Genomic DNA, 41064 nt, shown 5'->3' on the forward strand with positions numbered 1-41064 from the left:
GGGGAATTAATGCGGCCAAGAACTACCCGAACGACGGTGACAGCGTTTGGCGTCTGTTCTATGACACCGTGAAAGGGGGCGACTTCCGCAGCCGCGAGTCGAACGTGTACCGCTTGGCGGAAGTTTCAGGCAACATCATCGATCAGTGTGTCGCCCAGGGGGTGCCTTTCGCTCGCGAGTACGGCGGTACATTGGCAAACCGCACCTTCGGTGGAGCGTTGGTTTCGCGAACGTTTTATGCTCGCGGACAAACTGGCCAGCAATTATTGCTCGGTGCGTATGGTTCACTGATGCGACAAGTCAAGCTCGGCAAGGTGAAGTTGTACCCACGCCGCGAAATGATGGACCTCGTTCTCGTGAACGGTATGGCACGGGGAATTGTGTGTCGTAACTTGCTGAACGGGGAATTAGAGTCGTATGCCGCACACGCTGTGATTCTATGCACAGGCGGCTATGGCAACGCGTACTATCTTTCTACGAACGCCAAAGCCTGTAACGTCACCGCTGCTTTTCGGTGTCACAAACGTGGGGCATTGTTTGCGAATCCGTGTTTCACGCAGATTCACCCAACGTGTATTCCGGTCTCCGGCGATTACCAGTCCAAACTCACATTGATGAGTGAAAGTCTGCGAAACGACGGTCGTGTCTGGGTTCCGAAAGACAGCAACGACAGACGTGCTCCGAGCGAAATTCCCAAGGAAGATCGCGACTATTACTTGGAGCGTCGTTACCCGGCGTTTGGCAACATGGTTCCGCGTGACGTGGCCTCACGGGCCGCGAAGGAGCGGTGTGATTCCGGCTATGGTGTCGGTGATACCGGCATGGCAGTGTACCTCGACTTCAAGGATGCCATCGCCCATTACGGTGAGGAAACGATCCGGGCGAAGTACGGCAACTTGTTCCACATGTACGAGAAGATCACGGACGAGAACCCGTACAAGGTTCCGATGAAAATTTATCCCGCCGTCCACTACACCATGGGGGGGCTTTGGGTCGATTACAACTTGCAAAGCAATATCCCAGGGCTCTTTGTGCTCGGTGAAGCGAACTTTTCGGACCACGGTGCTAACCGACTCGGTGCGAGTGCGTTAATGCAAGGTTTGGCCGACGGTTATTTTGTTGTGCCTTACACCATCAACCATCACCTTGCGAGCCACCAGTTTAATCCTGTTAGCGAGAATCACCCGGCGTTCAAGGAAACCTCGGTCGAAGTTCGTAACCGCACGGAGAAACTTCTCAGCATTCGTGGTCAACGTTCGGCGACAAGTTTCCACCGTGAACTCGGTGCGATCCTGTGGGACAAGGCGGGAATGGCTCGCAATGCACAGGGTTTGACGACGGCACTCGATCAAATCGGAAATCTGCGGGAAGAATTCTGGAACAATCTCCATGTGACAGGTGTCGGCGAGAGTCTCAACCAAGAACTCGAACGTGCAAGTCGCGTGGCTGACTTCATCGAGTTCGGGGAACTTCTCACGCGTGATGCGTTGAACCGGGCGGAATCCTGCGGCGGCCACTTCCGGGAAGAGTACCAGACTTCCGAAGGGGAAGCCCAACGAGACGATGAGAACTTCCAGTACGTCGCGGCTTGGGAACATAACGGCGTCGGAAAAGAACCTACCCTGCGGAAAGAACCGCTCGAATTCGTCGAGATCGAGCCGACTCAGAGGAGTTACAAATAGATGATCTCCATTCCCGATGCCCGCGAACACGAATCGCATGACTTGCTGAATCTGACGCTGAAGATCTGGCGACAACCTTCGCCGGATGAGCGGGGTCAGTTTCAGACGTACAAGCTCACCGGTATCTCCACGCACATGTCGTTCCTGGAGATGCTTGATGTGCTCAATGAGCAGCTCGTCAGCCAAGGCGAAGAACCGGTCGCGTTCGATCATGATTGTCGTGAGGGGATCTGCGGCGCGTGCGGTATGATGATTAACGGTCAAGCGCATGGCCCAGACAAAGAAACCACGACCTGTCAACTTCACATGCGGAAGTTTTCGAACGGTGATACGATTGTCATCGAACCGTGGCGGGCAACTGCGTTTCCCGTTCTGCGGGACTTGGTCGTCAACCGATCGGCTCTCGATCGAATCATCGAGTCGGGTGGTTATATTTCGGTCAACACTGGAAACGCCCAAGACGCAAACAACTTGCCAGTTCCAAAGCAGAACGCCGATCTCGCGATGGAAGCGGCGGCCTGCATCGGTTGCGGCGCGTGTGTTGCCGCCTGTAAGAATGCGTCGGCCATGCTGTTCACGAGTGCGAAAGTCTCGCAAATGGCTTTGTTGCCTCAAGGTCAGCCGGAACGTGACCGACGCGTCCTCAACATGGTCGCTCAGATGGATGAAGAAGGGTTCGGTGCTTGCACCAACACCAATCAATGCCAGGCAGCTTGCCCTGCGGGAATTCAGGTCACTAACATCCACCGGATGAACCGAGAGTACCTGCGAGCTTCGCTTTGCTCCAATGAAGTGCCACCAAGCTAACACGTTGCCGGTGGCAGGGAATCGCGTTTGAATTTTTCGCCCGGTTATCGCCGGGCGTTTTGCATTGCTTCCAGAGAGTTGACGACATGACAGGCGAACCGCTTCGTACCGCGTTTTACGATTGGCATGTAGCGAATGGTGGTCGTATGGTCGACTTCGCCGGCTGGCAGATGCCAATTCAGTACGGCAATATCATCGATGAACACCGGACAATCCGCACCAATGTCGGTCTCTTTGACATCGCACATATGGGGCGGCTTTTTGTCAGCGGTCCCGATGCCGGAAGTTTTCTGAATCACGTGGTGACAATCGATGTTGCCAAGCTAAAACCCGGTCAGGTCCGATACGCATTGGTCACGAACGAAACCGGTGGCGTTCTGGATGACGTGCTTGTCTACTGTCTCGATAGTGAAGAGTTTCTCGTTGTCGTGAACGCGTCGAACCGAACAAAAATCGTGAGTTGGTTCGAATCGCATTTGGGGCAACAGGATGTCACGATGGCGGATCGGACACTCTCCGATCCCATGTTTGCAGTGCAGGGGCCGAAATCGTTTGACGTTGTCAACTCGCTGGTCGACCTTGATCTCGAGACACTGCGATACTATCGCAATGCAAAAACGGAGCTCAATGGCGTGTCGGTATTACTGAGCCGGACCGGCTACACCGGCGAGGATGGTTTCGAGATCATTGCTGCTGCGGACCACGTCGTGGGACTCTGGGAGCACTTTGATCGTCTCGGTGTCGCTGCATGTGGGCTGGGCTGTCGTGACACATTGCGACTCGAAGCGGGGATGCCATTGTACGGGCATGAATTGTCGGAAGACATCGACCCAATCAGCGCGGGACTCGCATTTGCAGTGCATCTCGGTTCGGGCGTTGTCGGCGAGGCGGCTCTACGGGAAGTGGTCGATCGTGGTCCCGAACGTCAACGCGTCGGCTTGATGCTGGAAGGTCGACGTGTCCCGCGTGAGGGTTGTCGCGTTCGGGTTGCTGATCAAGAAGTTGGCGAAGTGACGTCGGGGACGTTCTCGCCTACTTTGGAGCGGCCGATTGCCATGGCGTTTGTTGACACCTCAGCCGCCAATGTTGGTTCGGCCGTCGAAATCGAAGTGCGTAATAGCCGACTTCCCGCAACGGTCTGCGAATTGCCATTTTACAAACGCCAGAAATAACAGGCCGTTCAGTCCGTTACGCTCGCGTCCATCAAAGCCTGCGCCCCGTCGTCGAGCAGCTTCGCCGCGACTTCACGTCCGAGTTCGATTGGGTTATCGGGTGATCCGGTGACAGTCGTGTGAATCTTTTTTCGACCATCGGCGGTCAGTACGACTGCGTCGAGTTGCATCGAGTCGTCAAGGAATTGCGTCCAAGTTCCGACAGGAGCATGACAGCCGGCTCGCAAGTCGGCGAGCACGATTCGTTCGGCTCGGACTGCGGCAAACGCACGTGGATCGGAGATCTGCTGGAGAACTTCCCTGAGTTCTTCGTCATCCTCGCGGCATTCCAGTCCTAATGCCCCTTGACCGACCGCGGGAAACATCAACGGCGGTTCCAGAATCTCAGTGATTCGGTCCGCCAAGCCAAGCCGATCCAAACCGGCGACCGCGAGAATAACACCGTCGAATTCACCGTCATCGAGCTTCTGCACCCGTGTGGGCACGTTTCCACGGATCGGAACAAGTTCTACATCATTGCGGGCATGCAACAGCTGGGCTTGCCGTCGCAAACTTCCGGTGCCAATACGCGATCCTGCTGGCAGAGTCTCCCAGGTTAGTTGTGGATCACGATCCTGCGGCAGCAACAGGGCATCGAATACATTGGCACGCTCAGGCACACCCGCAAGCACCAATCCCGCTACCGTTTCGGTCGGTAGGTCTTTCAAGCTGTGCACTGCAAGATCGGCGTGATTGTCGAGGACAACACGTTGCACCTCACGGGTGAACACGCCTTGTCCTCCCATCTGATGCAACGCAGCTTGTCGATCGCGATCGCCAATGGTGGATACGTGAATGACTTCCACTTCGCGCTCCGGACACGCGGCACGAAGAAGCTCTGCAACGTGGTTGGCCTGCCAAAGGGCTAAGTCACTGGAGCGGGTTGCGATTCGGAATGTCCGAGCTGTCGTCATGATGCTTTGATGTTTTCGTCACTGTCGATCGTTAAGTTCATGGTCTCGGCTAAAACGGAGTCGGATCACGGGCATCCCCCAAACCGCGAGCGAGAACGGCCACTATGATGGACTGCGCTCCCGCATCCCGCAAGAGCTTCGCGATTCGATTTGCGGTCGTTCCGGTTGTAAGTACGTCATCAACTAGGAGAATCCGCCGGTTTGCCACGCGTTCGCGGTTCCGTAATCGAAAGGCCTTTCGCAAGTTTTTTCGTCGCTGGGCCGGTGAAAGTGCCGACTGTCGCTCGGTACGTCGTGTTTTGGCGATCAAAAACCGATCCTGAGACACACGCAAAAGGCGACTGACGGATTCCGCCAACAACTCGGAAGTTTCGGCGCGTTGGCCGATTCGTGTCGACCAATGATGTGGGACCGCCAAAACGAAATCCAGCGGTTCCGTCAACTCGGCAGTGATTCGTTCGCAAAGCAGTCTCGCCATCGCGGTTGTGAGCGATGACTGCCGGTGGTTTTTGAGACGCTGACAAACCGCGCGAAGTTCATCTGCATAGGGGCCCAAACTCAGTACGCGATCGAAGTAAAAACGATCATTCCGACAATGAATACAACCGAAACTCGTATCCAGATGCGGCCCGACCGGTGCGTCACAGCGACGACAAACGTGAAGAAGTTTCGGCGTGAGAGCTGCACGACATTTCAAGCACAGTCGTACCGTGTCGTCGAGCGTCTCTTCGTCCTGAAGACAGCAAACACACGCCGGTGGAAAGATCGCGTTTCCCAGAACTTCACAAATATGATTGGAAATTCGTCCCCACCCGACCATGGCTTCGCTTTAATCACTGAGAGACTTCGCTTCGGACCGATCACGACTTATGATGCGAAATCCTGCCGAGTTGTGCGAGCAGGTTCGCAATATTTCCTGCAAACGAAGTGGTTGTGTCGTGTCAGATCCGAATGGAGATCACCGTGTTGTCGTGATTGGGGGGGGACTCGCGGGGTTGGCGACAACGACAGCGTTGGCTTCTCGTGGGTTGGGGGTGACCCTGTTGGAATCGCGACCGCGACTTGGTGGGCGAGCAAGTTCGTTCGTCGATCAAACAACGGGACAACTCATCGACAATTGCCAGCACGTCAACATGGGATGCTGCACAAATTTTCGATTCTTCTGTGAGACCGTCGGGATAGCCGACCGCCTCGAACGTCAACCGGCATTGTATTTCATTGGACCGAACGGTACGCAGACGATGTTTTCCGCGTCGTGGCTTCCAGCACCGTTACACTTGTTTCCGGCGTTTCGACGACTGGATTATCTATCTCGGAAAGACCTGACGTGTATCGCACGTGGCTTGAAATCCTTGGCGAAACTCTCGCCAGATCAGAACGAGTCGACGGAATCCTTCGCGGACTGGCTCGCTCGACACAATCAGACGCCGAACGCCATCGAACGTTTCTGGTTTGTGGTACTCGTGAGTGCGTTAAGTGAGTCGCTGGATCGCATTGACGTCGCTTCGGCTCGAAAAGTATTTGTCGACGGGTTTATGGCCAATCGCGATGGTTGGACCGTGGAGATCCCGACCGTTCCCCTTTCGGAATTCTATGGCGAAACCTTGGAGAATTGGCTCGCCAGTCATGCGGTCGATGTGCAGCTATTGACGGGCGTAAAGGCGTTACGAACCGAGAATGACCGTGTCACTCAGGTCGAATTGCGGGACGGTTCGACCATCACCGGCGATCATTTCGTGCTCGCAGTGCCGCATCACCGTGTATTGGCATTGTTGCCGGAGGAGTGGCGAACGCATCCACAAATTCAGGCGGTCGACGAATTGGAGTCCGCTCCGATTTCTAGCGTTCATCTCTGGTTCGACCGGCCGATCACCGATCTGCCTCACGCAGTGCTGATCGAAAAGACCTCCCAATGGCTCTTCAACCGTGGACTGACGGATCAATCCTCCTCGTTTTCCGGGCATTATTACCAGGTTGTGATCAGTGCCAGTCGGGACCTTTCCGGTCGATCGAGTGAGGAAATTGTCGAGGAAGTCGTCGACGAGTTGAAATCGGTCTGGCCGAACTCCCTTGATGCGAACCTTCTGCATTCGCGGTTTGTGACGGAACATCGAGCCGTCTTCTCCGTCAGACCGGAAGCGAAGCGTTGTCGGCTTCCGCAACAATCGCCCATCGAGAACCTGCAGTTTGCCGGTGATTGGACACAAACCGGTTGGCCGGCCACGATGGAAGGGGCGGTTCGCAGTGGCTACCTGGCGGCAGAAAATATCTTGCGGCACACGATCAACGATCCGACAAGCGTCTTGCAGCCGGATTTGCCGACCGGATGGCTGTCTCGACGACTGTTTGGATTGTCGTCGCAATAGGTGTCGGCAGTGCCAATCCGAATCAGTTCCAACACTTAACCCTCAACCTGCGTATGATGGGTAACGTGTTTTGGTGATGGTATGGTCAAGTGATCGGTGGAAACGTCATCTTGTCGTCAATGGCGGATTGCGATACGATTTCTTGATGACTGTCTGTTTGACAGTCTACCCCGTCACATTCGCTGGCCATTCGGAATTGGATGAAGTCTATGAAGTGGAAGGCCCCCGCCCGCGTCGGAATCATTTTGACGTCTGCCATGGTGTTATTCGCAGCTTTGGGTTTCATTGCCCACGCGAATTCCAAACCCGCCGCCGGCGACGAGAAAACCGCCAAACTCGTCTCCGAAATGATCAGTCGTTATCACATCAGTCGTAAGACGATCGACGACGAAGTCTCTCAGCGTCTGCTTGACCGGTTCCTCGAACAGCTCGACCCACAGAAGTTGTACTTCATTCAAGCCGACATTGATGGGTTCGAAAAGCTAAAAACCGAACTCGATGATCAGATCAAAGCGGGCGATGTGCAGTTCGCGTTTACCGCTTTCGACGTGTATGACCAGCGATTGTCCGAACGAATGAAGCTCGTTAAGGATTTAATCGATCGCGACTACGATTACACGATCGACGAAGAAATGGTGACCGATGCTGACGAACTCGACTGGGCGAAGTCGGAAGAGGAAATCAACGAACGGTGGCGGAAGCGGATCAAGTACGATTTGCTCACGCTGAAGCTCGACGGCACCAAAATCGACGAAGCCCGCGAACGTCTTCACAAGCGTTACCACAACATTCAATCGATGATGGAGCAAACCGAAGGTTTCGAGAAACTCGAAATGTATCTGTCTTCGCTCACGCATTGTTTCGATCCCCACTCCAGCTACATGTCGCCGGAGACCTTGGACGATTTCCAAATCCAAATGCGACTTCGATTGGAAGGCATCGGAGCGGCGCTTCGCAGTGAAGACGGTTACACGACTGTCGCGCAAATCGTACCTGGTGGTGCGGCGGAGAAAGATGGTCGGCTCAAAGTCGGCGATAAGATCATCGGTGTGGCTCAGGAAGATGGCGAGTTCACTGACATCGTGGAAATGAAACTCAGTCGAGTTGTACGGCTGATTCGTGGAAACAAAGGCACGGTAGTTCGTTTGCAAGTCAAACCGAAAACCGCACCGACCGAGATCAAAACCTACGAACTCACTCGCCAGGAAATCGAACTGAAAAGTTCTGAAGTGAAAGGCGAAATCATCGACCTGTCCGACCGCCTCGGCGATGGGAAAGGCAAGATCGGTGTGATCAACATCCCATCGTTCTATCGCGATTTCGACGGGGCACGTTCTGGCGTTGCCAACTTCAAAAGTACGTCCCGCGACGTGCACAAAGTTCTGCAAGACTTCGAAAAACAAGGTGGCGTGGATGCCGTCCTGATCGATTTGCGGATGAATGGCGGCGGTGCACTTAGTGAAGCCATCGAAGTGACGGGCTTGTTTATCAACAATGGCCCAGTCGTGATGGTGAAAGAGCAAGACGGCAATATCAAAAGCCACAACGATGTTGACGAAGGTGTCGCTTACACCGGACCACTGGTTGTGGTTTGTAATCGGTTGTCGGCGTCGGCTTCCGAGATTTTCGCTGGTGCCATCAAAGACTACGGTCGCGGGATTGTCGTTGGCGATACCACCACGCATGGCAAAGGCACCGTGCAAAACGTGATGCCAGTGGCTCGTTCGACGTTCCGATTCCTCAGCCCACCCGAACAACGTGGTGCGTTGAAACTGACCATCAATCAGTTCTATCGGGTCAACGGTGCGAGCACGCAAAACAAGGGCGTGACCAGTGATATCGTGCTGCCGTCGTTGATCGACCACATGGACCTGGGTGAGTCCTTCTTGGATAACGCCTTGAAGTTCGATCAAGTCGATGAAGTCGATCACGATCGCTACGGCATGCGTCGGAATGAAGTGATCTCCGCGTTGCAACAAGCGAGTGCGCAACGGTTGACCAAGAACGAAGAATTCCAGAAGGTCAACGAACGTATCGCCAAATACATGAAGCGAAAGAATCGCAAGACCGTTTCGCTCAACGAAGAGACGTTGAAAGCGGAGCAGGAAAGCGAGCAGAAAGAGGCCAAGGAAGAAGAGGAGGCCGAAGAAGCCGCCGAGAACAACACCGAAGGCCCAATTATGCCGGAAGGGTACTACAACGACGAGTTGTTACAGATTGCCCAGGATTATGTCGATCTGCTCGAGCGAACACGCACCGTGAATCGCTAGAAGTCACTAGTTGCCAACGAAAAAGCCTCCGAAGGGTCTGCTCTTCGGAGGCTTTTTTACGTTATCCCTCAATTCGCTCGACGAACACGTCGAGTGCTTTGCTATCCGGCATGCCGCTGCCGTGCGTTTCGGCTCCCATCAGTTGGCTCGAAATATCACCATAACTGATGAACAACAACCCGGGCGGACATTCCCCTTTGTCGGTCTCGACGGGAACTTCGACGTTACCGAACTCGTTCCACATTCGAACCCGATCACCCGCGTTTAGCGACAGTCTCTCCATGTCCTCGGAATTCATTTTGAGGGTATTGATCTCATCGCGGTAGTTATCGGTATATTTGCCTTCATTCAGGCTCGTTCCCTGTCGGCTAGTGCGGCCCGGGATCAAGATAAACGTCTCCGGCATTTGTCTGCGCCTCTTTGATGATGGAGTCTTCACGGCCGCTGGGGTCGCGGGTGGTCGCCGATTATCCGACGCGGAGAACCGATTTTCAATGCGGACATGAGGTCACGGCGTCGCCAACAATTTGCGGGAACAATTTCGCTTGTTCGAGATTTGCTTGCTGAGCTTTCTTTTCGACGCCATACAACTTCGATACTATGAAACGACCTGCGAGAACGGATCGCGGGTGTTCACGGACGATGATGCCGGGAGGGCAGCATGCCAAAACTCTGGAAGGAATTGCCAGCCGAGCCAATTATCAGCGATTTCGGCGACAATCCGTTCAATCCGCATTCGGCGACCGATCTTGTGCGTGTGCACGGTCGCACGCGGAAACGCCTTCGAGACGCAATCTGTAGCGAATGCAAGAACGAACCCGGTGTGTACGGGATGCTCGATGCCGACGGTGTGCTCATTTACGTCGGCAAATCCAAGCAGCTACGCACGCGGATTCTCAGTTACTTTACAGCCGGGCAGCGGAACGAGAAGGCGGGACGGATCATTCGGCATACCCACTCGATGATGTGGGAGCCGGCGGGAACTGAGTTCGCAGCGTTGTTGCGGGAATTGCATCTCATCCAAACGCGACGACCGGCTTGGAACGTTAAAGACATGCCCAAGCGAATGCGGGCGAACTATGTGTGTATCGGCCGTCCGCAGGCACCGGGTGTGTTCGTAACAAACCGACCAGCCAATCATGTAACCAATGCATTTGGGCCGTTGCGAGGAAGTCGTCGCGTGAAAGCCGCCGTCGAAGCGCTCAATCGACATTGTCAACTTCGCGATTGCATGAATACCGTTCCCATGCGTTTCGCGGAGCAATTGGGGCTGTTCGAAACGACTGATCGACCCGGCTGCTTGCGTCTGGAAATGGGCACATGTCTCGGGCCTTGCGTCGGTGCATGTTCTCGGCGGGCCTACACTCAACAGGTGCAGTTGGCACAGCGATTCTTGGAAGGAACCGATCTGAGTTTGCTCGAGTCGGTCGCCGCCCAGATGCAGACCGCAGCTGCGGGACGGTTGTTCGAACTTGCAGCTCGGCTGCGTGACGAGTTGGAATCTTTGACCGTCCTGCGTGAAATCCTAGACCGTTTGCGGACCGCGCGTGAAGAGTTTTCATTCATCTATCCACATGGCTCGGGTGAGAAACAGATTTGGTATCTAATTCGCGGCGGGCAAGTGGCGAGCGTCGTAGCACCGCCGAACGATCCTGATTCTGCCGAGATGGTCCGCAAGGAAATCGATCGTATCTACAGTCGGCGTTTGCCCCCTGAGGATCTCACGACTCAACGACCGGACACCTTGATGCTTGTTAGTTCGTGGTTTCATCGGAAACCATCGCGGTTGGAAGATACACTATCACTAGCGACCGCCCGGCGTCGTTGCACGATGGCTATGCGAGGAGCGGCGGAATCCGCATGTTGACGCCCTGCAAGAAAGCGAGCAAAGTCGGTATGATACGGCTTTGATTGCGTCAACTCGGAGAATACGGATCGATGGTTCGCGACTTCACCACGGAAAGCCTCTCCCACGACCCGATTCACGGCTACATCCCGTTCATCTCCCCCGCCGGACTGCCCGCTGGCGAGATCGCCGAACAACAGATCATCGATCACCCGTGGGTGCAGCGACTCCGAAAAATCCATCAACTGCAAACCGCATGGTGGGTGTTTCCATCAGCGGAGCATATGCGATTTCAACATGTGCTCGGGGCGATGCATCTGGCGTCGAAGGTGATCGACGCCTGGTATGAATCGCTGGCCGATTCCTGTCCGAACGTGCCATCGCGTGGTTATGTGGAATGCCTGGTGCGTATGGCCGCACTGTTGCACGACGTGGGGCACGGACCGTTCGGACACTTCTTCGACGACCATTATCTGTCGCAGTGGAACGTCACTCACGAAGACATCGGTTCGCATATCATTCAACACCATTTGGGCGATCTTCTACGGGGAATCCGGCGTTGTCCGGGAGCCCAATTGCAACCGCTGGAAGAGTTGGAACCGGCACAGATCGCTTGGCTGATTCGTCGACCAAAACATGCCGACGATGAAGGCCACCCCGACTGGTTATGCAAGTTGCGAGCACTCTTCAGCGGAATCTACACCGTCGACAACATGGATTTCGTGCTCCGTGATGCGTACATGTCCGGCTATAGTTTGCGGGCGTTCGATCTCTCACGGTTACTGCACTACACGTTTTTCACGCCCGCGGGACTCACGATTCATTCGCGCGGCTTGCCGACTTTGATCAACTTCATCGAGACACGAGCCAACTTGTTCCGTACGATTTATTTCCATCGCACCGTCCGCGCGTTGGACCTGGCTCTTGAAGAATTGTTTCCCGATACGATGGCAAGGTTATTCCCGGGAAACCCGATGGAGCATTTGGACGCCTACCAATCCTTTACCGAATTTTCCTTCCTGGTCGATGTGGATCGGTTTTCGGAAAGTGATGACCCGGCGACACGGGAGTTGGGCCATCAGTGGGACGAGATCCTGCAACGACAAGTCCCGTGGAAAATGGCCTGCGAACGCACGATCAATTTCCATGTCGGGACTTCGGAACAGACGTCGATTTTCGGGGAATCCGATATCATCGAACGACGGTTGCGAAGGAATCTTCCACCAGAACTTCGTGAGATTCCTCTCGCGTTCGATATCGCACGGCACTATCACCGTCCGAACGCGCGATTGCCCGCGGCGGGGCTGAATTACCTGCTCGACCCCGCTTACGACGGACCGCGGATGCTGAGTGACGACGAGCTTTTCCGGGCATTGCCGACGAGTTTCCTGATCTTCCGTGTGTACTCACGGGATCATCGACACGATGCCGCCTTGAACCAAGCTCTCGACGCCGTCGTGGGAGCCACAACGGACGCCAAGACGAATATGTGAGAACGTGTACCGCAAAAATGGGTGGTATCGGCAACTCGTTGCCAGCACATTGGGATATGAGACTTTCAACGAGTCGTTCATCAGCACGCAGTGGAGGCGAGCATGAAATTGGCGGCACTCCTTATTGCGGCATCGCTTATATCAGTGTCTGGATGTCAATTCTCGTCACATGCACCGAATCCGCAATGGCTCGTAGACTTTCAGAATACAGACTCAATTCTGATTCGAAATCACGATGATCAATGTGTGATTTCGGATGCGGAAACGATCAGTCGGTTACGGAAAATCTACGAAAACGCAAAATGGAGGCCGTACTGCCACACGTTGCCCGGAGACCTTGGCGACAGGACAATTGAACTACTTGACGGCAAGACCTCATTACGGCGCTTCAGTTTCACCGGATCGCTTTGGGAATGTAAGTCATACACCGAAAATCGCACGGCTGAACTTTCAGATTCGGACGTCCAGTGGATCGAATCGTTGTTCGCGTTAGTTTCTGTTCGCAGATCACCACCAGCACCCGAGGCAGCCAAACGACAATGGCTTAAAACTGAGCACTTAATCACTCAGCGACTGAAATCAACGTCTTCCGTGCGCGCTGGCTTACACGTACTTACGCCTTCTGTTCGAAGTCTCGCATGAACTCAACGAGGCTTTCGACGTCTTTCGGCTCGAATGCGTTGTAGATGCTGGCACGCATACCGCCGACGCTGCGGTGTCCTTTGAGGCCGTCGAAACCGGCTTCGGTGGCGGCTTTGATGAAGGCAGCGTCTTTGTCGGCATCACCGGTAACGAAGCATACATTCATGTTCGACCGGCTACCGACGTCGGCGGTCGCGTTGAACAATTGGCTCTCGTCGAGATAGGAATACAGCGTTGCAGCTTTTGCGGCGTTACGTTCGCCGACCTTCTCCAAGCCGCCTTGGTCGAGGATCCACTTCAGCGTTAGGCTGATGATGTAGATCCCGAACGTCGGTGGGGTGTTGAACATCGACTCTTTCTCAGCATGTGTGCGGTACTGCAGCATCGTCGGCAAATCGGTTTTGCCTTGTTCGACGAGATCCTTACGAACAATGACGAGCGTGACTCCGCTCGGCCCCAGGTTCTTCTGAGCACCAGCGTAGATCAAACCATATTTGCTCACGTCAATCGGGCGGCTGAAGATATCGCTACTCGTATCGGCCACAAGAAACGCACCATCGGGCACGCTCGGTTCTTCTGTGAACTGGGTTCCGTAGATCGTGTTGTTAGTCGTGTAATGCACATACCGTGGCGAGGTGCTGTAGCTGCGTTTGTCGGGGATGTAACAGAAGTTACGGTCCTCGCTCGAGCAGACCGTGTTGACGTGACCGAATTTTTTCGCTTCCTTGACGGCCTTCTGAGACCACGAACCTGTCACGAGGTAATCGGCAGTTTGGTCGGCACTAAGAAAGTTCATCGGCACCATAAAGAACTGCGACGACGCACCACCTTGCAAAAAGAGAATGTCGTAGTCATCGGAAATTCCTGCAACTTCCCGGCAACGCTGCATCGCGTTTTCATAAACAGCCAGAAACGCTTTGCCACGGTGTGAGTGCTCGAGAACACCGATACCCGTGCCATCAAGCGAGATCAACGCTTCACGGGCTTCTTCGAGAACAGCCAAGGGGAGTGCTGCGGGGCCGGCGGAGAAATTGACTTTGCGATCGACCATTTTGACCTCAATGATTGCTGTTTGAGCGGAGTGCCAAGTGTGGCGGACGAAGGGCCGGACATGTGTTGTGGAACCTATGTCATATCGACCGGCTACGTTTCACTCTCAGCCCTTCGTGAGTTATTCAATAACGGAGACAATACCTGGCACAGAGAAGTTCTCGACAACGACTCGGGATTCTACAGAATCTCCAACGTCGGCATACTTCCGCCTTCGAAGAGTTTCTTGGCAACTTCCAGGGCAACTTGCTGAGAGATATTCATCAGCGGTTCGCGGGCGGGACTATCTTCATCGAAGAGTTTCACCATGTCGCCGGCATCGCCTTGGATCCGGACTTGGGCTTCGATCGGCATCTCCCCCAAGAACGGAACATTGAGTTCCTTCGCTTTATCGCTAGCTCCACCGCGACCGAAAATTTCGCCGCTCATGTTTTCGACCATCCCCAGAACAGGAATGCGAACTTGATTGAACATGCTGATCGCTTTGACGGCATCGAGCAATGCGACCTGTTGGGGCGTGCAAACGATGACGGCTCCCGCAAGTCCTAGAAGTTGCGACAGCGTCAGAGAGACGTCCCCGGTTCCCGGCGGCATGTCGATAATGAGGTAATCCAATTCGCCCCAGTCGACATCTTTCAGGAACTGCGTCAGCGTTTTGTGAAGCATTGGCCCCCGCCAGACAATCGCCTGATCCGGTTTGACGAAGAACCCAATCGACATGACTTTCACGCCACCGGCGGCCACGTTCGGTTCGATCCGCATAACGCCGGGCGACGGTTCACTTGCGGCCGGTTGGCCGGTGACATTCAGCATGTGCGGAATACTTGGTCCATAGACATCGGCATCCATCAGGCCGACCGATGCACCCATTTGTCGAAGTCCGTACGCGATCGACGCTGCCATCGTGCTTTTGCCGACACCGCCCTTGCCACTACCCACAGCAATGACATTCTTGACCTTCAACCCAATCGAACCGCCACTGTCTTTTCCCCGGACTTTCACGGAGTAATCGACATCGACCGGACCGGCATCCGGGTGGGCACTGGCGATCGATTGTTGAACCGCTTGCGTCAGTTGCTCTTCTTGCGGGTATCCGTACAGCGGGAGCTCGATGGAAACTTTGACACGTCCATCTGCAACGGCCACTTGCTTCACGGTCCGCAAGGTAGACAGCGGTTGTCCGAACACCGGATCGACCGTTTTGTTCGCTGCTTGTAGAAGTTCTGTTTCGCTGAATGAGTGTGTCATTTCGGAATGTTCTTGTCGGTAGAAGTCCTGTGGTTCGACGCCCGAAATTGACGACGACACCAGTTCCCGAGTCGATCGCCTGCGAGCGGTTTTAGCAGGAATTCCGTGGCCCCCAATTCTCGAATCGTCAGCTCCAGTTCTTGGTACGCTGCCGATGCAATCACCAGGATCGGACACTCCCACGTCGGGCGACTCGCATATTGGCCGAGAAACTGCAGGCAGTTTGCCGGCTGGTCGTCCAGGTGTAATATGACGACAGGTTGGCTCAGCGGAAATGTGGAGTCTGTCGACAACATTTCCGGTAAGTTCTGAAGTCGATTGCAGGATCGAATTCGCACGTCTTCGTTCAGGAATTGGCGTTGCAATTCCGGGATCCACCACGGTTTTTCTTCGAAGACGATCAGGGTTCCATTCATCGAAAGTCCATCCCACGCGCGGCCCGATTGTAGAGTGCCAACCCAATGAAAACAACTCCTCGGAGATTCGACCCCGGGCCGGTCCTCTCACCAATTTACCGGGCTATCCTGTTCCGTAGCGTTTGCCAGAACGGAACGAGAAACTCATTTCGAAGGACCGTCATCATACCTAGATAGATCGCACCTCCCAACCCGGCCGCCGCGACGGTTCGCACCGGGGTGAAGGGGTTGCCGATTGTCGAGGCGAAAATGCATGCAACTGTCGATGCAATGGTCGACTGCACAAGCGTCCCAAGAACTCCTTGACCGAACTGCGGTTTCTCGAACCGGCTGTAAACCGCACCGGCTAAAAACATTGTGTTCAATAACATCGCGGCGGACGTGACCCAGGGAATTGCGGTTAGACCATATTGCGGTACAAACCAAAACTTCAGTCCCACGCCGATCGCAAGAGCCATAAAGCTGCACAACACCGGCGTTTTTACGTCTTGCATCGCATGCAGGACACGTGCGAAAACTTCGCTCAATCCGAATCCCACGATCAAACCACAGTAAGCCTGCAATAAAGTCGCAACAACGCTGGTGTCAGCCGGTTGAAACTCGCCATGCTCGAAAAGCGTATGGATGATGGCCGTGGAAAATAGGACAATAGCGGCAATCACGGGTGTCGTGAGCACAATGAGCAAGCGAATCGACCGAGAAATTTCCGATTGAAGGGCCGTCCAGTTTCGCTCCGCAGCGCGAAGGGCAATGGTCGGAAATGTCACCGCAATGATGCCACTGGGGATCAGCAACGCCAGTGCGTTCGCGACACGATATGCGTATCCCAACCGGGCAACGCCGCCGGTATTCAGCCCAGAAGCCAGGTACCGGTCTACAATCGGCTCGACTCGAAAATAAATGCCCGCCAACACAAGCGGCCAAAGCAAACCGAGCACACGTTTGAGTCCGGCGTCCTCGCCAATTGGTCCAATTTGCCATCCGACAATAAGTCGTGGTGAAAGTAGAAGAACCGTCAATCCGGTTCCCGAGATCACAGACCAGGCCATGCCGTGAATGCTCCAACTTCTCCCACCGAACGCCAACAGAACAAGTGTGAAAACGATACCCAAAACGCTCGCAAGCGGTGGTCGCGCGAACTCGCCATGAGCTTGATAAACGGCGTAAAGAAAATTCGTGAGACTGTTCAACAGCGTCAGCCAACACACGATCCTGAGCAATTCTGCCGACAGTATGGCTTGCCCTTCATCAAAGCCCGGAAAGAACAAGCCGACCCAAAACTCCGCAGCAACGAACAGACCAATGCAAAAAATCCCCATGACGCCCAGCACAAGCAGTTGTGTTTGCGTCACAAGTCGGTCGGTCACTTCGCGTCGCCCGATTTGCGTTTTCTCCGCGAACACGGGGACAAATGCGGAGGGAATCGGCCCGCACAGCACGGCACTAAGAATGGCGGGCAGTGTGATTGCGGCTACGTAGGCGTCAACACTTGGTCCCGCGCCGTACAACCACGCCACAAACATTTGCAGACCGAATTGCAAACCGAGATGAATGGTCGACAATACAGTCACAGACGAGACAGCCCTCAGCGAACTAGCCGTCGATGACTCGTCGTCATGTGATGATTGGTTCATAAGGTTGGCATTTTTGACACGGAAACCACGAACAGCTACGGAAGAACAGAACGAGCATGCAAGCTTATCAGATTCAATCGGACGAAGGCATCGACGCGATCGCACGAGTGAACCTCCCGGAACGAGAACCGTCGTCGAACGAGGTTCTCGTTCAGATGAAAGCTGCGAGCTTGAATTACCGGGATTTGGGAGTGACTCGCGGCGGCTATCCGAGAAACGACACTCGCCCAGTCATTCCACTTTCGGACGGGGCCGGCGAAGTAATCGCGGTCGGAAAATCTGTCACCAGGTTTCAGGTTGGAGACCGTGTCGTCAATTGTTTCTTCGACGATTGGGACGCCGGTGACGTGGACAACGCCGGACTGTGCACAGGACGTGGCGGCGGGATCGATGGAGTACTCGCGAATCAGGTCGCATTTCCCGAACGGGCATTGCTGAAAATCCCCGAGCATCTCTCGTTCGAAGAAGCCGCTTGTTTTCCCTGTGCAGGGGTCACGGCGTGGCAAGCATTGATCGACCTTGGCAAATTGAAAGCTGGGCAGACCGTTTTAACATTGGGGACAGGTGGCGTCTCCGTCTTTGGACTGCAAATCGCAAAGTTGCATGGTGTCCGTGTGATTGTGACCTCCAGCAGTGACGAGAAGTTGGAACGTGTCCGCGAACTCGGAGCCGATGACACGATCAACTATCGCACAAATCCGGAGTGGCATGAGGAAGTGCTGAAATTGACCGATGGCGTTGGAGTCGACAACGTCATCGAAGTCGGTGGTGCAGGTACGCTGCAAAAATCTCTGGCGTGTGCCAAAGTCAGTGGTCGCGTCTCTTTGATCGGCGTTCTGTCAGGGACCGATGGCATGATCAACCCGCTCCCGGCATTGTTTAACCGCGTGACGATTCAGGGAATCTATGTCGGAAGTCGGGTGATGTTCGCCGATCTGCTTAACTGCGTTCGCATCAACGAGATGCGGCCGGTGATCGACCGTGTGTTCGATTTTGACGACGCGCGTGACGCGTACCATTACCTGAAATCTGGCAAGCACTTTGGCAAAGTTGTGATCCGAATCAACTCCTAGACTTTGCAGAAGACCTCCGATTACGAGAACGCCGCTTGGGTGCGGGCGACGAGGTCGCTGTCCGGCGTAGTCGAACTTTTTAGTTCGAACACATTTGAGGCCAAAAACACGTTTCTCCATTCGGGAGACACATTGTAGAAATCTTCGAGCACGGCGGAACTAAATTTGTAATCGTGTGCATCCCGGCTTTTGCGATAGATCAACACTCGGGCCGCGTCGATGACTTCATACGGAGATTGGCTGTGCTCGAGATGGGCCAATGTCATGCGGGCGGCGTCCATCGGTTCGCGACCCAACGTGGCGAAGATATCGTCCACGCCAGCCTTCGAACGTTCACCGGTCACTTTGGTCAGATCCTCGATGGTCACCTCTTTGATACGCCCCCGAGACTTCATCGCATCGCGAAACATCGTGAGGAAGGCGGCGTTTTGCAGTGTCATTAAGCGACGGGTTTCATCGTTGCCGCTCGAACGATATGCGTAGGCTAGGGCATTGGAAGTGGTGTTGGCGTGGAGCGCGACGATGCCGGGTTGCCGCATGAGAAGCTCACCCGCGAACACGAACAGACCATCCCAAACCGATTGCGGCGAGACACCAGCGTTGAGGAGTTTGACCACCTGATCGCAAGCGTCCTCATGCGAGGCAGTCCGTAAGTGAGTCACAAGCTCTTCGGTGGCATCCCGATCGGCCGTGCCGTTCCGCCAGTCTTCACGGATTGTTTGGACAAGTTCCAGGTTCCGTCGCCATGGTTTGTCGGCGTCGGCGTCACGATCCTTAGGATTGCCGTCTTCATGCATGAGCAGCGCATACGTAAGTGATCGCAAAATTGGCTCGGCGTGTCGCCAACCGATGCATTGCAACGTTCGGCGACTGTTCGCGACGAAGATCGCCTTATGGCCGATTGAGCGGAAATCGCGTGCCCCATAACGGAACATCTTTTCGTAGACTTCGTTCGCTCCCGCTGTGCGGGCTAATTGCGCAACTGCAGCGTCGGCGGCGGACTCGTCCCAGTTTTCCATTGCGGTTTGGAACTGACGCATCGCCTTGTGTGCCGGCGGTAATGCGGACTCGTCAACCGGAGGCATCGACCAGTCACCGCGTTCTTCCACATCACGGGCGGCCGCGGATTTGAAGTAATCCAACCCCCAGAACAACGGCAACCAGCGTGTGTCCGGCGGGGACGAGAGACTTGCCAAGTGTGTGGAATTCACCGCGAGCACGGTGTGAAACTTGTGCCCGACCGACGGACGCGGTTCCACGTTTCGGACCGCCGCCAATTGAAGTGCCGCCACAACTTCGGTGTAGCTCAGACCGCTTTGAATTCGTTTGGCAAAGACGCCGAGGACATCTTCCCTTGGCGTCTCTTCCAGCAGGCGAACAATCGGCTCGATATCCGGCTGTAACGCAACTGTTTCCTTGCTGCGTTTGAGTTCCGCGGCCGATACCGCCCCTAATCCTCGGAAGACCGAGAGATCACTACTTCCCAAGAACGTACCGGCCGCCAAACTGCTTGCCAAAAACTCACGTCGTTTGAAGGAATTCGTCATCGCATGATCTTCCTGAGCGAAAGGACTCGTATGAACTACGACCCCATTCTACGAAAATCATGCGAGGACCAAAGAAAATTCCAGGCAGAGTTTACTCGGATTCTTCCTTCTCCATGAGTTTCTCTAGGACGCTACGGTCTTCGAGGGTGGTGGTGTCTCCGGCACTTTCCCGACCGGCAGCGATGTCGCGAAGTAGACGTCGCATGATTTTCCCGCTACGTGTCTTCGGAACTGCTGCGGCAAAGCGGATTTGATCGGGTGTGGCGATGGCACCGATTTGACCACGGACGTGTTGGGTTAACTCTTTGGCGAGTTCGTCGCTACCGTTGCCGCTTTTGAGCGTCACGAAACAACAAATCCCTTCGCCCTTCAAGTCATGCGGGAACCCAACGACTGCCGCTTCGGCGACCGTTGGATGGCTGACCAAGGCACTTTCAATTTCCATCGTGCTAAGTCGGTGGCCGGACACATTGAGCACATCGTCCACGCGGCCCATGACCCAGTAATAGCCGTTCTCGCCGCGACGCGCACCGTCACCGGCGAAGTAACAACCGTCGATCTTGCTGAAGTAGGTTTCCAAGAAGCGATCGTGATCGCCATAGAGGGTTCGCAACATGTGCGGCCACGGTTGTTTCATGACCAACAGACCACCCGAGTTCGCCGGTTGGCTTTCGCCGGTTTCGCTGACGATATCAGGTACGACGCCCGGCAGCGGTCGGGTGCAACTTCCTGGTGTGGTTGACGTGATCCCAGGCAACGGAGAGAGCATAATCCCGCCGGTTTCCGTTTGCCACCAGGTGTCGACGATCGGGCATTTTTCGCGGCCGATGACTTTGTGATACCACATCCACGCTTCCGGGTTGATCGGCTCACCGACGGTACCAAGGAGTCGTAAGCTCGACAAATCATGCCGATTCGGCCACTCGTCTCCCCATTTGATAAACGCACGGATGGCGGTCGGAGCGGTATAGAAAATGTTGACTTGGTACTTCTCGACGATCTCCCAGAATCGCCCTTCATCCGGCCAATTCGGAGCACCTTCATACATCAGCGTCGTCGTGCCGTTGGCAAGTGGACCGTAAATGATGTAACTGTGCCCGGTGATCCAGCCGATGTCGGCGGTACACCAGTAAGTGTCTTCCTCTTTCAGATCGAACACCCAGTTGGTCGTGAGCATTGCTCCCAACATGTAACCGCCGGTCGAGTGCAATACACCCTTTGGTTTGCCGGTGGAACCGGACGTGTAAAGGATGAACAACGGATGTTCGCTGTCGAGCGGCGTAGCGGGGCAGTCGGCTGAAACATCAGCCATGAGATCATGCCACCAGTAATCGCGATCTGGCACCATCTCGACATCGCAACCAACGCGGTTCACGACGACGACTTTTTGCACCGATGACGATTTTTCCAGGCTCGCATCGACATTCTTCTTCAATGCGATCTCTTTACCCCGACGCCAACCGCCGTCCGCAGTGATGACGACTTTCGATTGGGCATCGTTGTTTCGATCCGCGATTGCATCAGCACTGAAACCGCCGAAGATGATCGAGTGCGTCGCGCCAATGCGGGCACAGGCGAGCATCGCGATCGCAAGTTCAGGGATCATCGGCATATAAAGGGTGACACGGTCGCCGCTTTCGACGCCGAGTTTTTGGAGCACGTTGGCGAACTGACATACTTCGCGGTGAAGTTCTTGGAACGTCAGAGTGCGTGTATCGCCGGGTTCGCCTTCCCAAATGATTGCGGCTTTATTTTTACGCCAGGTTTTCAGGTGGCGATCAAGACAGTTATACGACGCGTTGATCTGCCCGCCGGTGAACCATTTGGTTTCCGGCATGTCGCCTTCGAGGACGGAATTCCACTTTTTGAACCAGTCCAAATTCTCTGCCATCTCGCCCCAGAAGCCGGCCGGGTCGTCTTTCGCCCGTTGCCACATTTCCTGATATTGTTCCTCGGACGATATATTCGCGCGGGCGGCGAAATCCGCTGGCGGGGGGAACATCCGCGATTCTTGAAGGACACTCTCGATCCGTTCATCACCGGGGGCGCTCATGTTGTTTTTTCCTTGGGCGGCTGGCACTTCGTTGATAGTTGGCGGCACACGATTCGTGTGAGATCATCGTGTCGCGTGTCAAAATTCTGATATGTCCGCCGATCTTAGGGCTGAGGTGACAAAATATCAAACAAGTCGCTTCGCGTTCAGGACTTCGGCAACTGAGGCAGCGCTTGTCGGAAATTGAATCTGCGAAAAATGGGAATATCTCGGCGGGCAAATATCACCAATCAGGCGGGTGTAAGTTCCGTGATTGCCACGCCCATCGCTTCGCTCTGAGACGTGTCACCCCGAACGCAAGACAAAGAGTCGACGGGGCGTGCTTAATAAGTTGCTGTAACCGACTGATCGATCAGCCGATTGGCTCGCTGGGGTCGTCGAGTTGGCTGAAGTCGGGTGGCTTCTTGTAGAACTCGCTGAGGTCTAGTTTGCCCTGCGATTCGAGTTCCACAATTCGCAAACGCTGCTCGATACGCTTGAGACGTTCCGCCAGGACCGGGTGAATGGCGAGTTCCTTCGATCGCGGTTCGAGGCGAGGGACGGTGGGATACCCCAGTTGTCGCTGGAGAGCCGCAAACATATAGAGTGGATCGCGACCGAGGTTTGCCTTGGCAATGCGGCCTTCCTGCACTCCAAACAAGACCGGCGTGCTGAGTGTCCAGTTGGGATCGCCAAGTTTGCGGCGACGTTCGATCACGAAATGCTCGCTTTGCCGATAAAGCATTTCGCTGAATTCCATATTCCCGAGTTCTAGTCGAACCCAGAGAATCCACTTTCGCCAGTCCTCGTCGTACATCGGATCGTCTGCAATGGCTTGTAAGCCCCGGTCGTATCCCAGGCGATTTCGAGCGATGCATTCGAACTGATAAATGAACAACCCCGGCGGGGTCGGTGACTCCGATAGGTACTTCGCCTGTTCTTCGAGGATTTTCAGGGCAATCCGCACGTCGAATTTCGAACGGTCCGCTTCGGCGATACTCAATACGTATCCCTGGAACGGGGCGAAGTAATGCCGAAGATACTGCATGCCATCAGAGAGCCGACCGTGAAGCTTGATCTCACCAGCCAAGAATTCCATCGCAGTGGGCAACCGCGTGGTGGCGAGAATTTCCTCTTGCAGGTCCTGGAGGATCTCTTGGGACGGTGTGTTGTCGGCCAAACGTTCGATGAACGTGCGGAAGAAGTAACGCTGTTCGATGTATTCCTCGCGATCGAGGAGTCGTTCAGTCATGGGCGGATCAGATACAGAAATTGTTTGCCACGGAGATACAACGTGCCATCGGCGACGGCCGGCGACGCGGCAAATTCGTCATCGAGTTTGTTTTTCGCGACGATGGTGAATTCCTTGTCGGCTTTGATGACGGTGCCGTGTCCTTCCAGGCTGAGGAAGTACACGTTGCCGTCTGCAACGATCGGCGACGCTTTGTAATTCCCACCAGGGATACGTTCCCGCCAGTATTGTTCGCCGGTTTTGGCATCAAGACAACTTGCAATTCCGTTGTCCGTCACGATGAACACCAAGCCGTTGGCGACCACCGGGCAACAGGTATCTGGTGTGCTGGGGGCGATCTTCCACTGAATGCTTGACTCAGAGAGTTGACCGGGGTGCTCGGGAATTTCAATCGCGTGGAGCGGTCCGCGCATTCCGATGGTCGTGTAAACGACGCCGTCATGCAGCGTTGGGCCTGTGATCGTCCGTCCGCCGACTAAGCCGGGGAGACTCCAAAGTTTTTTGCCGGTACTGGGATCATAGCTATCAAGCACATTGCCCCCCATGACGATCATCTGTGGACCGTCGGGAGTGGTGTGGAAAACAGGTGTGGTGTAGGAATCGCCTTCCTCGGCATGAGCTCCGGTCTCGCGAGCGGTTTTCCACACGAGTTTGCCGGTTCGTTTGTCATGAGCGACAACGTAATTTGGCACGCTGCCAGCTCCGTCGACACCGTCCAACGGGTCTTGCATGCAGACGGAAATCACCAAGTCCTCGTGGAATACGGGGCTATTGGCATGCCCCCACCAGATCGTGTACTCGCCGTAATCATCGACGAGATTGCGTTCCCATTCCAGCGAGCCATCGAAGCGGTAAGACGCCAACAATCCGTTGCCAAAATGCACAACCACACGTCCGCCATCGGTGATCGGCGATGGGCTAGCCAAGTTGTGTAGGTTATGAAATTTCGAAGTGCGGTTGCCTTTGCCTTCGCCCTTGCGTTTCGCGATTCCCTCGCCGACCGATTTCGACCAGACAATCTTGCTGGCTTGCGGATCAATCCGCACGAGCACAAGTTTGCCATCGGCTTCGGACGTCAGAAACACCGCATTGTCCCAAATCGCGGGGGTGCTCGTGCCCCACTCAGGGAGTTTGATCTTCGTAACGGAATCGGAATCGGCACTCCAACGCACGGCCAATTTCGTTTCGCGGGAATGACTATTGCCCTGCGGTCCACGCCATTGCGGCCAATTCTCCGCGGATGTCTTCGCCGGAGCTAACAAGCCGACAACGATCAAACCGATACTTGCCAATCGACGCATGGGTAAACTCCGTAGGATCGATCAATCATGATAAAAATCGATCCTACCCAGACCACACGTCATCGGCAACAGGTCGTGTATTCCTACTCATTCCCGTTTGCATGCGTTAGAATCTTGGCCGAACATAATCGACGAATCATTCTAAGGAATTCTGTCCTATGTTGCGTTCACTGAAGTTTGCTGGACTTGTAGTCGCGGTATTGTCGGCGAGTGCTTACGCGTTCAAGGAATGGAAGAGCGGGATCGAATGGCCGGAACCGAAGGTCGTTGACCCAGGCGACGCACAAACGCCACCATCCGATGCGATCATACTGTTCGACGGCAAGGATCTTTTGCAGTGGCACAACGGCGAGAAATGGGAGATTACCGACGGCTATGCGATTTCCAAGGGGAGTAGCATCACGACGAAAGAGGGATTCGGTGACTGCCAACTGCACTTGGAGTTTGCCACCCCGGCCGAAGTGAAGAGCAGTGGCCAAGGTCGCGGCAATAGCGGCGTGTATCTGATGAATCGCTACGAAGTTCAAATCTTGGACTCGTACGAGAACACCACTTACCACGACGGACAATGTGCAGCCGTCTACAAGCAGTATCCCCCATTGGTCAACGCATGTCGTAAGCCGGGAGAATGGCAGACATATGATATTCTGTTCGACGCTCCCCGATTCGACGAACACGGATCACTCACGCGGCCCGGTTATGTCACTGTCTTGCAGAATGGCGTCGTCGTCCAAAATCGAACGGAATTGCTGGGCAGCACTTCGTATATCGAATCACCGAAGTACAAGAAGCACCCGGACAAACAACCGATCAGCTTGCAATTCCACGGCAACCCAGTGCGGTTTCGCAATATTTGGGTGCGGGAATTGGAATCGCGTCAGCCGAAGTATCCGTCTAAGGGGTAACCAATTACGAAGAGTGCCCTGGCAGCAGATTGCCAGGGCATTCGGAAGTTGGATTTTCTAGGCGACGCGAGAAGTTTACTTCGGTAGCGGTCCGAACATGGGCGTGAACGGGAACAGGAATTTCGAGTTAGCCTCGTATTGGCCTTCGCCGTCTTCATAGCGACGACCGTGCCACCAGTTCAGCCGGACACGAGACCAGAACGGGGTGTAATCCCATCCCCATGTCCCTTCGCAATTCACATAGCGGGGTTCGCCGCCGAAAAGTCGACCGCCGATTCCCCGGGGATTACCACCACCGACATAGTATCCCGAGTACGACGGCGTATTCGACCAATCCGCCAAAATCGAAACCGATTGCGGATACCCGGCTCGGGCGTGTCGTTCACACCAATTAAGATTCGAGGGCGTGCCCGGATCAATTTCCGCCTTGTTGCCAAAGCATTTGTGTGGCGTTTTGCAGTCGTGCTCCGGCGAATCGCAGTCGCTCGCGGAAACAACTGCAGTGAGTGCAAGCGTGAGAATGGCACTCAGGCCGAAGTTCACTGTGCTCATCATGGCAACGGTCCTGGGAAACAAATGGCGGACACGGACGGATTGATGAAGGCCATTCCTTCGTGACAGATGATGTCAGCATGATCATCGGCATAGTTTGCCTGAGTCGTCCCGCTCGTTGCTTACGGTCGGCAAACTTCCACTGACCGGTGAATCACTGGCAAACTGACCATTTTCACCAGCTCCCCAACATTCACATCGACGGTCTTCATACAAAATTCATGGTACCGTCACGGACGCTTCACGGATTCGACTATGATCCGTATGTATCGCATTGTGACCAAGTCGGAATTTTATCGGCCAGTTCTTCTTCCCGATGGATGTCACGACCTATTTCGGGGATGAAGATCCGCGACGGACCGCTCGATTCGATATCTCTGATGTTTTGAAGTATGTCGACGTTTGGCGGAAATGACTTGCTAAGACTGGCGTGTTGTTGATCGAGGCCGGCAGGAGTTGGAGGCATTTGGCGTATTAGCGAATGATTCAACTCGGGTGCTGCCTCTCAAAATCTCAATTGAACGAGACAGACCGAATATGTCCTCGCCCCAATCGACCGCAATCGAATGTACCCGGTGCCAAGCCAAGCTTCGCGCAAACGCGAAGTTTTGTTCCACGTGCGGGCAGGAACTAGGCGCCTCGTCCGAGACCGCAAACGGTATTTCCGGTATCCATGAGATGCTGGAATCTGCCGAGTCGATCGACGTAAACGCGATGAACGCATCGTCATCGCAATCCGACTCTGCCAACGATCTCTCAGGTATGTCGGGGATGTTCGATGCGCTCGAGACCGTAAACGAGACGCCGACGACACCGCCTCGAACCAATGGACACTCCGCCGACAAAGCGGAACAATTCAAACCGCCAAAGCGATCCCAAGAAGATTCGAACGCCGAACCGAACGGGAGCGACCAAAGCAGTGCGTCTGGCACGAGCAGCGTGTCCGGCGTGCGGATGTCGAGTGCCAAGTCGGGAGTACGTTCCGGCGTGCGTGCCAAGAACGCACCGACGTTCGTCGATGGCGTGATTCGGTTCAGTTGTCGCGGATGCGGTCGCAGTATCCGCGCGAAAGAGAAGAAGGCCGGGCAACAGATCAACTGCCCCTCTTGCAAGACACCTCTCAAAGTCCCGCGGACTCCCGACCAGATTGAAAAGGAAAAATCCTTCACGCTTCGCTCTGGCGACGAATCCGGGGAGACCGTTTCGTTTGCGGAGTTGGCACGAAAAGCCGCCGAGGAATCACCGACGGTGTTCGTCGCCGATCCGGAAAACGAACCGTCCGAAACCAATGGTGATCCCCCCAAGAAAAGCCAGAAAACGGGCAAGGATTCCGGTCTTTCGAAGAAACAGCGAAAGACATACACGCAGCTATTTGCACGGTCGCTTGATGACCTCGTCTCCGATGAACAAGATTCGTTGATTCAGGAATGGAAAGATGCGTTGCGTGTGATCGGCCAGTCGGGTGATTCCGCAGCTATTGACCTGGTTAAACCGTTCCTCGATCACCACTCCCGAGAGTTGCAGCGAGTGGCGATTGTTACCGCGGGTGAGCTTCGGGACCCTTCCATTGTTCCCGACCTGATCCGACTCATCGATGACTCAGGCCCGGCGACTCGCAAAACCATCTCGATTGCCCTGGGAAACATCGGCGATGGCCGTGCTGTCCGAGCATTATTGACACTCGGGATCGAAGACCCGCATGTGAAAATTCCTGCGACTGATGCCATCCAACAGATCGGTCCGGCCGCAGCGGAACCCTTGTTGAAAGCGTTGGTCGACAAGGAATCCGGACTTGTGCTCGAAGCCGTCGTCATGCTGGGACGACTCAAGGTGACAGAGGCTGCGCGACCATTGATCCGCGTGCTCGAAGCCGGCTCGTGGATTCTTCGAGCACATGCGGCTCAGGCTCTCGGCAAACTCGGGGACGCTCGTGTCCTCGGTTCCCTGCAAAAGGCTCTCGCAGACTCAAACCCGAACGTCCGCGCGAATGCAGCCGCTGCTCTTGGGCAATTGGGAGATGATGGTTGCGTCACGGAACTTCGGAAGTGTTTGCAAGATTCCGATCCGGATGTCGTGACGCAGACGGTATCGGCTCTCGGCCGAATCGGTGACCCGCGGGCGGCTTCCGCGTTGGTTCCGTTACTTGAGTCACCCGATGCCAATCTCCGATTGCTGGTCTCCGAAGCACTTGGGGATATGGGCGATGAGCGAGCCGTGCCGAACCTGCTGGCGGTGTTGGATACGGACGACGAGAAACTGCAACTCAAAGTGTTGGCGATATTGCGGAAACTACGCGCCCCCGAGGCGATCCCGGATCTTCTTCAGCTTCTGAAACATCGCAGTGAGATGATTCGTCAACGTGCCTGTGATGCACTAGGGCGAATGGGCGATGCGGATGTCGCCGAGCGGTTGGAGACGGTTCTTTCGGTCGATCCGTCCACGGAAGTTCGCGCAGCGGCCGCTCGCGCACTTGGTGAAATTGCGGACCCCGGTTCGGTCGACAGTCTTAAGAAAGCCTTAGAAGACGAATTCTTGGTTCGATGTCAGGCGATCATCGCGTTGGGCACGGTGGGTGACCAGGAGAACGTCAGCGATTTACTGAACCTGCTCGAAGATCGCACCCCGGAAATCAAATACCACGCCGCCGTCGCTTTGGCTGAGTTGGGAGCCACACGTGCTGTCTCCCCGATCCGCAAACTGTTGGAAGATTCGAACCCGATGGTTGTTCGCGGCGCGACAAAAGCTTTGGAGAAACTCGGAGAGCCGGTTGCCCTGGCTGATGTGAAGAAAGCCCAACGACGCGCTCAATATCGTGGACTCTACGAAGTTCTGCTATCGGTCCGCTCGTTTCTGCCCGAAGGTCGTCAAGCGGTGATTGTCGGCCTGGGCGCCCTGGCCATTGTTGTGTTGGCCGGCGGATTCATGCTCGCCAGTATGTTCCTCTTTCAACCGCCGCCCAAAGTGGTTTTGGTACGTGGAAATGCATCCCAAGTTTCGTTTAGTCTCAGTGGGCAACAGGTTTGTACCGGCCGCACGACCGGTTTGATCGAAGTCTACAACACAACAGACGGTAAGCGTACGCATCAATTTCAAGTTCCAAACGGCGGTAAAACGGCGACATTTGCCCATTCGGACGGTGAACTGATCCTACTGAGTAGCAAGGCCCTCCAGCTGTGGAATCTTGCCATCGAAGACCCGGCTCAGCAGCCGGTCCCCGCCGCAAGTCATGCTCGCCAGATTACAGACTTTGTCACAAGCGGAAATCGGGCTTTCGGGATGACCCGATCAAACGATGGCATGGTTATTGTTTGGGATTTGAGTTCCGGACAAAATACGGGCGTTGCCAAGTTCTCGACCAGCTACACGATCTTCGCAGTCTCGCCTGATGGCAGTTTAATCGCCGGTGCCTCGGGAAATGGGCAGATCTTGTTGATCGACGCAGCGACCGGGCAGACCAAGGGAAATCCGATCAACACTTCAGGCTCGGGTGCAATTCGTGGGATGATCTTCAACAGTGAAGGCACGAAGCTCGCTGTTTCCGGAGTGAAATTTGGTTTGGCGATCTACAACACCGAGGGAACGAAACTCGCGCAGGTTGAGACACCAAGCGGGACGGCTTCGTCACTGCGATTCACTCCGGACGGTTCGCAATTGGTTGGCTCGTTGGGGGCTCGATTCGGGGTTTGGAAAGTTTCCGAAGGTTCGATCGACGCACAGCCAAGCGTCGTCAATACCGAACTCGACTTGCTCACCTCCTGGGATTTAAGTCCCGACGGTCGGCAGATCGCGGTCTGTAGCGAGGAGTCCATGCCCGTCTTGCTTTACGACCTGAATTCCGGACAAGAGATTTCCAAGCTCAACGAGGAATAGAACTCCTGCCAGAAAGGGCAATCGCCAAAACTCTGCGTGCGATAGTCGTCGTCAGAATCGGTGCTATCGCGCAGGTCGGCCTGATTGTCCTCTCTTTCCCAAGGAACGCAGCTTTTCAGCGATCACATGGCCACGTCTCGGTCGACTCAGAATCAATAGTTCTCAGTCTTGCCGGTTGACGCATGTGCGATCGCGACCTTGTAGCGATCATCCATTGCGATTTGTATTCAGCCGGCATCACGCTGTCTTTGACGGGACATGCAATGCGTCGGCTTTGTGCGGGAAAAATCGGATCGCGAGCGGTTCAGCTTTTGCGGAACCTCCGAAAGCAGCTCTGTGCCTCAACACCGACGCCATCATTGCACCAAGCCCGTGTCGGTTTGGGGTTGATGCAGCTAGAACAGCGTCGGGTACTCGCAGCACCGGTGGCAATTGATGACGTCTACCTGTTCGATCCGACAGTTTCGAGTTCGGTTTCCGTCCCCTTCGACACCGGAGTATTGGCGAACGATTCCGACGCCGACAATGACCCCCTTGACGCACTGTTGATCGACCCGCCTCTCGAAGGTCAATTATTTTTTAACTCCGATGGAAGCTTCGATTACATACCAGGACCTGGCTATACCGGCTTCGACTATTTCACGTACGTAGCCGCGGATGCCGACGACGTGAGCAACCTGGCGTTTGTGTCGATCGAAACCAGCACCGGTCCGTCGAATCCACCGCCGTCTCCCGGGGGTGGACCGACGACGCCGTCGTCGCCGACTTCAAACATTTTCGTCGACACGTTCGAAGACGTTCCGGTTTCAGTTTCCGGGTTAGCAATCGGTCCCTTCGGCAGTAGTCCCGGCGTCGAGTTCCTGGTTCAACTTTCTGTCGATTCCGGGACGACGCTAGACGGTGGTTTTCTATCGTTCGGCACACTGAATGGGCTGACGATACTCGACGGGGCCGACGGGACGGGGTTCATCGAATTCTCTGGGTCGGAAAGCGATATCAATAACGCTCTTGATTCCCTCGTTTTCGCACCGGGATTGGATTTCAGTGGCATTGACCACATTCGATTCCAATACCAATCGCAGACCGCCGCGTTCCCGGCGAGCGGTACAACCGATGTCGACATCGAAATCGAAGCCGTCGCGGACGAACCGATTCTATTGGTTCCTCAACAGATCGTTTATATCGATCCCGGTGCGCCATTCCCGATCGATATCGACGCCTTTTCGTTTGATATCGACGGTTCGGAAGACGTGTTCATCGTGATCTCCGGTGTGCCCGAGGAACTCGAGCTCTCGTTGGGATTTGAACGTCCGAACGAACCCGGGGCATTCGAATTGAGAGATGACGAATGGTTATTTCTTGACGCGATTGTTCAACCGGGAGGACCGGAAACTTTCGAAGTTACCATCACTGCGATCGCGGTTGAGCAGGGCAACAATGACTTTGCGATTGCCTCGGAGATCGTCGACATTGTTCGACTGCCACCGGATGCAATTCCACCTGATCCGTTCGATGAAGGAAATTTTGACGACTTCAACCCCCTACCTCCGGCTCATGGTTTTGGGGAGTTCGATGAATTTGGAGGCTTCGATCCATTTGGCGACTTCGGGGAGCTTGATATCTTCGATCCATTTGGTGCTCTCGGGGACCCCAGTAACTTGGACCTGTTCGTTAATCTCGGGGGCTTCGGCCCGTTGAACGGGTTCGGATTTGTGGACGATTTGGATTTATATCTCGACTCCGACGATCTCGATGCGCCCCTGTTGCCACCTCCGATCGCTGATATCGGCGGTACGATCGGCTCCGGGGGACCAACGGCAGCGAATCGACCGAGTATCGGCCGGGGTTCGTCTCGTTCGAATTCGTCGCAGCAATCCAGCCCCGCTCAGCAAGCGGCGAACGTCGGTAAGCGAGCTCCGTCTCAAAATGGTGGACAGTCAGCTGCGACACAATCGCTAGGGTTGGTTTCGAATCTCAAACCGGATGAAGTCGGACGTCGTCTGGACTCGTTGCGAAGGCCGCATAATCACCGAGGGCACCACCTGATTGCGGGAGTTACCTCGGAGATCAGTCGAGAAGATATCGCGATGAACCGGTCCACCGAAACAGGACTTTATGCGCGAGCACTCAATGCACTCGGGGAATCGTTGGAAGACGTCCGTTTGCCGGACCAGTTGGCCGACGACTACTCGCGATTCTTGAATTTCCTACGCGAGCTTCCGAACGGAGACTACGTGGTTTATGTCCGCCAACCGGGACAGTCGCTCGATCAGGCGGCTCAAACTCATCGGTTGCTCGAGGTGCGTGTGGTCAACGGTCGTTTGAACCCGAGTGCCGACGAGTTCCGTCCTGCTGGCGAACTCTCACAAGACGTGGGAAGTCGTCGCGTACTGGAATCAGAGATTCAGTCACCAGCCGGCAAACCGGAAAGTCCTGCGGAGGCAGAACCGCTTCCGGCATCGGATTCCGCGGAATCGAATTCGTTGAACCAGCCTGTCTCTGGATTGATCGGGCTGGGAGTTGCGAGCCAGTTGGCTCGCTATACGAGAACCCGTGGTTCTCAGCAGGATTGCAAATACGAAAACTATCACCAGGAACGGTCGTGGCGGGGACGGAAAGCCCGCCGCAGAACTCACGATAGCGAGACGACATAACGTCAGCGTCCCGCGTTTTCCTGATACCGGATCTTCTTCGCTACTGCTTGTGGAACTTTGAAAATGGCTCTATGCCCATCCTGCCAAGGCACCTCCCAGAACGCGGACGATCGTACTTTGAACACGCTGGCACAAGGTGACCACGCCGGCGAATCTTGTGTTCTCTGTGGCGATCGGTTGACGGACTTCCTCAGCGAAATTGAAAACGAATTTTGCGGTGATGAGTCGTCCGAAGAAGACTCGCTTCAAACCTGTGAGTTCGACTCCGACCCGGAATCCGAGGACATCGTCGATTCCGCCGAGATGAAGAAGACCGTCAAGAATATCAAGTCGCTGATCAAGAAGCCGGACGACTCGACAATGACGGTCGGAAGCATTTCCGATATTTTGAGCGGCATTGACGACGAGTTCAAACTTCCAACCAATGCCGAAAATAGTGCGACACTGGCAACATCGCCACCAGACAAACCAAATTCCACGCCGAGTACACACCGAGACACAGGCTCGGACGAGATTGGTGGCTCGTTGCTGAAGATCGGCCGACGAGTTCTCGAACCGACCGAGCATGCCATTGGTTCCGACTATGAACTCCTCGACAAACTCGGCGAAGGCGGAATGGGGATTGTCTACGCGGGCCGACAGTCGTCGATCGACCGCGCGGTCGCGATTAAAACTCTGAAGAAATTGGAAGCTGGTCAGCGGGAACGCACGAGCTTCGTTTCAGAAGCGGTTGTCACCGGCGATTTGGATCACCCCAATATCGTTCCGATTTATGATTTGGGCACCGATCAAAAAGGCGCACTTTTCTATTCGATGAAACACGTCCAAGGGACGCCTTGGTTGAAAGTCATCGACGAAAAATCGGAAGAAGACAATCTGTCGATTCTGATGCGTGTTTCCGACGCTATTGCATTCGCACATTCACGCGGTGTGGTCCACTGTGACCTCAAACCCGAAAACGTGATGCTCGGGGATTATGGCGAAGTTCTTGTCATGGACTGGGGATTGGCTCAGCTCATGCCGGAATTTGCCAAGCCGGAGAGGATCGCCCGGTCGGCTGCCGGTGGTGGAACGCCTGCGTATATGGCTCCCGAAATGGCAAACGGGACCGGCACGATCGGCTATTATAGTGATATCTATTTGTTGGGGGCGATTCTATTTGAAATCGTCACCGGCAAGCCGCCACATACTGGCGGCAATGTTATGCAATGTCTACACGCCGCCGCTCACAATCGGATCCGCGAAACGGATGCGAGCGGGCCATTGTTGGAAATCGCACTCACCGCAATGGCGACCAACCCTGAAGATCGATATGCATCGGTCTCGAGGTTTCAGGACGCGATTCGTGAATACGAGTCGCATGCGGAAAGTCGGCACCTTGCCGACCGCGCGGAGTTGGTGCTCGCCAAGGCAGAGCAGTCCCAAGACTATCAGTTGTTTGCTCAAGCGCTGGCGTCTTATCGGGAAGCGTTGTCACTGTGGAACGAAAACGCCGAGGCGGCTACCGGAGCTTTTCAAGCGTCACTGTCGTACGCGAACTGTGCATTCGAACGTGGCGATTATGATCTGGCGTTGTCGCTTCTCGAAAGTGACCAGGTGGAATCCGGGGCTGCGGTCGTTGCGTCACGTCAGGCTATTCTCAAGGCACAGGCCGAACGCGACAGTCGTCAACAACGACTTCAGCAGACCAAGCGAATTTTGGCGGGTTTGGCGTTGATGACAATCTGCGGTGCGATCTTCGCTGCAGCTATGATCAACGAAGCCCGCGTCGAAGCCGACAAACAACGACAGATCGCCGTCGACGAAGCGGACGTTGCCGAGAAAGCCCAGAAACAAGCCGAAGCCCAACGCGAGTTCGCCCATCAACAACGAGAAATCGCCATCGCCGAACGGGCAAAAGCCGAGTCGGCACAAAAGGCCGCGGAAAAAGCCCGCGACGAAGAATTCGCGCAGCGTGAACGAGCTGAAGCCGCGACGAAACGGGCAATCGCCGCTCAAAAGTTGGAGGAGCAAGCCAAGCTCGCCGCTCTGGAAGCTCAGGCACTCGAAGAAAAGGCCAAGTTGGCGGCCCTTGAGGCAAAGGCACTGGAAGAGCAAGCCAAAGAAGACGCGCTGATGGCTCGCGCATTGGAAGAACAAGCCAAGGAGGAAGCACTTCGTGCTCGAACTCTCGAAGAGCAAGCCAAACAGGAAGCAATCGCGGCTCGCGCTGCAGAAGCTTATGAGTCATACGTCGCCCAAATTCAACTAGCGGCGACCAAGATCGACGAACAAGCGTTCGGCGTCGCGTTGACGTTACTTCAAGCGTGTCGGCCCAACGCCGATGAAACCGATCTTCGTGGTTGGGAATGGGCCCGATTGATGCATCTCTGTCATCAAAGTCGACAAACGATCCGAACCGATGCACCTGTCGATGCGATCTCGTATTCCCCTGATGGAACGAAATTTGTTTCTGCAACTTGGAATTCCCAAGCCAGTATTCATGACGCAAAAACCGGCAAGCAACTACTTCAGCTCACACATGAAGGGCAATACGTCCACGACGCCTGTTTCAGCCCCGACGGCCAGTGGATCGCGACCGCAAGCAATGATCCGACTGGTCCGGTTCGTGTGTGGAACGCCGAAACCGGTCGACCGGTTCGCGCGATCAATGGGCACACCGATGCCGTGCTGGATATCGAATTCTCACCCGATGGGCGATGGTTGCTCACAAGTTCCTACGATAACACCGCTCGGCTGTGGGACTGGAAAACCGGTGAGCAGGTTCAACAGTTTGTCGGCCATTTCTGGTGGGTCTGGTCGGCGGGGTTTTCGGATGACGGTTCGCGGATCGTCACCGCTAGCCAAGATGGCACGACAATTGTCTGGGACACGGAAACGGCCGAACAGTTGGCTCAGTTCAGCGGGCATCAATGCCCTGTGTTCTGTGCTCAATTTTCGCCGGATGGTCGATACGTTGTGTCGGCTGATAACGATGGGCAAGTGATTCTCTGGCGTCCCGAAGACATGCCGAAGACTTCGCTGAAACGAATTGCCGAGGGGCGGACTCCCGAACGAACGCGATTCCGCAAACTCAACGGCCACACAGCCTCCGTGCGATGCGTGGACTTCTCGAAAGACGGTCGTTTCGTGCTTGCGGGATCTGATGACAACACCGTCATTCTGTGGAGTCTCAAAGCCGACCGCATCGTGGATACTTTTCAAGGTCATGCCGGTTGGGTTCGAGCCTGTGCAATCTCTCCGGATGGTCAGTCGATACTCTCCGGCAGCCAAGATGGGAACATCAAGCAGTGGGACATCGGCGGTGGCGATGAAATTCGAGTCGTCGGGGGACATGTCCTAGATGGTCATTCGGAAGCTGTGCTCGCGGGAACGTTCAGTCCGGATGGGAAGTGGGTGGCGACTGCTGGTCGCGACAAAACCGTTCGAGTCGCGAACGTCCAAACGGGAACCGTTCACTTAGAACTAGCAGAAGGCCACAATTTTCTCACGCAAGACGTGCGGTTTTCGCCGGACGGTCGATGGCTCTTTACATCGGCTTTCGACAATTCCGTCCACATGTGGGACTTGGCGAAAGGCACTGAAGCGGTCCAATTCCACGGGACCGGCCGCGAATCGGCATTGACGATTTCCCCGGACGGTCGGTGGCTCGTGACAGGAAGTGATCGCAACAATGCCTTGCTCTGGGATCTGCAGAGCAAGGATATTCAAATAGCGATGGACCATACGAAACAATCGCTGTCGTCCCCAACTCGCGAGTTGGTCGGGCATCGCTCGCCAATTACCGTCGTTGCGTATTCGCACGACAACACCATGATTTACACCGGCGATAGTCGCGGTCACGGGCGGTTGTGGGATGCGACAACCGGAAAACTGCTGCACGCGTTGGAAGGGCATTCGTCGTCCATTACGGATGCGGAATTCCAGCCGGACGATGCCTACGTCGTCACCGCGAGCCGAGATAAAACTGTCACGCGTTGGAACGTGCGAAACGGTCAAGAACGACGCGACGATATTCTCAAACATCCTGCCGGCGTTCTGGCGTTGGAAGTTTTCCCAGATGGTCGACATGCCCTGACATCGTGCGAGGATCAAAAACTCCGAATCTGGAAACTCGATCCACCAGAAGTGGTGGCGATTCAATCGGCAGACGACGGTACCTTCAAAACGCTGCACCTATCGGAAGCAGCTTCTCAGGTGGTCGGTGTGCAGGCGGAAACAGGAACGGTGTCTGTCTGGAGTATCATGGATGAGTCAGCAGGGCTCGCCGACGAACCGGATTACTCGTTGCGGGATTTTCCGGCAGAGATTGGCACGTTGCAGACGGCTCGGTTTTCACCGGATGGTCGCTCGCTGATTACCGTCGCGGGCAATGACGTTCAAATGTGGAATTCGAAAACGAGACAACCACTAACTTCCTTTAACCCCACTGGGACAGTCGCGGCAATCGCATACTCGCCGGATGGCAAAACGCTGGCTGCGGGAAGCTGGGACGACTCGGTCCGTATCTGGAATTTGCACACCGGCAAAGCGGTCCGCAAGTTCGCAGGCATCCACCGAGACGACATTCAAGCAATTGCCTACTCTCCCGATGGAAAAGTATTGGCCTCTGCCGACAGTGACGGGTTGGTCGTGCTATGGGACGTGGCCACCGGTAATACGCTTCGGGAATTCTTAGGACACGAAACCACCGTGCGTTCGGTCACGTTCTCACCAGACGGACAACGTCTACTGACCGGTTCCACGGACAGAACTGCCCGACTTTGGGATGTCGCGACCGGTCGAGAGTTATGCGTGCTCCGAGGACATCAATGGGCGGTCAATGCTGCTCGTTTCGATCACCCCGGGAAGCGAATCCTCACACTCAGTGACGATGAAACCGCACGAGTTTGGCGTTTGATTGACGATGCGAACCCAACAGTCGAACTCATGCAGACGATTACCGGACACACTGCGGGGCTGACGTCGGGTGTGTTTTCGCCAGACGGGCGTCGTCTCGTGACCGCTAGCCGAGACAATACCGCAAAAGTTTGGGACGCTAGCAACGGGCAAGAACTTCTCACTCTCAAAGGACACACACAAAGTCTTACGAGTGTGTCGTTCTCACCCGATGGTAGCCATCTTCTGTCAACGTCCCAAGACGGCACCGCAATTCTCTGGCTGACAGGGCGCGGATTGGGCGGCGAAGAATTGAATCACTCGACCGTCAGTTTGCGACGATAAATTTGCTTGCCATGAGCAATAAAGAGTATGGAATGATCGCTTCCGCCGAGAATACATGTCGTCAGTGGTTGATCCTCGCGGGGTTTCGGAAGAACTCCGCAAGGACGACCAGTGGGGTCGAAGATCTGCACGCCGAGTTGGCTTGTCACGTAGTACCGGCCTTTCTTGTCGACCGCCATTCCATCACCGCGGGCAACGCTCTGATAAGGCGGTGGTGAATTGAAGCGGAATTCGCCGTCGTAGTCGATCGGCAACCGCAGAGACATCGTCGGCATCTTGGCGTCGAGTGAACCGTCAGGGTTAACGCGGAACATCCAGGTGTATTGACCGCCGTACTCGGACACGGCGAGCGTGCCGCCATCATTCGACAAAGCGATGCCATTCGGCCGATTGATACCCTGATCGACAACTGTTTTCTCACCGGTCTTCGAATCAATTCGCGTGACGTATTGAGCCTTTGTTTCTGTGATGAAGATTTGACCGTCTTTCGTGACCGCTAAATCGTTCGGACGGACTTCAGTCGCCACAACTTTGTCTTCACCGGTACGCGGGTCGATCGAAATCACTTGCTGTTTCGAACCTTGGCACGCGTAGAGAAGACCGTCCGGCCCGAATTCCAACCCGCTGACCGAAAGCTCGGCGACTTCGGTCTGTTCGCCGGTTGTCGCATCGATTCGCGTGATCATTGGTTTCCGCATATCACAGAAATAGACGTTGCCGTCTGCATCGGCACATAGTGCGTCGGCGAAACCCAGTTCGTCCGCCACCAGTTCCCACGACTCGCCGGGAACCAGCAAGTTCAGCAGCGTGAGATCACCGCCCAGGTCGCCCGCCGTGTTGTAGGTCGGTTCGTGGGTTTCCTGACGCCACAGCCATTTCATTGCTTCGGGAAAGCGGGAACTGCCGAAGTCCGCGTTGTGAGCATAGCCTTCCGCCCAATCGAACCGGATGTCATATCCCATGTACTCCAGAGCCGACGCCATCAATTGATTCGACCAAGGCCAACTTCCAAAGGCATTGTCGATGTCGCCACTGGTATCAGCCATGTAGACACGAATCGGTTTTTGTTCGGTTTTACGAACAAGCGACGGATAGACATTGCCGCCACGCAAATTCGTGAAACTTCCGACGCTCGAATACACCTTGCGGAAATAGTCCGGGCGTTCCCAGGCAGCTGTGAACGCGCAGATACCGCCGGAACTCGATCCGCCGATCGCATGCATGTTTGGGGCATCGGAAATCACGTACTTCTTTTTGACTTCTGGAATGATTTCCTCGAGCAGAAATCGTGTGTAACGATCGCCAAGACTGTCGTATTCGTAGCTACGATTCGATGGTCGCCGGTTCCGTTGTTTCTTCGTGTTATCGTCTCCGGGATTGATAAAGACGGCGATGGTGGGAGGCATTTCCTTCCGTGCGATGAGGTTGTCAAAGACAATCGGTATTCGCCATCGCCCGTTCAGCTGTCGCATGCGTTCGCCGTCTTGAAAGACCATGAGCGCCGCCGGTTGGTCGGGATCGTATTGAGCCGGCACGTAAATGGACCACTCGCGAATCGTATTGGGGAATATCTTCGATTCCCACGCGGGCATTTCGATGACTTCACCTACGGGGACACCGTCTTGCCGAACCGCGTCCGGATGCGGTTTCCAGGGCGGCTTGGATTCCGTCGAGGCAATGTGCGTTGATTTCGCATCGTTAGACCACAGCCATCGCAAAGCATTCGGCAACTCTAGCCCGCCCCACTTCCCGCTGTGTCCACCTTCGGTCACGACGAATTGATACGTATACCCAGCGTATTGCAAAGCTGCTGCCAAATCATGATTTGCCAAAGGCCAATTGCCATGCAGATTGTTCAGGTCATCCTTCCCTTCTTGGAGGTAGACCTTGATAGGTTTCGGATGACTTTTTGTCTGTCGTACTAAACCGGGATAGGCCCAACCACCACGAATGTTCGTGAAGCTTCCGATATGGCTCATCACTTTGCCGAATTGTTCGGGCTTCTCCCAGGCGACTGTGAACGCACAAATTCCCCCGGAAGAAATGCCACAGACCGCTCGATTCGCGGGATCGCTCGAAACGTTCAAACCCTTCAGAGCGACCGGGAGAAACTCGTTGATCAGGAAGTTGGCGTAGCGGTCACCTAAGGAGTCATACTCGAACGAGCGATTACTCCGCGCCTTGGCCCCCTTTTTGGTGGCGGGAACCGTGCCCGGGTTGACGAAAACCGCAATCGTGACCGGCATCTCTCCGCGGTGAATCAACAAGTCGAAAACCGCCGGAACTTGAAATGCTCCCTTGGGCTTCGCGTAATTCAATCCATCCATGAAGACCATCAAGTTTGCCGGTTCATCGGCCTGATATTGCGCAGGAACGTAAACCTGATACGCACGCATCGTACCGGGATAAATTTCACTTTCCGCAAACGTGCCGCTTCGCAATTCCCCTTTTGGAGGGGACGACACCGCGGGCCGGTCTGCACCGTCATCCGCGAAGGCAAACGGCGATGTCGTAAACGATAAGATTCCCAGCAACAGGCAGAGCGACTTCATAGATGATTCCGTAACTTGTTGTCGAAGTGATCAAGCGGTGCACCGTCGCCCGTCGATCCTCTGGTTTCGTCAAGACAACTTTGAGTTGGTGGTCGACGACCAATCAACCAAAGTGAATTGGTCAGATCGTAACAAGAAGTGAATTCCGTTATCAATCACCCGGAGACTGACAGAAAGTTTCCTACCACCGTGGAGGCTGCAAACGTATCCCGGTGTCGACCTTGACATTTCGCGATTAACGGCGATAATTGTCGGCCGAAGTAAACCTACCAGGAGAGATGACAGAGCGGCCGAATGTGCCGGTCTCGAAAACCGGTGTACCCTTATGGGGTACCGAGGGTTCGAATCCCTCTCTCTCCGCTTTGAAAACTGCGTGCTTCGTAAGTTGCTTTATTGCAATAATTTGCGGAGCACGTTTTTGTTTGTCCCACTGATTGGGACAAACATTGGGACAAATCGGAGTATTGAGGTCTTCAAGTGAGACAGATGAAGCGATTCACCCTTTGCTTTTGCGGCAGACACCT

General features: G+C 54.9%; 25 protein-coding genes and 1 tRNA gene (1 of these 26 running past the window's edge). 13 read left to right on the forward strand and 13 right to left on the reverse strand.

Annotation, left to right across the window (positions count from 1 at the left end; all coding sequences use genetic code 11):
• The 3 genes from AC5DDB_RS19100 to gcvT all read left to right on the forward strand — a co-directional run.
• Positions 1–1682: the 3' portion of a fumarate reductase/succinate dehydrogenase flavoprotein subunit gene (locus AC5DDB_RS19100; RefSeq protein ID WP_491741351.1), read on the forward strand. The gene continues 253 nt to the left of window position 1, outside the view; only the last 1682 of its 1935 coding nucleotides appear in the window; its start codon lies beyond the left edge, outside the window; it ends in the stop codon at positions 1680–1682.
• On the forward strand, positions 1683–2489 hold the full coding sequence (locus AC5DDB_RS19105; protein WP_491741352.1) for a succinate dehydrogenase/fumarate reductase iron-sulfur subunit: 807 nt from the start codon (positions 1683–1685) through the stop codon (positions 2487–2489). It abuts the gene before it with no gap.
• Positions 2490–2575: 86 nt separating this feature from the next.
• Positions 2576–3661, forward strand: a complete 1086-nt coding sequence (gene gcvT / locus AC5DDB_RS19110; protein WP_491741353.1) for a glycine cleavage system aminomethyltransferase GcvT — start codon at positions 2576–2578, stop codon at positions 3659–3661.
• 8 nt (positions 3662–3669) lie between these two features.
• On the opposite strand, the gene hemC is transcribed toward gcvT, so the two are convergent.
• Positions 3670–4614 (reverse strand): hydroxymethylbilane synthase, encoded by a 945-nt coding sequence (gene hemC / locus AC5DDB_RS19115; protein ID WP_491741354.1) that lies wholly within the window; start codon positions 4612–4614, stop codon positions 3670–3672.
• A gap of 49 nt (positions 4615–4663) precedes the next feature.
• Positions 4664–5434 carry a ComF family protein gene (locus tag AC5DDB_RS19120; RefSeq protein WP_491741355.1) on the reverse strand — a complete coding sequence of 257 codons (771 nt, stop codon included), beginning with the start codon at positions 5432–5434 and terminating at the stop codon, positions 4664–4666.
• A 118-nt stretch (positions 5435–5552) separates the two neighbouring features.
• Between AC5DDB_RS19120 and hpnE the strand changes: the two genes are divergently transcribed.
• Positions 5553–6980, forward strand: coding sequence for a hydroxysqualene dehydroxylase HpnE (hpnE, locus tag AC5DDB_RS19125; RefSeq protein ID WP_491741356.1), 1428 nt, complete (start codon positions 5553–5555; stop codon positions 6978–6980).
• Between the two features lie 209 nt (positions 6981–7189).
• Complete coding sequence (locus AC5DDB_RS19130) at positions 7190–9250, forward strand: carboxy terminal-processing peptidase (protein ID WP_491741357.1); 2061 nt, start codon at positions 7190–7192, stop codon at positions 9248–9250.
• Positions 9251–9311: 61 nt separating this feature from the next.
• Here AC5DDB_RS19130 and AC5DDB_RS19135 read toward each other — a convergent pair whose 3' ends face one another.
• Positions 9312–9656, reverse strand: a complete 345-nt coding sequence (locus tag AC5DDB_RS19135) for a molybdopterin dinucleotide binding domain-containing protein (RefSeq protein WP_491741358.1) — start codon at positions 9654–9656, stop codon at positions 9312–9314.
• A gap of 255 nt (positions 9657–9911) precedes the next feature.
• On the opposite strand from AC5DDB_RS19135, the gene AC5DDB_RS19140 reads away from it, so the two are divergent.
• Together AC5DDB_RS19140 and AC5DDB_RS19145 are read left to right on the forward strand one after the other, a co-directional pair.
• The gene (locus AC5DDB_RS19140; RefSeq protein WP_491741359.1) at positions 9912–11117 is read left to right on the forward strand and encodes a GIY-YIG nuclease family protein; all 1206 of its coding nucleotides are present in this window, start codon (positions 9912–9914) and stop codon (positions 11115–11117) included.
• A 71-nt stretch (positions 11118–11188) separates the two neighbouring features.
• Complete coding sequence (locus AC5DDB_RS19145; RefSeq protein WP_491741360.1) at positions 11189–12589, forward strand: HD domain-containing protein; 1401 nt, start codon at positions 11189–11191, stop codon at positions 12587–12589.
• A 613-nt stretch (positions 12590–13202) separates the two neighbouring features.
• Here AC5DDB_RS19145 and serC read toward each other — a convergent pair.
• The 4 genes from serC to murJ all read right to left on the reverse strand — a co-directional run bounded on the left by serC (position 13203) and on the right by murJ (position 17579).
• Entirely contained in the window at positions 13203–14282 is a 1080-nt protein-coding gene (gene serC / locus AC5DDB_RS19150; RefSeq protein WP_491741361.1) for a 3-phosphoserine/phosphohydroxythreonine transaminase, read from the reverse strand.
• A gap of 179 nt (positions 14283–14461) precedes the next feature.
• Entirely contained in the window at positions 14462–15529 is a 1068-nt protein-coding gene (locus AC5DDB_RS19155; RefSeq protein WP_491741362.1) for an Mrp/NBP35 family ATP-binding protein, read from the reverse strand.
• Positions 15526–15945, reverse strand: a complete 420-nt coding sequence (locus AC5DDB_RS19160) for a response regulator (protein ID WP_491741363.1) — start codon at positions 15943–15945, stop codon at positions 15526–15528. Before AC5DDB_RS19160 ends, AC5DDB_RS19155 begins: the two co-directional genes overlap by 4 nt.
• Before the next feature lie 95 nt (positions 15946–16040).
• Positions 16041–17579 (reverse strand): murein biosynthesis integral membrane protein MurJ, encoded by a 1539-nt coding sequence (murJ, locus tag AC5DDB_RS19165; protein ID WP_491741364.1) that lies wholly within the window; start codon positions 17577–17579, stop codon positions 16041–16043.
• 56 nt (positions 17580–17635) lie between these two features.
• Here murJ and AC5DDB_RS19170 point away from each other — a divergent pair, with 56 nt between their 5' ends.
• Positions 17636–18652: a zinc-dependent alcohol dehydrogenase family protein gene (locus AC5DDB_RS19170; RefSeq protein WP_491741365.1), complete on the forward strand. Its 1017-nt coding sequence runs from the start codon at positions 17636–17638 to the stop codon at positions 18650–18652.
• Between the two features lie 20 nt (positions 18653–18672).
• On the opposite strand, the gene AC5DDB_RS19175 is transcribed toward AC5DDB_RS19170, so the two are convergent.
• From AC5DDB_RS19175 to AC5DDB_RS19190, 4 genes are all read right to left on the reverse strand, one after another.
• Positions 18673–20199 carry a hypothetical protein gene (locus AC5DDB_RS19175; protein WP_491741366.1) on the reverse strand — a complete coding sequence of 509 codons (1527 nt, stop codon included), beginning with the start codon at positions 20197–20199 and terminating at the stop codon, positions 18673–18675.
• Between the two features lie 91 nt (positions 20200–20290).
• Entirely contained in the window at positions 20291–22252 is a 1962-nt protein-coding gene (gene acs, locus AC5DDB_RS19180; protein WP_491741367.1) for an acetate--CoA ligase, read from the reverse strand.
• 352 nt (positions 22253–22604) lie between these two features.
• Complete coding sequence (locus AC5DDB_RS19185; RefSeq protein WP_491741368.1) at positions 22605–23483, reverse strand: hypothetical protein; 879 nt, start codon at positions 23481–23483, stop codon at positions 22605–22607.
• On the reverse strand, positions 23480–24784 hold the full coding sequence (locus tag AC5DDB_RS19190; RefSeq protein ID WP_491741369.1) for an outer membrane protein assembly factor BamB family protein: 1305 nt from the start codon (positions 24782–24784) through the stop codon (positions 23480–23482). The genes AC5DDB_RS19185 and AC5DDB_RS19190 overlap by 4 nt, the downstream gene beginning before the upstream one ends.
• Positions 24785–24942: 158 nt before the next feature.
• Here AC5DDB_RS19190 and AC5DDB_RS19195 point away from each other — a divergent pair, with 158 nt between their 5' ends.
• Positions 24943–25689 carry a 3-keto-disaccharide hydrolase gene (locus tag AC5DDB_RS19195; RefSeq protein WP_491741370.1) on the forward strand — a complete coding sequence of 249 codons (747 nt, stop codon included), beginning with the start codon at positions 24943–24945 and terminating at the stop codon, positions 25687–25689.
• Between the two features lie 75 nt (positions 25690–25764).
• Here AC5DDB_RS19195 and AC5DDB_RS19200 read toward each other — a convergent pair whose 3' ends face one another.
• Positions 25765–26244, reverse strand: coding sequence for a hypothetical protein (locus tag AC5DDB_RS19200; RefSeq protein WP_491741371.1), 480 nt, complete (start codon positions 26242–26244; stop codon positions 25765–25767).
• 675 nt (positions 26245–26919) lie between these two features.
• Here AC5DDB_RS19200 and AC5DDB_RS19205 point away from each other — a divergent pair.
• The 3 genes from AC5DDB_RS19205 to AC5DDB_RS19215 all read left to right on the forward strand — a co-directional run bounded on the left by AC5DDB_RS19205 (position 26920) and on the right by AC5DDB_RS19215 (position 37988).
• Positions 26920–30111, forward strand: coding sequence for a HEAT repeat domain-containing protein (locus AC5DDB_RS19205; RefSeq protein WP_491741372.1), 3192 nt, complete (start codon positions 26920–26922; stop codon positions 30109–30111).
• 182 nt (positions 30112–30293) lie between these two features.
• Positions 30294–32765: an Ig-like domain-containing protein gene (locus AC5DDB_RS19210; protein ID WP_491741373.1), complete on the forward strand. Its 2472-nt coding sequence runs from the start codon at positions 30294–30296 to the stop codon at positions 32763–32765.
• 63 nt (positions 32766–32828) lie between these two features.
• Positions 32829–37988 carry a protein kinase domain-containing protein gene (locus tag AC5DDB_RS19215; protein WP_491741374.1) on the forward strand — a complete coding sequence of 1720 codons (5160 nt, stop codon included), beginning with the start codon at positions 32829–32831 and terminating at the stop codon, positions 37986–37988.
• Here AC5DDB_RS19215 and AC5DDB_RS19220 read toward each other — a convergent pair.
• Complete coding sequence (locus AC5DDB_RS19220) at positions 37961–40540, reverse strand: alpha/beta hydrolase-fold protein (RefSeq protein WP_491741375.1); 2580 nt, start codon at positions 40538–40540, stop codon at positions 37961–37963. The two genes, AC5DDB_RS19215 and AC5DDB_RS19220, sit on opposite strands and share 28 nt — an antisense overlap.
• A gap of 272 nt (positions 40541–40812) precedes the next feature.
• Between AC5DDB_RS19220 and AC5DDB_RS19225 the strand changes: the two genes are divergently transcribed.
• A tRNA-Ser gene (locus tag AC5DDB_RS19225) sits at positions 40813–40900 on the forward strand.
• Positions 40901–41064: the final 164 nt, after the last annotated feature.

Source organism: Thalassoroseus sp. (assembly GCF_984380535.1).

What these genes read in the sequence shown, in the direction of transcription:
- AC5DDB_RS19105 (WP_491741352.1), top strand. Translation starts at nt 1,683, where the DNA reads ATGATCTCCATTCCCGATGCCCGCGAACACGAATCGCATGACTTGCTG.
- gcvT (WP_491741353.1), top strand. Translation starts at nt 2,576, where the DNA reads ATGACAGGCGAACCGCTTCGTACCGCGTTTTACGATTGGCATGTAGCG.
- hemC (WP_491741354.1), bottom strand. Translation starts at nt 4,614, where the DNA reads ATGACGACAGCTCGGACATTCCGAATCGCAACCCGCTCCAGTGACTTA.
- AC5DDB_RS19120 (WP_491741355.1), bottom strand. Translation starts at nt 5,434, where the DNA reads ATGGTCGGGTGGGGACGAATTTCCAATCATATTTGTGAAGTTCTGGGA.
- AC5DDB_RS19130 (WP_491741357.1), top strand. Translation starts at nt 7,190, where the DNA reads ATGAAGTGGAAGGCCCCCGCCCGCGTCGGAATCATTTTGACGTCTGCC.
- AC5DDB_RS19135 (WP_491741358.1), bottom strand. Translation starts at nt 9,656, where the DNA reads ATGCCGGAGACGTTTATCTTGATCCCGGGCCGCACTAGCCGACAGGGA.
- AC5DDB_RS19140 (WP_491741359.1), top strand. Translation starts at nt 9,912, where the DNA reads ATGCCAAAACTCTGGAAGGAATTGCCAGCCGAGCCAATTATCAGCGAT.
- AC5DDB_RS19145 (WP_491741360.1), top strand. Translation starts at nt 11,189, where the DNA reads ATGGTTCGCGACTTCACCACGGAAAGCCTCTCCCACGACCCGATTCAC.
- serC (WP_491741361.1), bottom strand. Translation starts at nt 14,282, where the DNA reads ATGGTCGATCGCAAAGTCAATTTCTCCGCCGGCCCCGCAGCACTCCCC.
- AC5DDB_RS19155 (WP_491741362.1), bottom strand. Translation starts at nt 15,529, where the DNA reads ATGACACACTCATTCAGCGAAACAGAACTTCTACAAGCAGCGAACAAA.
- AC5DDB_RS19160 (WP_491741363.1), bottom strand. Translation starts at nt 15,945, where the DNA reads ATGAATGGAACCCTGATCGTCTTCGAAGAAAAACCGTGGTGGATCCCG.
- murJ (WP_491741364.1), bottom strand. Translation starts at nt 17,579, where the DNA reads ATGAACCAATCATCACATGACGACGAGTCATCGACGGCTAGTTCGCTG.
- AC5DDB_RS19170 (WP_491741365.1), top strand. Translation starts at nt 17,636, where the DNA reads ATGCAAGCTTATCAGATTCAATCGGACGAAGGCATCGACGCGATCGCA.
- AC5DDB_RS19175 (WP_491741366.1), bottom strand. Translation starts at nt 20,199, where the DNA reads ATGACGAATTCCTTCAAACGACGTGAGTTTTTGGCAAGCAGTTTGGCG.
- acs (WP_491741367.1), bottom strand. Translation starts at nt 22,252, where the DNA reads ATGAGCGCCCCCGGTGATGAACGGATCGAGAGTGTCCTTCAAGAATCG.
- AC5DDB_RS19185 (WP_491741368.1), bottom strand. Translation starts at nt 23,483, where the DNA reads ATGACTGAACGACTCCTCGATCGCGAGGAATACATCGAACAGCGTTAC.
- AC5DDB_RS19190 (WP_491741369.1), bottom strand. Translation starts at nt 24,784, where the DNA reads ATGCGTCGATTGGCAAGTATCGGTTTGATCGTTGTCGGCTTGTTAGCT.
- AC5DDB_RS19195 (WP_491741370.1), top strand. Translation starts at nt 24,943, where the DNA reads ATGTTGCGTTCACTGAAGTTTGCTGGACTTGTAGTCGCGGTATTGTCG.
- AC5DDB_RS19200 (WP_491741371.1), bottom strand. Translation starts at nt 26,244, where the DNA reads ATGATGAGCACAGTGAACTTCGGCCTGAGTGCCATTCTCACGCTTGCA.
- AC5DDB_RS19205 (WP_491741372.1), top strand. Translation starts at nt 26,920, where the DNA reads ATGCTGGAATCTGCCGAGTCGATCGACGTAAACGCGATGAACGCATCG.
- AC5DDB_RS19210 (WP_491741373.1), top strand. Translation starts at nt 30,294, where the DNA reads ATGTGCGATCGCGACCTTGTAGCGATCATCCATTGCGATTTGTATTCA.
- AC5DDB_RS19215 (WP_491741374.1), top strand. Translation starts at nt 32,829, where the DNA reads ATGGCTCTATGCCCATCCTGCCAAGGCACCTCCCAGAACGCGGACGAT.
- AC5DDB_RS19220 (WP_491741375.1), bottom strand. Translation starts at nt 40,540, where the DNA reads ATGAAGTCGCTCTGCCTGTTGCTGGGAATCTTATCGTTTACGACATCG.